The sequence below is a fragment of the Burkholderia anthina genome (assembly GCF_902498995.1).
GTDB classification, from domain to species: Bacteria; Pseudomonadota; Gammaproteobacteria; order Burkholderiales; family Burkholderiaceae; genus Burkholderia; species Burkholderia anthina.
Window position 1 is genome coordinate 1 of sequence record NZ_CABVLY010000012.1, and the last position, 55705, is coordinate 55705.

Here is a 55705-nt window from a genome sequence, read left to right on the forward strand (position 1 = left end):
TTTCCGTTAGCGCGAAAGAGGCGTGATTCTAAGCACCCGCCCCCATCTCCGCAAGCCCCTTTGTGAAAATATTTTGACAAGGGGTGCAGGGAGCTCAGCTGAGCCGCCCCTAGTAATAGAAGCGATACGGCAGAAGCGCCCTCGGTAGTCCGCGAGCAGCTCCGCCGCATCCAGCGCTCACCGCCCCACCATCGCCCTCACCACACCATCCCGCCGGATCAACCCGTGATATAGCGCAGCAGCAAAGTGCGCGAGGAACGTCACGAAGAACAGGTAGGCCAACACCCGATGCGCGACCCGAAGCCAGGCAAACGTCACCGGATCAGCCGAAACCAGCGCCGGTAACTGCACGCCGCCACCCAAGATCACCGGATACCCGCCCGCCGACAGCATCGCCCATCCGATCAGCGGCATCGCGAGCATCAGCGCATACAACACGAGATGCGACCCATGCGCGGCGGCCTTCTGCCACCCCGGCAGATCCGCAGGCAACGCCGGCGGCTTCGACACGAACCGCACCACGATCCGCACACACACCAGCACCAGCACGGCGATCCCCAACGGCTTATGTAAAGCCACCAGGAAATCGTGTCGCTCGGAAACCGACGCCACCATCCCCACCCCGATAAATAGCATCGCGACGATCATCGCGGCCATCACCCAATGCAGCAGCCTCGCCGGCAAGCTAAACGTCGTAGAAGCTCTCATCATCGTCCCTCCGCACTCAATCGCGCCGCGCCAGCCACGCCGGCCTCTTCACTCGTCCTGCGCAGATACGAATCCGCATACGCCGCCGACCGCGCCGCCAGCAACGGATCCCCCGACACCTGAATCCCCTGCGGCAGCACCGTCGGGTCGTAATTCACGTCGCGGCATGGACCGCTGTCCTGCGGCTCCACGTGATCGAGCACGAGCGTCCCCGCATCGATCGTCGTCCGCTGCGCGGGCCAGGTCTTCGTCGCGTCGTCCACCGGGTCGCCAGGCTCGGCCAAAGTGACGAGCAGCTTCCACTTCTGCGCACCGTCCCCGATGCGCCGCGTCAGGTCCTGCTGCAACACGTTCGGATCGGCGGCCGTCGCGACGTCCCCGGCACCGGCCGTCTGCTCCGGCACGACCCGCCATCTCACCGCCTGGCGCTTGCCCGCTGCGTCGACGAAGTAGAACGCGTTCAGCCCGTAATAGCTTTCGGTGACGTAGCTCGCGCTCGGCTTCGCACCCTTCACCCATTTGAGGAAGGCGGCCGTCTCCGGGTGCGCGCCGAAAAATGCCTTCACCTTTGCCGGATCGGGCTTGCCCGTCGCCGGATCCGGCCGGGTCGCGAGCAGTTGCGCGTAGAACGCCTTCGGCGTCGCCACCGGAAACACCGGCATCGCGTTCATCCCGGTCCGCCATTGCTGGCCATCGGGTGCGGTGAGCTTCAGCGCCAGGCTGCGGATCGGCACGCTGCTGTCGGGCGCATAGGGATTGCCGCCCGGCAGCGCGAAGCGGCCGACTACCGGCGTGCGCACCGCCTTGAAGAACGGCGCGACCGAATACGCGCTCGCGGCGCCGCTGCCTTCGAAGTAACCGGTCACGCACACGCCCTTCGCGTGATTGCGCCGAAAGCCCGGATGCACGCCGCCGGCCGTCTGCAGCGCGTCGACGAGCCGGTGCGGGGTCAGACGCGCCGGCGCGAGCCAGCCGCCGACGTACCCGAACGCGACGGCCACGCCGGCCACCGCGCCGCCGATCACGGCCCAGCGCCACCACTCGCGGCCAGGCTCGCGCGGCGGCGAAGAAGAGGATGATTGCTTCATGGATGCACTCCCGATCGTCAGATCATTGTCGAACGGGCGTAGGACGCCAGCCGCGCCGCTTTATTCCATGAAGAAATTTTTCGTATGCTGACGGAATAAACGGTGCCGACCGGCGTCCTACGCGGCATCTCCACGCTTATCGGCTCGTGCCCCGGCCATGCCCTCAAACGCCCTCGACGACGACGCATTGCGCGAACTCATCCCCAGGCTGCGGCGCTTCGCGCTCTGGCTGGCGCGCGACGTCCATGCGGCCGACGATCTCGTCCAGTCGACGCTCGAGCGCGCGCTGTCGCGCTGGGCGAGCCGCCGTGACGACGCGTCGCTGCGCAGCTGGCTCTTCACGATCCTGTACCGGCAGTTTCTCGACGGCAAACGCAGCGCGAAACGCTACGCGTGGCTGCTCGGCAGCATCCGCACCGACGACGAGCCGCAATGGCCGTCCGCCGAACGCGAAGCGGCCGCGCGCGCGACGCTCGAAGCGTTCGGCCACCTGTCCGAAGAGCAGCGCAGCCTGCTGCTGCTGGTCGCGGTCGAGGGCTTCACGTATCAGGAAGTCGCCGACCTGCTCGACGTGCCGATCGGCACGGTGATGTCGCGGCTCTCCCGCGCACGCCAAGCGCTGCGCCGGCTCAGCGACGGCGAGCTTCCCGCTCCTTCCCTTCGATTGATGAAATGAACGCCCTCCGCCCAGACGAACACGATCTCCAGGCCTATGTCGACGGCCAGCTCGACGACGATGCGCGCGCCGCGGTCGAACGATATCTCGCGCTGCATCCGGAGAGCGCGGAACAGGTGAAGCAATGGCAGCAGGATGCGCAGCGGTTGCGGGCCGCGCTGGAAAGCGTGCGGATGCCCGGTGCAAATCCGGCGCTCGATCCGGCCGCGATTCGGGCGCGGCGTGCGGAGCGCACGCGGATGCGGTTCGCGATGGCGGCTTCGTTCGTGCTCTGCATCGGGCTCGGGACGTTCGGCGGGTGGCAGGCGCGCGGATGGAACGCGGCGCCGCCCATCGCGCCGATGAGCGATGCGGTCGAGGCTTACCGGATGATGGTGGTCGATCAGACCGCAAAGGTGGATTACCGTCCGACGGGTGCGGGAGACTTGCAGGGCTGGCTCACCAGGCGCGTCGGCGCGTCGGCGAAGCTGCCGGATTTGAGCACGGCGGGGTTCAGGCCGGTCGGCGGACGGTTGTTTACGACGGACAGTGGCGCCACGGCCGCGATGGTGCTCTATGAGGACGATGCCGGGCGGACGCTGAGCTTCTATCTTCGGCCGGCGGAATCGGAACACCGGCTGTTGCCGGCGGGGCAACGCGTGGACGGGTCGTTGCTGGCGCGGTATGGGTCGGTGCGCGGGCTGAACTTCGCGGTGGTCGGGCCGGCGGATAGTCTTGGGGAGACGGCGATTGTGCGGGCGCTTGATGCGCAGACGTAAGTGATACGATCCGCGGCCGCGCCGAACGGCCGCCTGAATGCGTCGTTGTACGGGCTGCCGGTCATCGGCCCGCTCCGCTCACCATTCGAGCACACAGCGTTTCGAGTGAGTTCGCCTGCGGGATATCCACATTTCGAACGTTACTGCGGTCGATGGCCCGTCCGATGATCGTCCCTCCGCTTCAAAACGCTCAAAGTACCGCCATATGGGCCTCACGGCCCGATGAAATCATCCGTCCGCAGAGCACTCACGTTTTTGTTGCACAGCATTTTGATTGGTTCCGCTGCGGGATTATCAACAACCGTCTCAACATGACGCGTGGCGCGAATAACTGAACGCGTCGAGTCTGCGTGTATCGCGAAATACGCAACGCACACGAACCACGAGTGTGCCGCAGCGTTTTCGATCGGGTTTGCGGTGGTTGTCCGCACCCATTGCAGTGCGTTCGCGATCTGCCAGCCCGGCTTCCGCGTCAGCGCTTCGGCGGCTTCGTCCGCCCTGCTACCAGCAAATGCCCGTGCTGCTCGCAGAAACACTCGTCATGCCAGCCGTAATGCGGATCGGCACATACCGAATGCCGCACATGCGCAGACAACGTAAGCGCGTGCAAATGAAGATCGTCACGTAGCGCTGCGAATACCCCTCCTTTCGTCGGCCAGTCCGCGCGGACAGGCTGCTCCGACAGCGCATTGCCGAGCTTCAGCTCCTCGCGAACGATAGCGTCGAGGTCAGCGCACAACGGCGCGGGTTGCATGAAGGTCATGATCGCTTCCCCTGGTTCACGCGGGTACGTCGTTGTTCATCACGCCGCTTCGCTTCAATACGTCTCGAAGACACACCGGACATACCCGCTCGCCGGCATCCCGCAGCTTCACGAACGTGGCGCGCTCGTCGATCTGGAATGTCAACTCGACGAGGTCGATTTCAGGCCTGAGCACCTTGCACGGGATCGTAGCGAAACGCCGCGACGCCCCATGAGCACGGTTCGAGTCACGCCTCTGTGGGATGCCCGCTCACCACCGTCAATCCCGAAGACTTCACGATCGACCGGACGATCTTCGACTCTGTGATGCTCGCATCGAGGAAGCGAATCGTATCGAACAGGATCGCGACGCGCGTCAGCCGCCCTTCAGCCATGTCGACCAGGCATTCGCCTGTGTGGCCACCGAAGGTGATCTGCTGCGAGACGCGATAACGCACCGTGCCGTTCTTCGACATCTGCACGGGCGAACACAGGCGCGCGCCGTTAGCGCAAACCGCACCGCTTTGCCAGTCAACCCGGATCGCCAATCTCATGTCGGCTGCTCGTTGCATCGTGAATGCCGGCGATTCTACAGACCAAGTCGTTCACTGATTGACCGCAGGCCTCACAGCCTGCCGATTCGGTTGTCCGTCCGTCGCACGCAGTGCATGTTCTGCCGGGATCACAGTCGACGGACTGTGCTTATCCCAAGGTGTTTACAGAGTTCGTATATATACGTAGTGATAGTTAACAAGCCTGCCGCCTCACTGTGGATAACCTCCCTAACGCCCTGAATTTTCAGCGCGAAACGGAATGCATAACCACGTTCGATGCACACGCAAAACTCTGTGGAGCACAGAACAACTTTTCGTCGATTCACAGCCGTGCCGACATATCCTCAATCGTTCCACTGTGAATTCAGAGGCTTTCCGGACGGTTATCCAGAGGCGAATGTGGATAACCCCACAGCGCATCGACACGTTTTGCTGTGACGCGAAGACGTGAAGCCAATGTCCCTGGCAGCGCCACGCGACATCGCGACATCGCGACATCGATAGTCAGCCCCCGCACGCATCCGATTCAAAAAATTTTCACGAAGGGGGTTGTGCTCCTCAAAAACCCTCTCTATAATTCGCGGCTTCTTAGGCTCGTAGCTCAGTTGGTTAGAGCACCACCTTGACATGGTGGGGGTCGTTGGTTCGAATCCAATCGAGCCTACCAACGAACAAAATGAAGGGGTCCGGCAGCGCGAATTGCCTACAGGTAATCCGGCTCGCCAAACATACAAACGCCACGCGGCAACATCGCGTGGCGTTTTTCTTTTTGCGGCCGAAACAACGCATGCAGCCCCGATGCGTTGCACGTTCCCCGAACGGCATCGCACTTCACCCGATCATCCCGCGCGCACTTCGACGGCCACCGCACGCCGGGCAGAATCGTCTGCGAATCGTCCACGAGAACAAGCGGCACACGTTGCGCACGTCTCGAATGCAATCCATCAAAACGACAAACGCGCGACCGAGAAAGCACACGATCATGTCCGAGGTTACGACCATCGCAACGCCCGTGCTCGGCTACGCAATGCTTGTGATTCGCAACATCGTGGTCGCGATGGGGTAACGAAGCCGCAGAAAGGAGGGCGGCGATGCCGTTTCAGGCATCCGCCGTACCGCGACCCTCAATGCAGGTGCTTCAACTTGTCAGGATTGCGTACGACATAGATCGCGACGATCTTCCCGTCATCGATCTCGAGCGCCGTGGTCTGCAGTTCGCCGTCGGCTTCCAGCGTGACGAACCCCGGCAACCCGTTGATGAACCCGGCCCGCACGAGCGTCGACGCCTGCGCGGCGAACAGCTCGGCCAGGTATTCGTGCACCTTCATCACACGCTCGAAGCCGAACACCGGCATGCCGGCGGCCGTGCGCTTGCCGCCGCCGTCCGCATGCAGGCTGACGTCCTCGGCGAGCATCGCGCCGAGCGCGTGCATGTCGCCGCTGCGCGACGCCGCGAAGAACGCCTCGGCCAGCTCGATCCCGCGCTGCTTCTCGACATGAAACCGCGGCCGTGCCTCGCGCACATGCGTGCGCGCCCGCGCGGCGAGCTGCCGGCACGCGGCCGGATCACGCTGGATCGTCGTTGCGATCTCGTCGAACTCGAGGCCGAACACGTCGTGCAGCAGGAACGCCGCGCGTTCGAGCGGCGACAGCCGTTCGAGCGCGAGCATCAGCGGCAGCGTGACGTCCTCCTGTTCATTTTCCTCGACGACCGGCTCGGGCAGCCACGGGCCGATATACGTCTCGCGCCGGTGTCGCGCGGACTTCAGCTGGTCGAGACACATGCGCATCACCATGCGGCGCAGGAATGCCTCGGGCACGCGCACCTCGGTACGATCGACGTCCATCCAGCGGATGAACGCGTCCTGCACCATGTCCTCGGCATCCGCGACGGAACCGAGCATCCGGTACGCGACGCGGATCAGCGTACGGCGCAGCGGATCGAAGCTCGCCGCCGCGTCGGCCCGGTCTTCGGCGCTGCCCGCAGCCGGATCGAGGATCGTCATCAGGCCACCACCTTGGCGGCGGCCTTCGCCTCGGCCGGATCGATCCACAGCCCGAAACCGACGGCGAGCCGGTTCCAGCCGTTGATCACGTTGATCATCAGCGTGAGTTTCACCTGTTCCTCCTGGCTGAAATGGTCGTTCAGCGCGGCATACGCCGCCTCGTGCGCAGCGTGGCCCTCCGACAGCCGCGTGAGCGCATCGGTCCAGCCGAGCGCCGCGCGTTCGCGGTCGGTATAGCAGGGTGCTTCGCGCCATGCGGCCAGCAGGTTGATGCGCTGCTCGGTTTCGCCTTGCTCGCGGGCCTCGACGGTGTGCATGTTAAGGCAGTTCGCGCACGCATTGATCTGCGACGCGCGGATCTTGACCAACTCGATCAGCGTCCGCTCGAGGCTCCTTTCCGCGGCGACCGACACGGTCATCCAGTCCTTCATCAGCGCGGGCGCGGCGGCAAACGGATTGAGTTTCGCAGTCATGGTTCCTTCTCCTTTCGTGTGGGTTCCGGTGATATGACGAGCGAGCACCCCGCGCGCGTGACATCGGCGCAAAAAATTTTCAAAGCTGCGAGACAAACCTGGCACTGAACGAAGGGCGGAGCAGTCGAGCAGGGCGCGGACGGCTGCGATCGCCATGTGTGGATCGCGGCGGAGCCGCATCGCGCAGCTTTTACGGGCGCGGCGCGAATGTCATCTGCCGTCAGCAGCGCAACGGGCTGCGATCCTCCGCGCAGCCCCGCCGTGCATGAGGTTCCGGCGGTTTGTCACACCGCCGCGCCGCGTCGCAAATACTTTCATTTTTCTTTCTGTTTTGGTTTCGCCCGAAATCCGATTCGCGACGTTCACATTTCTGGACCATACTGTTCTGCACGGGCAGACGAAGTGACGCCGCACCAGCGGCCCGGCGCGCGCGCCGGTTGCCCGGCGACGCAGCACCGAAGGTCGCACGTCAGCCGCGCGCATCCGAGCGCAAGGCTTTCCTTTTTCCGGCAACGCAACGCAGCGAATCGCGACGTGGACGGCAAACCGATGAGCCTCCTTGCATCCCAGCTTCAGCACCGTTACCAGGACGTGCGCGCCCATAGCGTCGCATTGACCGCGACGCTGTCCGCCGAAGACCAGGCCGTGCAGTCGATGCCCGACGCGAGTCCGGCGAAATGGCATCTGGCGCATACGACCTGGTTCTTCGAAACCGTCGTGCTGATGCGGCGCGTGCCCGGCTACGCGCCGTTCGACGACGCGTTCCAGTTCCTCTTCAATTCCTATTACGAAGCGCTCGGCCCGCGCCATCCGCGGCCGCAGCGCGGGCTGCTCACGCGTCCGTCGCTGGATGAAGTGCATGCTTACCGGCAGCACGTCGACGCAGCGATGCTGCACGCGCTCGCGAGCGCCGACCCGACGTTGCTCGAAGCGATCGCGCCCGAGATCGAGCTTGGCCTGCATCACGAGCAGCAGCACCAGGAACTGCTCGTCACGGACATGCTGCACGCGTTCTCGTGCAACCCGCTGAAGCCAGCGTTCCGGCCGCGCAACGGCGCCGATACGCAGGCCGCGCTGGCCGCAGGCGACGCAGGCCCGTTGCGCTGGCTGCCTCGGCCGGGCGGGCTCGTCGAGATCGGGCACGCCGGCGACGTGTTTTCGTTCGACAACGAACGGCCGCGCCACACGGCGCTCGTACGGCCTTGCGAGATCGCGAACCGTCTCGTGACGAATGCGGAATTCGCCGCCTTCATCGCGGACGGCGGCTACGCGCGTCCCGAATACTGGCTGTCCGACGGCTGGGCGACGGTGCAGCGGGAAGGGTGGCAAGGGCCCGCGTACTGGATCCCGGACGGTGACGGTGCCGCGCATGCATGGCGCATGTTCGGCCTGCACGGCGTGGAATCGTTCGCGCCCGATGCGCCCGTGTGCCACGTGAGCTTCTACGAAGCGGCCGCGTACGCGGAATGGGCGGGTGCACGCCTGCCGACCGAATTCGAATGGGAGGCCGCATTCGGCGCGGACGGCATTCGGCAGATGCTCGGGCACGTATGGCAGTGGACACGTTCGTCCTACGAGCCGTATCCGGGCTTTCGGCCGCTCGCGGGTGTCGCGGCCGAATACAACGGCAAGTTCATGGTCGGCCAGCAGGTCCTGCGCGGCAGCAGCATCGCGACGCCGCCGGGGCACGAACGGCCGACGTACCGCAATTTCTTTCCGCCGGCCGCGCGCTGGCAATTCACGGGAGTGCGACTTGCGCGAGACGTCTGACCTCAGGGCCGCGAGAGCTGGCCTGCAACCCGCCCGCGATTCGCGGCCGAGCGCATTCGAGCGCGACCTGATCGACGGACTGTCGCGCACGCCGCGCAGCATTTCGCCGAAATACTTCTACGATGCGACCGGCTCCGAGCTGTTCGATCGCATCTGCGAGCTGCCCGAGTACTATCCGACGCGCACCGAGCTCGGCATCCTGCGCGATCGCGCGGCCGAGATCGTGCAGCGTGTCGGCCCGCATGCGGACATCGTCGAATTCGGCGCGGGTTCGCTCGAGAAGATCCGCGTGCTGCTCGACGCGTGCGCGGACAACTACGCGAACGCGCCGGCGCGCTACGTGCCGATCGACATCTCGGCCGACTATCTACATGGCGCGGCCGCGCGGCTGAGTACCGCGTATCCGTGGCTCGACGTCGCGCCGATCGCGGCCGACTACACGAAGGCCGAGCAACTGGCCGAGCTGACCGCGACGTCGCGGCGGCGTATCGGCTTCTTCCCGGGCTCGACGGTCGGCAACTTCTCTCCGGAGGAAGCCGATGCGTTCCTGCGCGACGCGGCGCGCCTGTTGCGCGGCGGCGGACTGCTGGTCGGCGCGGATCTCGTGAAGGACGAGCGCACGCTGCATCACGCGTACAACGACGCGCAGGGCGTGACCGCGCAGTTCAACCTGAACCTGCTCGTCCGCGCGAATGCGGAGCTCGGCGCGGACTTCGATCTCGACGCGTTCTCGCATTGCGCGTTCTACGACGCCGAGCGGCAGCGCATCGAGATGCATCTGGTCAGCGACGTCGCGCAGACCGTGCACGTGCGCGGCCACGCATTCCGCTTCGAGGCCGGCGAGCGCATTCACACGGAGAATTCGCACAAATTCACGATCGACGGCTTCCATGCGATCGCGCGTCGTGCGGGCTTCGAGCCCGATACCGTGTGGACCGATGCGGACAGCCTGTTCAGCGTGCACTGGCTGCGCAGCGTCGACGATATTCGCGCGTAGCACGCGGCCGGCGAACCGCATGCCGGCAAAAAATTCCGCCTTCACCGCTTCGCTGATTCGATGCGCCGTTGCAACGGCGTGTCGAATCGGTTCTCACCCTTGTCCTGCAAGGCTTTGCGCCCCTCCGTAAACGTCCGTTACCGGTCTCGCAGACCGGTTTCACCTGTGTCTGCGTACGGTGCCTAGACTCCGAACCGTATTCACATGAAGCACGACACGTGCAGGGAGTCGCGAGATGAGCAAGAAATTCCTTCTCGGTGCAGTTCTCGGTGTAGCGGCGCTGGCAGCTTCGGGCGTCGCATCGGCCCACGTCGACCTGTCGGTCGGGATCGGCGTGCCGGGCGTCTACGCGGCGCCGGCACCCGTCTATGTGGCGCCGCCTCCGCCGGTGATGGTCGCGCCGGTCGGCTATCGCTATGACGACTGGCGCGCACGTCAGTGGCGCGAACACGAGTGGCGCCGCCATGAATGGCGCGAGCGCGAGTGGCGCGGACACGGCGGCCGCTGGAACTGACCGCCTCGCATGAACACGACAACAGGAGAGTGAATCCATGAAGCCCATTCGGCACATCAGGCTGTGTGCGACCGCCGCTGTCGTTGCGCTGGCAACGATCGGCAGCGCGCATGCGGCGGGCTGCATGAAAGGCGCGGTAGTGGGCGGCGTCGCCGGCCACTACGCGGGACATCATGCGGTCGTGGGCGCGGTCGGCGGCTGTATCGTCGGCCACCACATGGCGAAGAAGCACGAGCAGGAGCTGGCAGCGCAGCGCAGAGCCGCGGCGGCGCACGACATGCAGTCGGCGCAGTAAGCATCGTCGTCAACGGGGCAGTGCTTCGGCGCTGCCCCGTTCGTTTTTGCCGGCCGGCAACGGTCGATAAAAAAGGCGGCTCAATTCGGCCGCCCTTCGTTTCAGCGTCGCGCGCCCGCACGGGGCGCAACGGACGCGACAGGTTCGAACAACGCATCGGCCTGCCGGACGCGCATGAACCGCGCGGCGTCCCCGCCGTCCACCAGCGCACGGAAATGCGCTTCGCCGCACGCGAGCTTCGCGCGCTCGTGCTCGCTCGACACATCGCCATCCGCATTCGGCGTATCGACGACGAAGTACAACCGCTCGCCGCCGTCCTGCTCCGCGAGCACGGCCCAGTCCGGGTGATAGCTGCCGAGCGGCGTCGGCACGCGGAACCACGCAGGCAGCTTCGCGTATAGCTTCACGCCGTCGTGCGCTTCCAGCGCGTCGGCGAACGCGCGTTCCGCATCGGTGTCGCACACGACCGCCTCGTGGATCGCCTTCCGCGCATCGGGCCGCAGATTGCGCAGATAGCCGGTCAGCGCCTCGCTCTCGAACGATTCGAGCGCATGCACGTGGCGCTTGCCGAGCTTGCGATACGCGATGCCCGCCACCAGCGCGAGCCGCTTGCAGCGGTTGATCGCATCGGCCGCGAGCGCGATGAACTGCTGCGGATTCACGCGGAAATCGTCGAGCCGGCCGCTGTCGGCCAGGATCGTCGCGAGCGAACGGCGCGTGAGCTGCGTGCGGTCCTGCAGCTCGGTGAGCAGATCGGGCAGCGGCAGCTCGCCTTCGTCGATCAGCACGGTGCCTGCGCCGCCCACTTCGATCGCCTCGATGCCGGCCTTGCCGATGTCGATCTCGGCCTTGCGCCATTGCAGCCGTGCGCGCGCGATGTCCGGTGCGCTGCGCAGCGCGGCCGTGCAGTCGCGCACGAGTTTCGCGTTGTCGAATTCGACGCTGTACACGGTGCGATGGCGGATACGATCCCACAGCGCGCGGAAATCGTCGCCGAACACGACCGCCTTGCCCGATGCGTCGCGCCGCAACGCGATCGCGCGGCGCTCGTCCGCATTGCGCACCGCGAAACGGCCCGACAGCTTGCGCAGCGTCGCGACGATCGGCGCACGCAGCGTCTCGAACGCTTCGGGCAGCACGAGCGCGCTCTGGCGCAGCGCATCCTTCAGCCGGTCGAGCACCTTGCCCTGCGCGTCGACGTAGCCCTGCTCGTGCAGATGCGTCCACAGCACGCGCGACAGCTCGATGCCGAGCGCATGCGCGGGGCCGTCGCCTTCCTGCACCGGCAGCGCCGCGAACTGATGCTCCTCGACGATCCCGAAACGGATCCCGGTGTCGGCCTCGATTTCCTTCTGCAGGTTCTCGGCGAACGACTCGTAGCGCTCGGTCGCGATCACGGTGAGCGTGTTGACGCCCGGGTCGCGCACGCGCTCGCCATCCTGGTCGACGGCGAGGCGCAGCCCGCGGCCGAGCGTCTGGCGGCGCTCGCGTTCGGTCTGGATGTCGCGCAGCGTGCAGATCTGGAACACGTTCGGGTTGTCCCAGCCTTCCTTCAGCGCCGAGTGCGAGAAGATGAACTTCAGCGGCGTGTCGAACGACAGCAGGGCTTCCTTCTCGCGCATGATGAGGCCGTATGCGCGCTCCGCGTTCTCGCGGGCCGCGGCGCTGCTCTCGCTCGTGTCGGTCCAGCCGCCCTTGCGGTCGATCGAGAAGTAGCCGTTGTGCGCGCGTTCGACTTCGAGCGCGACGTCGACGCCGTCGAACAGCGCACGGTAGGCCGGCACGCGCGCCGCGCGCGCATATTCCTCTTCGAAGATCAACGCGTAGTCGCCCTTCACGGGCACGCCGTTCTCGTCGTAGCGGCGATAGCGCTCGACCGAATCGACGAAGAACAGCGACAGCACCTTCACGCCGCGCTCGGCCAGGCGCAATTCCTTGTCGAGATGCTCGCGGATCGTGCGGCGGATCATCTCGCGCTGCACGGCGAGCGTGTCGATGTCGCCGAATGCTTCGCCGAGCGACAGGAACGCCTCGCCTTCCGGATGGCGCAGCTCGACATATTCGGCGCCTTTCACCGCATGGACTTCGCCGATCCGCAGCCCCGCATACAGCGCGCGCTTGGTCAGGCGTTCGAGATCGTCGCCGTCGGTGGCCGACACGATCTGGCGCTTCACGCCCGCGGCCGTCGCGACGTCGAGCTCGATGCGCGCGCTGATCGCGCCGCGCCGGTTCGACACGCCGGCGAGCCGCACGTACGGCTTGTTGTGCGCATCCTCGACGATCGCCGACGCGATTTCGATCTGCTTGACGAGCTTGCGCTCGTACGCGTCGACGGCATCGAGCCGGTACACCATGTGGTGGCGGTCGACGTGCGTGGCCGAATAGCGCAGCGTGCAGAGCGGCGCCATCGCGGCGAGCGCTTCGCGCCCGCGCCCCTCGAGCCCGCCGTCGACGCTCTGCGGCTCGTCGACGATCACGATCGGCCGGGTCGCGCGGATCAGGTCGATCGGCTTCTCGCCGCCGGTCTTCTCGCTGTCCTTGTAGAGATTGTTGATCTCTTTCTTGTTGATCGCGGCAACCGTCATCACCATGATCTGGATCGCCGCGCTCGCCGCGAAGTGGCGCACCTGGCCGAGCTTTGCCGAGTCGTACAGGAAGTAGTCGTACGGCACGCCCGCGTACAGCGCGCGGAAATGGTCCTCGGTGATCGACAGCGTCTTGTGCACGCCTTCCTTGATCGCGATCGACGGCACGACGATCACGAACTTCGTGAAGCCGTAGCGGCGGTTCAGCTCGAAGATCGTGCGCAGGTACACGTAGGTCTTGCCGGTGCCGGTCTCCATCTCGACGGTGAAGTCGCGCGAGCCGGGCAGGCCGGACGGCGGCAGCCCGCCGCGCAGCTGCACGTCGGCGAGATTGCGCGCGAGCGCGTCGTCGGTCAGCGACAGCCGGTTGCCGACACCTTGCTCCGATACCGCGAAGCCGAGCGAGCCCTGCGCGGCGGCCGTCGTGCCGGGCGCGGCGTTCGCGAGCACGCTGAAGTCGCCGCGATACGATTCCTGGCCGCGAAACAGGTCGCAGACGGCGTCGATCGCCTCGCGCTGATAGTCGAGATCCGCTTCGAAATGCAGCCGCATCACAGGCTCCGCACGCGCTTCACGCCGTGCTGTTCGAGCAGCGCGGCGAGATTGAGCTTCGCGACGTCGTCGACGAAGCCGCTGTCGCGGAACAGGCACGTGACGTCGCGCGTCGCGTCGGTCGCGTCGAGCAGGTCGACGATGCCGTCGGCGAGCGGGCCCGCGTCGTCGCGCGCGATGCGCGCATCGAAGCACGCGACGATCGAGCGGCCGATCAGGTGCACGGTCTTGCCGGCCACCTGGTGATGCTCGACCGGCGTGCACAGGTCGAGCCCGAGCTTCAGCGTCAGTTCGGCGAGCAGGTCGTCCTCGGTGCGGCCGGTCTTCACGTGCTCGACGGATGCGAAGAGCGCATGGTCGAAGTCGTCGCGACGCGGATCCCACTCGATCACGTTGGTCGTGTCGAGCCGGTATACGCGGAAACCGAGGTCGCCATAGCTTTCCGGATAGTCGCGCGCGACCTGCTGCGCGGCGCGGCGCAGGCGCTCCTTCGTGACTTCGGCGAGCGTCAGCGGCTTTTTCAGCTTCGCGCAGAAATCGGCGGCGGCCAGCTGCGTCTTGTCGCGGCGGTCGAGCGCCTCGGGCAGCTGCACGAGGATGTAGCGGCGCGCGCCGCCGTCGGTCGCGTTCACCTGCATCACCGCGTGGCCGGTCGAACCGGAGCCGGCGAAGCAGTCGAGCACGATGTCGTCGCCGCGCGTGCACCAGCCGATCACGGCCGCCGCGAAATCGACGGGCTTCGGCAGGTCGAACGGGATGCCGAGCGTCTTGAGCAGCGCGTCGTCGGAGCCGGCGAACGGCAGCACCGACGGCACGTTCTCGTACATGTTCTCGTCGAGGTAGTAGATCCGCTGCGGCTGCGTGGTTTCATCCGGGCCGAATTCGATCTGGCCGCGCTCGATCAGCGCCTGCATCGTTGCGGGCGGATTGCGCCAGCCGCGCGCCGGCATCGCGCACGGCTTGCCGGTGACCGGGTGGGTCAGCGGCGTGAAATACTCTTCCGGCGCCTTCTTCTTGTTCGGCCACGCCATCGACACGAGGCGGTACACGCGGCCTTCTTCCGACAGGCGGTCGTACATCACTTCGCCGCCGGACAGGTTGGTCTGCGCCTTCATCCACGCGCGGTATGCCTTCTGCGCGTCCTTCGCGTTGCCGCTGCGGTACATCGCGTCGTGCGCGGCGTCGAGCATGCGCTGCGCGTTGCGCTTCGGGCGCTTGAGCGGCGCCTGTTCGAGCAGCGTCTCGGCGTTGCGCGCGAACAGCACCAGCGATTCGTGCTGGTACGCGACGCCGCGCGCGTCGCCCTTCGGGTTGCGCTTGTCCCACACGGCGACGCCGAGCTCGTTCTCCTCGCCGAAGATCTCGCGCAGCATCAGCACGAGCGCATGCACTTCGTGCTCGTCGATGTGCACGGCGATCAGCCCTTCGTCGGACAGCAGCGCGTGCGCGAGCTTCAGGCGCGGATACATCATGTTCAGCCAGTCGGTGTGGAACCGGCCGTTCGCCTCGGTATTGGTGCTGCGCTTCACGCCGGCGTCGGTCTGGCCCGTCATCGCCAGGTAGTGGCGGATGCTGTCGCTGAAGTCGTCCGGATAGACGAAATCGCTGCCGGTGTTGTACGGCGGGTCGATGTAGACGAGCTTCACCTTGCCCGCGTAGCTCTTGTGCAGCAGCTTCATCACGTCGAGGTTGTCGCCCTCGATCACGAGATGGCGCGTGTCGTCCCAGGCGACGCTGTCGTCGGGGCACGGGCGCAGCGTGCCCGTCGACGGCGTGAGCGCGGCCTGGCGGGCGCTGCGCTTGCCGTGCCAGTGGAAGCCGTAGCGCTCGTCGGCGTCGCCGACGGTGCGCTCGCCGACCAGCGCCTTCAGCACGTCGACGTCGACCGACGCGCCGTCCGGGCCTTCGGTCACGAGTTCGGGGAACAGCGCCTTCAGGCGCGCGACGTTGTCGGCGGTGAAATCCGTCGACATCGCCTGCGGGCTCGCCGCATCGAGTTTCTGCATCGTTTTTTCCATCGGAACCCGGCCGCGTGCGCCAGGACGTCGGGCGCACTCACGGCTCCGGCGGCAACAGCCACCCGGGCAAACCCGAAACGCTAGCGAGTCGGTCGGCGCAGGTCAAGCACCGATGCGAGGCAAGCATGCGCGCATCCGCCGCGATCGCCCGCCGGACGGGCCGCAGGCGGCTTCGGGCCGGTTGTCGCGGCGCTCGCCGGCGGGCGTTTCCCGGAGCGCCGGCACCCGCCGAAAACGACGAAAAAAAGGGCACGGTCAGCGCAATGCGCCGCCGTGCCCGCATGGAGAAGTCTCGAACGAAGAAAACGGCGGGGCGCGGCGCGCCCCGGCCGCCGGATCAGAAACGCGTACGGACGCCCGTCGTCAGCTCGAGCTGGTTTTTCGCGCCGAACGTCGACGACACCGTGTAACCGCCGTGCAGCTTCATGTAGTCGCCGGCGAGGTACAGCTCGGTGCGTTTGCTCAGGTGATAGAACACCGACCCGTAGAGCGTTTCCTTGAAGCCGTTGCCGACACCGCTGGTCAGGCTGAACGCGCCGAGGTTCGCGTTCGGGATGAAGCCGTCCGAGGTGTACGCGGCGTTCTTGACCCGCATCTGCTGATAGCCGAGCTCGTAGTCGAGCACGCCCTTCGGCTGGATCTTCATCGACACCGTCCATGCGTCGTCGTGACGCTGGCCGAGCGAGCCCTGGTCGCCGTTGTAGCGGAAGTAGCCGGCGTTCAGGCGCACGATGCTGAACGTATAGTTGCCGCCGACCGAGAACGTCTGGTTGGTGTAGCCGCCGTTGTTCACGTGGTTGTAGAAGCCCGACACGTTGAACGGGCCGCCGTTGTAGCCGAGCGCGAGCTGGTATGCGGAGCCGGTCGCGAACGCGGTCGAGTTGCTGAACTGGTAGCCGGCGCTCGCGAAGATGCCGTTGCTGAACAGCTTCTTCCACGCGAGGCCGTTGTTGTAGCGCGTGCCGGTCGGGCTGGCCGCGTAGAAGATCATCTGCTTGAAGTTGTTCGAGTTGGTCCAGCCGCCTTCCTCGGCGGACAGCTTCGCGGAGCCGTATGCGTCGCCGTAGATCGCCGATGCGTCGCGCGCGATCGTGTTCTGGAAACCGGCCGTCAGCTTGCCGAAGCGCGCGTCTTCGATGCCGACCCAGGCGTCGCGATCGAAGATCTGGCCGTTGTCTTCCATCTGGCCGTTCGCGACCACGTATTCGCTTTCGAGGCGGAAGATGACCTTCGTGCCGCCGCCGATGTCCTCCGCGCCTTTCAGGCCCCAGCGGCTGCCGCTGAACCACGGCTCGCCTTCGTTGCCCATCCCGATCACGTGATTGCCGTTCGCGTCGGCGTGGGTCCGGTAGGTCGGAAAGCTGAGGTCCATCAGGCCGTAGAGCTGCACGCTCGACTGCGCGTGCGCCTGGGTGCCGGCACAGAGGCCCGCCGCCGCGATGGAAAGGGCAAGGGTTTTGCGTTTCAAGATCGTCTCCTCCTGGCTGCCGCATTGAAATGTTTATTGGCACTACGTAATGTATGCCGGCTGTTGCCGGCCACAGCGAGAGGGCCGACGCGTAGCATGGTAGAGGGTGCAATCCTTCATGCCGCTTTCCCGGCAGCAAGAATCGGATCGGTGAAAACACCGAACGCGCGGCGATCACGAATCGGGCAGGCGAGCGGCCGCCGCCCCGACGGGCAGCCGCCGGGTTTTCAGAAAAGATTCGTTATGCGAAGGGATGGACGAGGGCGGGGAGCGCGACCGCGTCAGTCCTGCACGCTCTTCGCGCGCAGGATATAGCCCAGCCCGCGCAGCGTGATGATCTCGGCCGTGCTGCCGGCCAGATGCTTGCGCAGCCGGTGGATATAGATGTCGATCGCGTCGGCGCTCGGCTCGTCGTCGAGCGCGAACACGCTGTCCATCAGCCGCGCCTTCGACACCGTCTTGTTCTGCTGCAGCATCAGCGTTTCGAGGATCGCATGCTCGCGGCGGCGCAGCGCGAGCACCGCGTCGCCGCAGCGGAATTCGCGCGTGCCGAACGCGTAGACGAGATCGCCGCATACGAGCTGGGTCGTGCCGACGCCGGCCTGCCGGCGGATCAGCGCGCGGATCCGCGCGACCAGTTCGCGCGATTCGAACGGCTTGACCACGTAGTCGTCGGCGCCCGCGCCGAAGCAGTCGACCTTGTCGTCGACCGAGCCGTGCGCGGTCAGCATCAGCACCGGCACGTTGTCGTTGCGGCGCCGCAGTCGCGCGAGCACCTCCTTGCCGCTGATGCCGGGCAGCCGCATGTCGAGCAGCACCGCGTCGTAGCGTTCGGTCTTCAGCACCGTGTCCGCGCGCTCGCCGTCGCCGACGCAGTCGACCGCGAAATCCTCGCCGCGCAGCAGGTTCACGATCCAGTGCGCGAGTTCGGCGTTGTCTTCGACCAATAGAAGTTTCATGACGGCATCACGTTCTCAATCATAGGCGGGCAGCCGCACGGTCACGACGACGCCGCGATTGCCCGGCCCCGGCGCGAGCGACGCGCTGCCGCCGTGCGCCTGCGCAATCTCGCGCACGATCGCGAGGCCCAGGCCCGAGCCTTCGGTGTCGGCCGACACGCGGTAAAACCGCTTGAACACATGCGGCCGCGCTTCGGCCGGAATGCCCGGGCCGTTGTCGATCACGTCGAGCACGATCGTGTCGCCATGGCGTTGCGCGGCGACCGTCACGCAGCCGCCCGGCTGCGTGTAACGCACCGCGTTGTCGACGAGGTTCATCACCAGCGCGGTCAGCAGGCTGTCGCTGCCCGCGACGTCGAGCCGCTCGCCGAGATCCGCGCCGAGATCGATGTCGCGCCGCTGCGCGAGCACGATCGTCTCCTCCAGCACGCTCGACACCACGGCCGCGAGATCGACGCGATGCGTGAGCAGCGTCGACGGCGTCGCTTCCGCATGCGCGAGCAGCAGCAGCTTGTCGGTCACGTCGGCCATCTTGCGGCTGCTGCGCTGCATGCTGTCGAGCACCGACGCGAGCGCCGGATCGTCGCGCCCGCGCTGCTGTGCGTACTGGATCTGCGTGTCGAGCACCGCGATCGGCGTGCGCAGCTGGTGCGCGGCGTCCGCGATGAAGCGGCGCTGCGTGGCCGTATGCGTATTGAGCCGCGCGATGCACTGGTTGATCGCGTCGACGATCGGCCGCAACTCGTGCTGCAGCCGCTCGGGGCGGATCGGCTCGAGCTCCATCGGTCCGCGATCGGCGACGTCGTCCTTCAGCTTCATCAGCGGCCGCAGCTCGAGCGTGAGGCCCAGATAGACGAGCACCACCGCGAGCACCAGCATCAGCGACAGGCGCACGAGCTGCGGGCGCCAGATCGTTGCCACCATCGCATCGTGCGAACGCGTCGTCTTCGCGACCACCACCGTCACCGTCTCGATCTGCCCTTCGTCGTACAGCTGGCGATCGTAGGCCGCCGCGCGCAGCGGCACGCCGTCGAGCGAGGTGTCGTACAGCGTCGGCTCGACGCCGTGCCGCCCGGACACCTCGAGCGCCGGGTGGCCCGCGAGCAGCCGGCCGTGGCCGTCGATCACCTTGTAGAACACCGAATCCCGCGACGGCGATTCGAAGATCTCGAGCGCGGCCGGCGGCACGTCGGCGACGGGCAGCCCGTTGCGCCATTCGACGTCCTCGCCGATCGTGCGCGCGGATGCGACGAGCGCGCTGTCCTGCACGAGCCCGGCCGTGCGCCGCGCGGTGTCGTACGACATCGCGCCCGCGATCAGCACGAAAGCCGCGAGCGGCAGCAGCAGCCACCACAGAAGCCGCCCGCGCAGGCTGTGCGCCATGCCTTCTCCTCAATGCCGAACCGCGCCGGGGCAGCCGGCGCGGTTCGGGCGTGTCATGTGATGCGGGCGGTGCTCAGAACGCGGCGGGACGCCACTTCAGCAAGCGCTTCTCGACCCAGGTCAGCAGGTAGTCGGCGGCCAGCGCGACCACGGCCAGCACGATCATCGCCGCGAACACGCCGCTCGCGTTGAACGCGCCCTGGGCGGTGGAGATTAGCAGGCCGATGCCCTGCTTGGAACCCAGAAATTCGCCGACCACCGCACCGACCAGCGCGAAGCCGAAGCTCACGTGCAGGCTCGCGAGAATCCAGCTCAGCGCGGACGGGATCACGACGGCCGTGGTGATCTGCCGGCGCGACGCGCCGAGGATCTGCGCATTCGCGATCAGGTAGCGGTCGGCTTCGCGCACGCCCTGGAACGCGTTGCCGAACACGACGAAGAACACCATCACGACGGCCAGCGCGATCTTCGACGCCATCCCGAGGCCGAGCGCGATCACGAACACCGAGCCGAGCACGACGCGCGGAATCGAGTTCGCGATCTGGATGTACAGGCCGAACACGTCGGCCATCAGCTTGTTGCGGCCGAGCACGATCCCGCAGATCACGCCGGCGACCGAGCCGATCAGGAAGCCGATCGCGGTTTCCTCGAGCGTGACCCACACCTGCGTGAGCAGCGGGCCCTGCGACGTGCCGTTCACGAACCAGTCCTGGATCTGCTCGAAGATCAGCGACGGCATCGAGAAGAAGAACGGATCGATCCACTTCAGCCGTGCGGCGAGTTCCCACCCGCCCAGCACGACGACGAGCACGGCGATCCGCAGCCCGACGATCAGGTTGCGCCGGCGGCGCAGCCGGCGTTGCGCGGCGCGCTCGTCGTCCTCGAGCGTGGTCGCCGGAAGGGCGGTGGTGGGAAGCGTCATGTCGGTCATGCTCCTGTCCTTGCTGTGTGTTGCCATTGCCTGCCGTGCGGCTTATGCGGTCAGCCGATCTGCACTTCTTCGCGCAGGTCGTGCCAGATGTCCTTGGAAATCTCGATGAAGCGCGGGTCGTAGCGCACTTCCGACATGACGCGCGGGCGCGGCAGGTCGATCTCGTACACGCGCTTGAGCGTCGCGGGGCGCGCGGTCAGCACGAACACGCGGTCGGCGAGCGCGATCGCTTCCTCGAGATCGTGCGTGACGAACACGACCGACCCCTTGTTCGCGGACCACAGCTGCAGCAGCTCGTCCTGCATCAGCGTGCGCGTCTGCATGTCGAGCGCGGAGAACGGCTCGTCCATCAGCAGGATTTCCGGCTGGTTGATGAAGGTCTGCGCGAGCGCGACGCGCTTGCGCATCCCGCCGGAGAGCTGATGCGGATAGTGCTTGGTGAACTTGTCGAGGCCGACCTTGCGGATCCATTCCTCGGCCTGCGCATACGCGACGTCCTTCGAGCGGCCGCGAAACAGGGGGCCGGCCGCGACGTTGTCGATCACGTTGCGCCACGGGAACACGGCGTCGGCCTGGAACACGAAGCCGATGCGCGGGTCGATCCCGTCGACCGGGCGGCCCATCACACGCACTTCGCCGGACACCGGCTTGAGCAGCCCGGTGATCAGGTTCAGCGTGGTCGACTTGCCGCAGCCGGTCGGCCCGACGATCGCGATGAACTCGCCGCGCGCGACGCTCATGCTGAAGTCGCGCAGCGCGACGGTGGCCTTGCCTTCCGGCGAAATGAAGCGGCACGACACGTTGCGAAACTCGATCGCTGGTGTGCTCGGGGAGACTGCCTGGTTCATCGCATTCGTCCTGCGGGTGAAGAGGGCGCCGCATCGTGGCGACGCCGGGCCGGTCAGCCGGGCCGGAACGGGGCGCGCACGGCGGCGGGATCGCCGCCGCCGGCGCCGGTACCGAGGTCGGTTACTTCGCGTTCACGAAATCGTTGGTATAGGTGCGCGCCAGGTCGATGTGCTTGCCCTTCACCGACGGGTTGAACGCCGACAGCACCTTCAGCACGGTCGCCGGGCCGTCCGCCGGCATCTTCGCGTCGGCCGTATACATCGGCAGCGACGCCTTCAGCGCGGTCACGTACAGCGCCTTGTCCTTCTGGTAGTCGGCCGGCATCTTCGCGGCGATTTCCTCGGCGCTGTGCGTGTGGATGAACTGCATCGTCTTCGCGAACGCATGCGCGAGCTTGGTCGCCTGCGCCTTGTTCGAATCGGCCCAGGCCGACTGCACGTACAGGCTCGCGGCCGGATAGGTGCCGCCGAGCGCGGCGCGCGTGCCGTCGACGGTGCGCATGTCGACCAGCACCTTCGCGTCGCCCATCTTCTCGAGCGCGGACACGGTCGGCTCGGTCGTCATCCCGGCGTCGATGCGGCCTTGCTTGATCGCGGCGATGAAGCTCGCGTCGGCGCCCACCGGCAGCATCGTGTACTGGGTCGACGGTACGCCGTGCTGCAGCGCGAGGTATTGCGTGAGGAAACTCGTCGACGAGCCGAGGCCCGTCACGCCGAGCGTCTTGCCTTTCGCATCGGCCATCGACTTGAAGGTCGGCGCCGCCTTGGTCGACACCATCTCGACTTCGCCCGGCACCTGGCCGAACACGGCGATCGCCTTCACGTCCTTGCCCTTGCTCTGCAGGTCGATCGTATGGTCGTAGAAGCCGACGACGGCCTGCACGGCGCCCGCCAGCAGCTCGTTCTCGGCGTCGACGCCGGCCGGCTGCGACAGCAGTTCGACGTCGAGCCCTTCGGCCTTGAAGTAGCCGAGTTCCTGCGTGAGCCGCGCGGGCAGGTAGATCAGCTTCGCGATTCCGCCGACCATGATCGTGATCTTGCCGCCGTCGTCGGCGAAAGCGGGGTGAGCGGCGAGCGCGCAGCTCAGGCTGGCTGCCACGGCGAGGGTGCGCAGGATGGGTCGCATCGGGTCGTCTCCTTCGTTGTATTCGTATGGCGCGATGCTTGCTGCATCGTCATCACCGAGTATAGGTAGACGAAACCTTCCGCCACCTTTCGCGGGGTGGCGATTCCTTTAGGGGTTTTCCAGCAATCGGGGAAGCACAGGGGGTCTAGCGCCAACCCGGCAACACCCGCCCCATCGCGTCGAGCCCCATGTCGAACAGGTGCGACACGAACGGCACGAGGTTCGGGATCATCAGTTGCACGAGCAACAGTCCGACCAGCATCGTGACCGGAAAGCCGATCTGGAAGACGCCGATCTGCGGCGCCGCGCGGTTCAGGATTCCGAGCGCGAGGTTCGCGATCAGGAGCGCCGCGACCACCGGCAGCGCGAGCAGCAGCCCCATCTCGAACACCGTCGCGCCGAAGGCGGCGAGCGTGCGCCAGCCGGGCGCGTGCAGCAGGTCGGCGGACACCGGCAGCGACTGGAACGACGCGGCGAGCGCCGCGAACACCTGCAGATGGCCGTCCACCGCGAGGAACGCGAGCATCGCGATCGCGTTCAGGAACCGCCCCATCACCGGTGTCGCGCCGTTCGAATGCGGATCGAAGAAGGTCGCGAAGCCGAGCCCCATCGACAGCCCGATGAAGTCGCCGGCCGCCTCGACCGCCGCGAACACGATCTGCATCGTGAAGCCCATCGCCGCGCCGATCAGGAACTGCGTGACGATGATCCAGATGCCCTGCGCGGAGAACACGGTGACGCCGGGCATTGCACCGAGCGTCGGCGCGACGACCAGCGCCATGAACGCGGCCACGCCGATCTTCACGCGCACCGGCACCGACGCGTGACCGACGACGGGGGCCGTCGCGACGAGCGCGAGGATCCGCACGAACGGCCACAGGAAGGCGATCAGCCAGCCGTTGAGCTGCGCGTAGGTAACGGAGAACATCGCGGTGGAACCGGGCCTGGCGCGCCGGTCAGCCGGCGCCGAGCGTTGCGACGTGCAGCAGCGTCTGCCGCAGGTAGTCGAGCATCGTCGTCAGCATCCACGGGCCGGCGATCACGAGCGTCGCGGCCACCGCGAGCAGCTTCGGGATGAACGACAGCGTCGATTCGTTGATCTGCGTCGCGGCCTGGAACAGGCTCACGACGAGGCCGACCGCGAGCGCGACCAGCAGCAGCGGCGCGGCGAGCAGCAGGCCGACCATCATTGCCTGGTGCGCCAGCGTCATCACTTGTTCGGGTGTCATCGCGCGATTCCTCCGCCGCTCACATGAAACTCTGCGCGAGCGAGCCGATCAGGAGCTGCCAGCCGTCGACCAGCACGAACAGCATCAGCTTGAACGGCAGCGACACGGTGGACGGCGACACCATCATCATCCCCATCGACATCAGCACGCTCGCGACGACCATGTCGATGATCAGGAACGGGATGAAGATCGTGAAGCCGATCTGGAACCCGGTCTTGAGTTCGCTCGTGACGAACGCGGGCACCAGCAGCGACAGCGGCACGTCTTCCGGGCCCTGCATCGGCGCGGCCTTCGAGATCTTCGCGAACAGCGCGAGATCGGTCTCGCGGGTCTGCTTCAGCATGAAGGTCTTGAACGGCGCGACACCGCGCTGCACGGCCTGCTCCATCGGCAGCGCGCCGTCGGAGAACGGCTTGTAGCCGTCGGTGTAGGCGCGGTCGAGCACCGGCGACATCACGAAGAAGGTGAGGAACATCGCGAGGCCGACCAGCACCTGGTTCGGCGGCGTCGTCGCGGTGCCGAGCGCCTGGCGCAGCAGCGACAGCACGATGATGATGCGCGTGAAGCTCGTCATCATCAGCAGCATCGCCGGCAGGAACGACAGCATCGTGAGCAGCAGCATCGTCTGCACGCTCAGCGAATAGGTGGTGCCGCCGTTCGGGCCCGGGCTCGTGTTGAACGCGGGCAGGCCGGCCGCCTGCCCGCACGCGAGCGCGGGGGCGAGGCCGAGGATCAGCACGGGCGCGAAGCGCGCCGCGTGGCGCAGGAATGCGTGTTTCATCGACATGCGGGAACGGAAAGAGGGCACGGCGCCATGTCAGCGGTCCTTGCCGCGCCCGAGACGCTTCGCGGCTTCGCCCGCGAGCGCGTCGCGAAAGCGCGCGCCGAACGTGCCGGGCAGCCCGCGGTCGGCCGGTGCGGCGCCGGCGGGTGCATCGGTCGCGGCGGTCGCCGTCGTCACCGCCGCCGAGCCGGCCGGCAGCGTATGCAGCAGCCGCACGTTGCCCGGCGCGACGCCGAGCACGAGCCAGGTGTCGCCGATCTCGACGATCGTCGCGCTTTCCTTCGCGCCGAGCCCGACGCTCGACACGACCTTCAGCGGGCCGCCGCGCCGCGCGGGCTGGAACCCGAAGCGGCGCGCGAGCCACGCGCAGCCGAACACGAGGCCGATCACGACCGCGAGCCCGACGAGCGTTTGCAGCACCGCGCCGACGCCGAGCGACGGCGCGGCCGAACCGACGATCACGCCCGACGCGATCGCGCCGGCGTGGTTCACCGCGTTCATGTCGGCCGCGCCGGCCGGCGCGCAGGCGAGCGACGCGGCGACGGCCGCCGCCGCTGCAGTCGCGCGGCGCATGCGGCGGCCGAACGGCGCGGCTTTCATCGATTCAGCTTCCGGATGCGTTCGGCCGGCGTGATGATGTCGGTCAGCCGGATGCCGAACTTGTCGTTGACGACGACCACTTCGCCCTGCGCGATGAGGCAGCCGTTCACGAGCACGTCCATCGGCTCGCCGGCGAGGCCGTCGAGCTCGACGACCGACCCCTGCGCGAGCTGCAGCAGGTTGCGGATCGCGATCTTCGTGCGGCCCAGCTCCACGGTCATCTTGACCGGGATGTCGAGAATCATCTCGATGTCGTTGTGCGTCGAGCTCGGCGCGGCCTTCGACAGCGGCTGGAACACGCCGGCGCCCGTCGCACCCGCCTGCACCGGCTGCTGGTTCTGCTCGGCGAGCGCGGCGGCCCAGTCGTCCATGCCCGGATCGGCCTGCGCGGCGGCAGCCGATTCCGCGAGGGCCGCGTCGGCGAGCGCCTGCGGGTCGAGATCGGGCGTCTGGTTCAGCTCACTCATATCCACCTTCCTTCATCGTGTCGCCCGCGCTGATCATCTTCTGCACGCGCAACGCATATTGACCATTGAAAATGCCGTAACCGCATTCCATCACCGGCACGCCGTCGACCTTCGCGACGATCGTGTCCGCGATTTCCAGCGGCAGCACGTCGCCCGTACGCAGGTTCAGGATCTTCTCGAAGTTCGTCGAGATCTCGGCGAGATCCGCGCTCAGCTCGACCTCGGCGGCCTGCACCTGCTGCGACAGCACGCGCACCCAGCGGCGGTCGACTTCGAGCGCCTCGCCCTGGATCGGCGAGCTCAGCACGTCGCGGATCGGCTCGATCATCGAGTACGGCATGCAGATGTGCAGCGTGCCGCCGGTCGGCCCGAACTCGATCGAGAACTGCGTGACGATCACGATCTCGTTCGGCGTCGCGACGTTCGCGAACTGCGTGTGCATCTCCGAGCGCATGAATTCGAACTGCAGCGGCCGCACGCTCTTCCACGCGCTCGCGTATTGCTCGAACACGAGGTTCAGCAGCTTGCCGATGATCCGCTGCTCGGTCGCCGTGAAATCGCGGCCCTCGACGCGGGTGTGAAAACGCCCGTCGCCGCCGAACAGGTTGTCGACGACGAAGAACACGAGGTTCGGATCGAACACGAACAGCGACGTGCCGCGCAGCGGCTTCACGTGCACCAGGTTCAGGTTCGTCGGAATCGGCAGGTTGCGGGTGAACTCGCTGTACTTCTGCACCTTCACCTGGCTCACGGAAATCTCCGCCGTGCGCCGCATGAAGTTGAAGATGCCGATCCGCAGCAGCCGCGCGAAGCGGTCGTTGATGATCTCGAGGCCGGGCATCCGGCCGCGGACGATCCGCTCCTGCGTCGCGATGTCGTAGGGGCGGACGCCCGACGGGTCGTGCTGCTCGTCGACCGTATCGGTTTCGCCCGTAACGCCCTTGAGGAGGGCGTCGACCTCCTCCTGGGACATGAACTCCTGGTGGCCCATGCGCGCTCCTTTTTCGGCCGCGTTACTGGACGACGAATTCGGTGAACAGCACGTCGTCGACCCTCGCGCGCTCGTTGCCCGGCTGCGTCGGTTGCCCGATCAGCTCCTGCAATTCTTTCGCGAGCGCACGCTTGCCGTCCGGCGTCGCCAGATCCTCGGGATGCTTGTTCGACAGCGCGAGCAGGATCCGGCTGCGGATTTCCGGCATCCGCGCGGTCAACTGCTCCTGCGTCTTCGGATCGGTGAGCTTCAGCGACAGGCCGACGCGCAGGTAGTGCTGCATGCCGTCGTCCGACTGCAGGTTCACGGTCAGCGGGTCGAGCGGGAAAAACACCGGCGCGGCGAGCGGCGCAGGCTCGGCGTGCGTGCTCGGATGGCTGACGCCCGCCTTGCTCATGAACACGTACATGCCGGCGGCGGCAGCGGCGGCCGCACCCAGCGCGATGACGGCGATGAGCGCGATGCGCTTGAACTTGCCCGACGAAGCCGGCTTGTCGGCAGTCGGGTTTGCGGTCGTGGAGGCCATGTGAATGCGTGCGTGATATCTCGTAGCATGCATTGTTCGGCATCCGGGCCGGACGCGATGGGTGGAAAAGAGGGGGGATTTGCGGCTATCTCAGCCGATTGTCGGTCGGGTGTCGGCTCGATGCAGGGGGAAACGGCGGGGAAGCGGCCATGCGGAACGGGGCACGGCCTAGCGGGCGCTCGGGCCGCGAATGGAAGCGGCGGGCCGGGCCGGCCGCGGCGCCCGCCCGTGCCTCGTCAGATCGGCAACAACGACAGCAGCGGTGCGATCAGCACCATCGCGACACCCGCGATCATCATCGTGAGGCTCGACACGACGCCTTCCTCGCTACCGATCTCGCGCGCCTTCGCGGTGCCCACGCCGTGGGCAGCGGCGCCGAACAGTGCACCGCGCGCGAGCCGCGTGCGCATCGGCACCAGCGCGAGCACGATTTCGCCGAGCAGCATCCCGCAGATGCCGGTCGCGATCACGAACAGCGCGGTGAGATCCTTCGGCGCGTGGATCTTGTCGGACACGGCGAGCGCAAACGGGGTCGAGACCGAACGGGTCATCAGCGAGCGCTGCAGCTCCGGCGACAGGTGCAGCAGCTTCGCGAGCAGCAGCGAGCCGCACACGCCCGCGCCGATCCCGACCGCGACGCCAACCGACAGCGACAGCCAGTGGCGGCGGATCAGGTCGCGATACTCGTAGATCGGCACCGCGAACGCGATCGTCGCCGGGCCGAGCAGCCACATGAGCCAGCGCGTGTCGCGGAAGTAGACCGAATACGGGGTGCCGGTCAGCACGACGAGCAGCACCAGCACGCCCGGCACGAACACGAGCGGCGAGAACAGCAGCGTCTTCTTGTACGCGTAGAGCCGCTTCGACACGAAATACAGCACGACCGTCAGCACGAAGCAGCCGACGGAGATCGCGGTATTCACCTGATCGGCGGACAGATTCGACAGCGGCGCAAACATCGCAGGCTCCGGCTCAGTGGGCAGATACGGTGGCGAGGCGCGCGCGGCGGCGTTCGGCGCACACGCGCTGCGCGGCGAGCCGGCGTTCGAGCTTCGCGGCGAGGTCGACCGCGACGGCCACCGCGACCATCACGAATGCGGTGCCGGCGAGCATGACCAGCGCGATGCGCCAGCCGTCCTCGCGGAACAGCCCGCCGTACTGGACGGCCGCAACGGCGGCCGGCACGAAGAACAGCAGCATGTCGGACAGCAGCCAGTTCGCGCCGTCCTTCACCCACGCCGGCGCGACGCGGCCCGAGAACAGCAGCACGAGCAGCACCGCGAGGCCGATCACGCCGGACGGCACCGGCAGCCCGACCGCGCGCACGGCCCAGTCGACCGCCATCCACAGCACGCCGAGCGCGGTGGCCTGCAGCACGATCCGGCCCGTGCGCGCAACGTTGCCGGAAGCGGCGGGGCGGGCGGTGGCTATGGCGGTCGGCTTGTTCATGGCGGGCTCCATACAGAGGATGCTGTCAATGGCATCAGTATAGGGTTTCCCCTAACCATAAATAAAATGACTTGTCTCTATCCTTGTCATTCCAATTCGGAATTCAGTTGCGGCTTGCCGCACCAATCTGGGGAGTGATCGATGGAATTGCGCGCGCTGCGGTACTTCGTCGAGGTGGTCCGTCAGCAGAGCTTCACCGCGGCCGCCGACCGCCTGTTCGTCACGCAGCCGACCATCAGCAAGATGGTGAAGGCGCTCGAGGACGAGATCGGTTCGCCGCTGCTGTTGCGCGACGGCCGGCAGATGGTGCTGACCGACGCGGGGCGGATCGTGTTCCAGCGCGGCCAGGACGTGCTCGCCGCGCAGGCGCAGCTGCAGTCGGAGCTGAACGATCTCGGCACGCTCGGGCGCGGCGAGCTGACGATCGGCATTCCGCCGCTCGGCGGGTCGCTGTTCACGCCGATCATCGCCGCGTACAAGCAGCGCTATCCGAACATCGAGCTGAAGCTGTTCGAGCAGGGCGCGCGGATGATCGAGGCCGCGCTGACGTCGGGCGAGCTGGAGCTCGGCGGGCTGCTGGAGCCGGTCGATCCCGGCACGTTCGACCGGCTGCCGATGGTGCGCGCGCCGCTGTGGCTCGTCGCGCCGCGCGAGTCGCGCTGGGAGGATCACGCGGCCGTGCCGCTCGCCGACCTCGCCCGCGAGTCGTTCGTGTTCTATGCGGAAAGCCTCGCGCTGCACGACGCGGTGCTCGATGCGTGCCGGCAGGCCGGCTTCACGCCGTCGATCGTGAGCCGCAGCGGCCACTGGGATTTCATGGCGGCGCTCGTGCACGCGGGCGTCGGCATCGCGTTGTTGCCGGAGCCGTACTGCCGGCGGCTCGACACGCGGCAGTTCACGTGCCGGCCGATCGTCGAGCCGGAGATCACGTGGGCGATCGCGCTCGGCTGGCTGAAGAAGGGGTACCTGTCGCACGCGGCGCGGGCGTGGCTCGACGTCGCGCGCGCGACGCTGCCGATCGCATCGGGCGACGATCTCGCCTTTGGCGGGTTGCGGGCAAGGGAGTGACGCCAGGCCGATGCCCGGCGCAATCAGACGTGTGTGATCGGGCCCGGATAGCGCGCGACCGTTTGGTCGTGCGTGAGCAGCGTGACGCCCTCCGAGATCGCCTGGGCGACCAGGAGACGGTCAAACGGATCGCGGTGGATCGACGGCAGTTGTTCGACCGCTAGTGCATGCGCGCTCGTGATGGGCAATTCTACGTAGCCGACATCAAGAAGATTGCGGCGGAGCACGTTTGGGTCCACCCGGAAATCGTCGCGCTCCAATCCACGCTTGATGACGATCTCCCAGAGGCTCGCAACGCTGAAAAGCGGTGTATGCGCGGGATCGTCGATGAGCGCGCTGGCGCGGGCGGGCAGCTCGGCTGCGCCGGCTGCCGCCCAAAGAAGCAAGTGTGTGTCGAGCAGCAACTTCATGCGTCACCCTCGAACAGCTTGCCGATTTCGTCGCTCCCCATTGCGTCGAAATCGTCCGGGACGCGAATCTGCCCCTTCATGAAACCGATCCGGCTCGGCCGGACCGGGTCCGGCGTATTGATCGGAACCACTTTGACGAGCGGCTTGCCGGCTTTTGCGATCACGAACGATTCGCCGGCACGCACGGCTTCGTCGATCAGCCGCGACAGATTCGTTTTCGCGTCATGCATGTTGTAGGTATGCATCAGCCCTCCGATTGAACTAAGTTCACAATTATGGTTAGCTTAGTTCATCCCGGTAATCCACGCAAGCGCGCGCGTAGGCCGAAAGTACCCGTCGCCAGTCCTGTCGGGTTCAATGCCCCATCGCCGGGCCGGCCCCCTTCTTCGGCTTCGTGATCCACACGAGCGCCGCGAGCGCGATGAACATGGCCGCCGACAGATAGAAGAAATCGTTGGTGGCCATCATGAAGCCCTGCTGCGTAACGAGTTGGTTGAGCTGCGCGTTGGCCGTCTGCCCGACGATGCCGAGCTGCGCGAGCGCGCCCTGGTAGTCGGTCGTGTTCTGCGCGTAGATGCTCACCGATTCCGACAGCCTCGCGTGGTGGTAGATCGCATCGTTCTCCCAGAACGTCGAACTGGCCGCAGTGCCGATCGCGCCCGACAGCGTGCGCAGGAAGTTCGACAGCCCCGATGCGCTCGCGAGCCGGTCGTCCGAGATGCTCGACAGCGTGATCGTCGTCATCGGCACGAAGAAGCACGCGACGCCGATCCCCTGCACGAGCCGAGGCAGGATCACGTGGTTGAACGGCACATCGAGCGTGAACGTCGAATTCCAGATCGACACGCCCGCGAACACGATGAACGCGAAGCTCGCGACCATCCGCAAGTCGAGCCGGTGCATGTTGCGCCCGATCAGCGGCGACAGCACGAGCGCGAGCAGCCCGACCGGCGCGGTCGCGAGGCCGGCCTTGCCGGCCGTGTAGCCCATCACCGTCTGCAGCCACAGCGGGAAGATCACGACCGAGCCGAAGAACGCCATGAAGCCGAACGAGATGATCAGCGCGCCGAGCGCGAAGTTGCGGTCCTTGAAGAGCGACAGGTCGACCACCGGCTCCTTCTCCGTCGCCTCCCACACGAGCATGAACGCGAGCGACACGACCGCGATCAGCGCGAGCGCGACGATGAAGGTCGAGTTGAACCAGTCGCGATCCTTGCCGAGGTCGAGCATCATCTGCAGGCACGACACGCCGATCACGAGCAGCGCGAGGCCGATCGCGTCGATCCGCTGCTTCGACGTCTTCGTCTCGCGGCCGCGCAGCAGGAAGTACGCGCAGGTCGCGGAGAAGATGCCGATCGGCAGGTTGATGTAGAAGATCCACGGCCACGTGTAGTTGTCGCTGATCCAGCCGCCCAGCAGCGGGCCGAAGATCGGCGCGACGATCACCGTCATCGCCCATAGCCCGAGCGCGAGCCCGCGTTTCGCGGGCGGGTAGCTGCGCATCAGGATCGTCTGCGACAGCGGCACCATCGGGCCCGACACGAGACCCTGCAGCAGCCGGAACGCGATCAGCGTCTCGAAGTTGTTCGCGAGGCCGCACAGCGCCGACGCGATCGTGAACGCCAGCACCGACAGCGTGAACAGCCGCACCTCGCCGACGCGCCGCGCGAGCCAGCCCGTGAGCGGCACCGCGATCGCGGATGCGACGGAATACGACGAGATCACCCACGTGCCTTCGCTCGTCGCGACGCCGAGGCTGCCCGAGATGGTCGGCACCGCGACGTTCGCGATCGACGTGTCGAGCACTTCCATGAAGGTGCCGAGCGCGAGCCCGACGGTGAGCAGCGCGAGCGCGCCGCCGGTGAGCGGTGCGGGTTCGGCCGCAGGCGGCGCGGCGGATGCCGTGGTGGCGGACATCGGAATCTCCTAGACGCGGCGCGCGCGACGCGCCGGCACGACGCACGGGCGCGCGACACCGCGCGGCCCGTCCGGATGGAACAGGGTGGCAGGGAAGCGAAAGACCACGTGCCGCGTCATCTTCTGCCCAGACAGAGAAATAAGCGAATGCTTAACCTAGACATCGTGTCTCCGTGCGCTCAGCGATCGGGGTCGTCGGGAGTCGGGCAGCCGGCGTCGCCGGGCCCGTTCGCGATGAAGCGTTGCAGCAGGCCGGTGAGCATCGCGAGTTCGTCGGCCGAGAAGCCGGCGAGTTGCGCGTTCAGCGCGGTGGCGATCAGCGACGGCAGCGCGCGGGCCGCATCGGCGCCGCGCTCGGTGAGCGTCAGCTCGATCATCCGGCGGTCCTGTTCGCTGCGCGAGCGCGCGACCAGGCCCTTGCGCTCGAGGCGGTCGAGCATCCGCGTCATCGACCCGCTGTCGTACGACATCTTGCGCGACAGCTCGAACGGCGTGCGCGCATAGCCGCGCGACAACAGCAGGATCACGCCGATCTGCTGCGCGGTGAGGTCGAACGGCTCGAGCGCGCGGTCCATCCGCTCGACGAGCGCCTGCCGGGCCTTGGTCAGGTAATAACCGAGGCTCGTTTCCAGTGCGATGGTGTCGGGATCGTAGAGGCCGCCGTTCATGCGATTTGCGCGCGCAGCAACAGTGCGTTTCAGGTTAAAACGCGCCCAGTATCTTGAAAAATGATTGCTTAGTCAATATTATTTCAGTCAACCAGTTACGACGTGCGTGTTGCACTGCCGGAGACGATGTTCTGACCGCTTCGCCCGCGCTGCCGGGCACCCCGAGGATGTTCGCGATGCTGTCCCTGAAAAATGCCGCCGGCGCGCTGCGCCGCAACCTGACCGATACCACCCATCATGTGTTTTCCGGGCCGCACCGCGGCTGGAAGATCGCGCTGTACGTGACGATGCTGGTGGTGCCGGGAGGATCGCTCGCGGCGCTCGGGTTCGCATGGTTCGATCATCGCCGGCAGCGCAATGCGAAGGGCGCCGCCCGCCGCACGGGTCAGCCGTCGGCCACGGAGCCGTCGTCATGGCGGTCCGCCGCCGAATCCGTCCCGCTGCCCGTGCGCTGCCACTGACGCCACCGGCATCGCGCCGCTCTCGCCATCCTGACCGGGCACCGGCCGCGCGATGCGCGGCCCGTCGCCGTGCCCGCCGCGCGCCTGCCACACTCGCAAGCGATCCGTAATGCCCGGTAAACCGGCCGGTCGCGCCGGTAACACATTCGTGCCGTTGCACACCGTACCCTTAGGGCTGCGCAGCAACCCCGCCGTCAGTTACCATTTGTCCGCCAGCGGCACAACGACCGCATCGCGCGACGCCGCTCGCTGGCCGTCGCGCCCAGACAGGAAAACCACGATGCCGTACGCCCCCCTCCCGCGCGCCCTTCGCCCGCTGAGCGCCGCCGTCGCCGTTGCGACGGCCGTGCTGCTCGCCGGCTGCGCCGTCGGGCCCGACTACCATCGGCCCGACACGTCGATCCCCGCCGCATACAAGGAGGCGCCGGCCGGCTGGAAGGTCGCGCAGCCCGCCGACCGCACCGACCGCGGCCCGTGGTGGACGGTCTACAACGATCCGCAGCTCGACGCGCTGATCGACAAGCTCAACGCGTCGAACCAGACCATCGCGCAATCGGCCGCCGCGTACCGGCAGGCCCGCGCGCTCGTCACCGAGGCGCGCGCCGCGTATTTCCCGACCGTCGGGCTGACCGCGTCGGGCTCGCGTTCCCGCTCGGGGCGTACGTCGGTGTCGTCGGGCACGTCGTCGAATTTCAGCGGCAGCTCGTCGATCAGCAACAGTTACAGCGTCGGCCTCGATGCGAGCTGGGAACCGGACCTGTGGGGCAAGGTGAGCCGCACCGTCAGCGCGCAGCGCGCGGGCGAAGCGGCCGCCGCGGCCGATCTCGCGAACGCGCGGCTGTCGCAGCAGGCGCTGCTCGCGCAAACCTATTTCCAGCTGCGCACGTCCGATGCACTGCAGAAGCTGCTCGACGACACCGTGAAGTCGTACGGCGAATCGCTGAAGCTCACGCAGAACCAGTACGCGCAGGGCGTGGCCGCGCGCGCGGACGTGATCCAGGCGCAGACGCAGCTGCAGAGCGCGCAGGCGGCGTCGATCGACAACGGCGTCGCACGCGCGCAGTACGAGCATGCGATCGCGACGCTGATCGGCGAACCGGCGTCCACGTTCTCGCTGCCGCCGGCCCCGCTCACGGCCGAACCGCCGATCACGCCGGTCGACGTGCCGTCCGCGGTGCTCGAGCGCCGGCCCGACATCGCGGCGGCCGAACGCCGCGCGGCTTCCGCGAACGAGCAGATCGGCGTCGCGATTTCCGCGTTCTTCCCGACGCTCACGCTGTCGGCAAGCGGCGGCTTCGAGAGCTCGGTGTGGTCGCAGCTGTTCACGCTGCCCGCGCGCTTCTGGACGGTCGGCCCGCAGCTCGCCGCGACGCTGTTCGACGCGGGCCTGCGCGCCGCGCAGACCGACGCCGCCCGCGCGACCTACGACGAGAACGTCGCCGCGTATCGCCTCACGGTGCTCACCGCGTTCCAGGACGTCGAGGACAATCTCGCGTCGCAGCGCATCCTCGCGCAGGAAGTGGACGTGCAGCGGCAGGCCGTCGACAGCGCCGAGCACTCGCTCGCGATCGTCACGAACCAGTACAAGGCCGGCACGGTCGCGTACCTGAACGTGCTGACCGCGCAGACCACGGCCTTCACCGCGCAGCAGAAGCTCGCGACGATCGCCGGGCAGCGGATGGTGTCGTCGGTCGGGCTCGTGAAGGCGCTCGGCGGCGGCTGGAATACGTCGGAGATGGCGCGCGAAACGGGTGACATGGCCGCGCCGGCACCGGCGTCGGGTGCGGCGGCGCCGGCCGCGACCGCACCGGTGGCCGCCACGCCGCTCGCGCAGAAGTAGAAACGGAAAGGGGCGACGTCGCTGCGCGCGTCAGCGCATCGCGTCGCCGAAGATCAGCGACACCTGGTTGTTGCCGATCGGATGACCGAGCAGATTCAGCAGCCCGGCGAGGTTCGCCTGCTGCTCCGGCGCCGCGTGCGCGGTGCCGCGAAACGATCCCTGGCCGGGGCCGAAGCTGCCGTGTCCGTCGAGGAACAGCGGCCCCTGCGTCGTCGACAGGTCGAGATCGGCCCCCGTCCCCTTTGCCTGCAGCACCGCACGGTACGACCCGAGCGGCTTCACGCGCGACACGCGCGAACTCATCGAATCGATCGTCACCGTCAGCTGGCCGTACGCGTTGTTGCCGAGCAGGCGCCAGTCGGTCCAGCCGAGCCGCACGTCACCCTGCAGGTCGAGCGTGTTGAACGGCGTGCCGAGCCCGGCGAGCAGCGACGCGGGCACGGCCATCGTGCCCGCCGACAGCACCGCGCCGCGCCACGTCGCGTCGAGCGTGACCGCATCGGGCATCGCCTCGGTCTGCCGCATGTGCATCTGCACGCGGCCGGTGAGGAGCGGCCAGAAGCGCGTCGTCCATTCGACGCGGCCGGGCAGCAGCGTGGCCGCGCTCTGGTCGGCGCCCGGCGCGAGCATCAGCGTGCCCGAGCCATGCCACAGCGATCCGTCCGGATCGACGAGATTCACATGCCCGCCGGTCGCGCGCGCGAACTGCGGCGCGATCCACGCGGCCGGTGCGAGCGCGATGAGCGTCACCGCCGTCGCGAACCCGCCTGCCACCCCCCACGGCAATGCAGCGACGAGCCGCCTGATCCCCGGCCTCATCGGCCGACTGCTGCGTGTTTCATCCACTGCGTCATTTCTGCATCGAGGGTTGCATCACGGCCGTCAGGTCGACCTGGCCGTCTTCCTTCAGCCCGGTCACGTGCGCTTCGCCGACCTGCACCTTGAACTGCCGGCGCGCGTCGTCGAGCCACTGCGTCCACACCGGGAACGGCACGTTTTTCATCTGGATCTGCACGCCGTTGCCGACGACCTGCGCCTGCGCGCCCTGCAGCCCGTGATCGGACAGCGATGCGGCAAGCGCATCCTTCAGCGCCAGCCCGGTCGGCGCAACGCCTTGCGCGGCGGCTGTCAGCGACTTCGCCTCGTTGGCCTGCGCGGTCATCTCCGCGAGCTCGCGGCGCATCGTCGGCAGCGTGTTGCGGATCCGCGCGCTGCCTTCCTGCGCGGGCGACCACAGCACCGAATACGCAATGGCGACGGCCAGCACGGCGCCGCCCCAGCCGAGCAGCATCTTTTCGCGCTGCGAGCGCTCGCCCCAGAACTGCGCGAGCGTCTGGGTCAGTTGTTCGGTCTTCATGAGCGGCTCCGGATCGTCCATTTGCCGGTGCTGCTGTCGACTTCGCCGGCCAGCCCGTTGCGTGCGAGACGCTGCGGGAAATCGGGGTCCACCTTGACCTCCGGCTTGAAGCCGACGTCGAGCCGCCGGTCGTGATAATCGAGCGATGCGATTCCGTTCAGCGGCAGCGCGCCCATCGAACGCGACAGCCCGCTCGACAGCGCGAGAAAATCGTTCGGCGACAGCTCGCCCGCCGCGAGGCGCAACTGGTCGAGCTGGCGCTGCATCTGCGCGGGCGGATCGAGCACCGTCGTCGTCTTCGGGAATGCGGACAGCAACGTCTCGGTGATCTGCGCGGACAGCGCATCGCGTTCGCGCGACAGCTTCCACCAGTGCAGGTTCATCCCGATCACGGCGACGCCGAGCGTCGCCGCGGCGAGCGCGATCGGCACGCGCAGGCGCTTCAGCGTCGCGCGGTCGAAGCGCCACGGCTGCGATTCGAATTCAAACTGGCACAGATCCAGGCGCTCGCTCAGCGCGCGCCGCGCGAATGCGTCGAACGACAGCGGCTGCGCGCCCGGCAGCAGCGAGCCGTCGCCGGAGCCGACCGATGCGAGCCGCGGCTCCGCGCCCGGTTCGCCGAGTTCGTACAGCTCGACGTCGCCGCCGCCCGAGAGCGCGGCGAGCGTGCCGCTTGCGCGCGCGGCAGGCGCTGCAAAACCTTCGCCGAGCGCGCCGCGCGCAATCGCGAGTTCGAGACGCGGCGCACCGGCCGCGGCCGGCTGCGCGCCGGCTTCGACGAGCACCGGTTCGACCGCGGTCGCGAGGCCGAGCACCGCGGCCACCGCGGTCGGGCGCGCGAGCGGCTCGGCCGCATCCGTGATCGCGGCAGCTTGCGCGGCTTCACCGTCGGCCGGCGTGTCCGACGCAGCTTCCGCCACTGCGGCGCGCGGCGCCGGCAGGCAGCGCGTCGCCGGCACCGCGCTCAGGTGCCGGTGGCCGGCCGCGGTGAACGCGTCGCAGATCGTGCGGAACCACGCGCGGTCGACGACGGCCAGCACACGGCGCCCGTCGGGCAGTGCCGCCGGATCGAGCGCGATGTGGCAGCCGGCCGGATCCTGGATCAGCTGATCCTCGACGATGTTGGGCAACGCCTGGCGCAGCTTCGGCCCCTTGAGCGGCGGCACGGTCGCGGCCAGCAGCAACACGTCGCGCGCGGCGACGATCAGCACCGTCGCGTTCGCGCGCGGCAGCAGCGTGAGCGCGGCGCGGCCCGCGCGCTGCACGTGGCCGGCCTTGTCGACGAGCGCAAACGGCAATTCGGGCCACTGCCATTCCTGTAACGGCACGGCCGGCTCGCGCGGCGGCAAAGAAACAATCAGCGTGCTCAAGAGCTCCTCTCCCGAATGGCGTCGTTATAGCTGGTCGCGGATGCGCACGACCCGCGTCGAGTGCGTGGTCGGATCACGATACACGAGCGAGGTGCGATCGACCTCCGCGCGATCGTGCTGGATCCGGCCATGCACGATGAAGTAACTCGAATTGACGTCGACGAGGCTCGAGTCGATCGTCACGTTCGGCGCGCCGGCACCGCGCAGCGCGAGCTGCACGTCGCCGACGTTGCGGAAAAACACGGTCTCGCGGCGCGACACGAGCGCCTGTGCCGACGACACGCTCATCCCCGGCACGAGCGCGGCGATCACCTCGGCCGGCGCGGTATTCATGTTCACGGGCGTCGTGGTCGGCAGCACGGTGACGAACGGGCGCAGCCGCGCGACCATCTCGGGCGTCACGCCGTCGACGTCGAGCAGGCTGTCGACGCCCGTCATCATCAGCGGAGCGGGCCCGCGGTCGCCGCCGGACATCCCCGGGTCGTCGGTGAAGTTGCCGGCCATGTCGCCGCCGGGCACCGGCGCGGTGGCGGCCGTCCCGGCGCCGGGCAGCGTCGGCGTCTGGAAACGCGTTGCCGAATGCATGAGGCCGGCGCGCATCTGCAGTGCGATCCGCTTCGCGAGCGCGCCGTCGTAGCCGAGCGTCGCCAGCAGCCGCTGGAACGCCTGGAGCTGCGTCACGTTGAGTTGCAGGACGCCGGGCGCCGGCGACGACACGAGGTTGCGCAGGTTGAACTTCGCCTGCGCGTCCTCGATCGATCCGGAGATGTAGGTGTCTTCGCCGCCGCCGTCGTTGGGCGCGCCGATCCGGCCGAGGAAGTCCGACAGCTTGGTCTTCGCGATCGGCACGGCCCAGATCCCGCCGAGATAGGTGATGCCGGGCGCCGTGTCGCCTTCGGAGCGCAGGATCATCCGCGTCCAGTCGAGCGCGCCGCGCGCGACCCACTGCGCCTGCGCGAGCACGCGCTGGTTCTCGATGCGGCGAATCTGCACCTGCTGGCGCCACAGCATGCCCGACACGAGGATCGCCGACAGCGCGACGACCAGCAGCGCGGTGATGATCGCCGCGCCGCGTTCGCGGCGGCCGCGAGGTCCGCGCGCCGGCACGCGCGCGGCGGCGCGGGCGGCGAACCGGAAACGGGGAGGGCGCGTGCGCATCGTCATTCCCCGACGAGGAAGATGCGCGTGACGGGCACGCGCAGCGACGTCGCGCCGATGCTGACCTGCAGCCCCGTCACCGCGCGCGTCGGCGGCGCGTTGCCGATCTGCGGCACCTTCAGCGCATCGTTGTTCTGCGCGAGCGCGTCGTTGGCCGTCTGCAGATTGGTGGTCCAGCCCACGCGCGGCACGTACAGCTTCGCGTCGATCGCACCGACGCCGCCCATCAATGCGACCCGGCTCCAGCCGTCGACGCTGCTGTCCTTCAGCACGTCGTGCAGCCGGTTCGCATCGTCGATCGGCGGCGACGCATAACGCACGACGCGGCCGCCGGCGATCCGGTAACGGACCACCTGCAGCCGCGGCGCGGCGCCCGGCACGTCGAGCTCGCGAACGATCTGCAGCGTGTTGCCGGCGACGCCGATCGCCGGCTGGCCGGCCTCGTCGTCGGTCGCGGCAAGCCGCGCGTCGATGCGCATCTGGTCGAACATCTGCGCGAACACGCGCTCGTCTTCCATCGCGGACGCGACCTTGTCGCGACCGCGCATGATCTGGTCGAGCCCGCGCCACGCGAGGATCGCGACCACCGCGAGGATCGCGATCGCGATCATCAGTTCGATCAGCGTGAAGCCGCGCACGCGGCGCGAGCCGGCGAAACGCGCGGGCCGGCGCCGCGGCGGCGCGTCAGAGCGGACGGCTGGTTTCATTCGCGACCACCGTCACCATTTGTGCGAGCACGCCGGCGCGCCCCGGCATGCTCACCGAAACCTGCACGCGCCGGAACACGGGGTTCGGCGTCGTGCTCACGCGTTGCGTGCAGACGAGCTGCACGTTGCCTTGCGAACAGTCGAAACTCTGCTCGCCGACCTCCGGCCACGCATGCGTGAGACGCAATTGCGCAAGTGCATTGTCCGCGCTCCAGCCGGCGAGCAGCCGGCGATGGAGATCGGACGCATTGGTCGCCATCGTGCCGACCGCACGGATCGACGCGGCGAGCGCGACCGCGATGATCGCGAGCGCGACGAGCACCTCGATCATCGTGAAGCCGCGTGCGCGGAAGAACGTACCGTTGGCGCGCCGCGAACGAAGTCCTTGCGAGGGGCGGAGCGAAGCAGGCGGGAAGGGCATACGACGACGCATCGTCACTGCACCTCGTAACGACCGTTGCCGGTGCCGACGATCGTCGCGCTGCCGACGGCCGAATGCAGCGTCACGCGCACCGGCGTGTCGATGCTTTCGGTGCCGAACACGACGCGGCTCGCACGCGTGTCGGACCCCGGATAGTCGATCTCGGCGCTCGTGACGCCGCCGTCCCAGTCGCGCGGGCGCAGCAGGTCGTCGCGCAGCGTGCGCCAGCCGTCGGGCGAGCTCACGTCGAAACGGAAGCCGTGCGCGGTGGGCTGCCACGCGATCGGGTGTGCGCGCACCTGCGCCTCGTCGCCGGCGGTCTCGAACAGCAGCGCGATGCGCTGCGCTTCCTCGCGCAGATCGGTACGCGGATTGCGCGTGAGCGACAGCGACGCAAGCGACACCAGGAGGCCCGCGATCACGAGCACGACGAGCATCTCGAGCAGCGTGAAGCCGCGTGCGCGCGTTGGCGCGACGGCCATGGCCGCGCCGCGACGCACGTGGCTGTCGCGGCCGGCGCGACTGTCGCGAGCTGAGCGCAACGGCGTGCGAAGGGCGGGCATGGCAATGAAGAACGGGAACGAACGTCGGGCCGGTCAGCGCACGCTTACTGCCACGAACCGATGTCGGTGTCGTTGCCGTCGCCGCCTTCCTTGCCGTCGGCGCCGTAGCTGAACACGTCGATCTCGCCGTGCACGCCCGGGTTCAGGTACTTGTACCCGTTGCCCCACGGATCGTTCGGCAGGCGCTCGAGATAGCCGCCATCCTTCCAGTTGTTCGGGATCGGGTCGGTGGCCGGCTTCTGGATCAGCGCGGTCAGGCCCTGCTCCTGGGTCGGATAGCGGCCGTTGTCGAGACGGTACAGCTTGAGCGCCTGCATGATCGTGCCGATGTCCTGCTTCGCGGCGATACGGCGCGCCTCGTCGGGGCGGCTCATGATCTTCGGCACGATCAGTGCCGCCAGGATCCCGAGGATCGCAACCACCACCATGATCTCGATCAGCGTGAAACCGCGCTGACGGCGCACGGCCGCATTACGGCGAGTGATCCACGTTTGCATGACTGACTACCTCTTTCCAAAAAAATGTCGTCGATTGAGTGACGCACCCGGATGCATTCCGGACGCCTGCCTGACGACAGGCTTCCGATACCCCGGGCGCGGAGCACGCATTGTAAGGCGCGCATTGCCGAGGGCTTTCACCCAACGCAAATTTCATATACATCCGTACAATAGCGCGCATGAACGCGCTCTCGATCCGGATCCTATCCCTCGCCCTCTTCGCGGGTTTGTGCGCGACGGCCACCTACTGGGTCGTCACGCTGTCCGCCCGTGAAGCGCCGCTGCCTGCCGCTGCCGCGCGGCTGCCGATCCGCACCGAGGACGCCGCCGCGCTCTTCGGCGGACAGCTCGACAAGAATCCCGTGCAGGACATTCACCTGTTCGGCATTCTCGCGCTCGCTCACGGCGCCGCCGCGATCGTCGGTGTCGGCGGCGAACCGCCGCGCGCGGTGTCGCTCGGCGCGGAAGTCACACCCGGCGCGAAGCTCGCCGAAGTCCGTCCCCGCTCGATCATCGTCGACCGCAACGGCGCCCGCGCCGAAATCCAGCTCCCCGCGAACACGCCGTCCCCCGCGATCTACATGCGCTGAACGGCGCCGGCCCGACCGGCCGTCACTGCACCATGTTGTTCAGCTCGATGATCGGCAGCATCACGGCCAGCACGATCACGAGCACGATGCCGCCCATCGCCAGGATCAGGAGCGGCTCGAGCAGGCTCGTCAGGAACATCGTGCGGCGCTCGAGCTCGCGCGCTTCGCCTTCCGCCGCGCGGTCGAGCATCGTCGTCACGTCGCCCGTCGCCTCGCCGGAGCGAATCAGGTGCACCAGCACCGGCGGAAACGTCTTCACGTTGTTCAGCGCGCGCGACAGCGCGGAGCCTTCGCGCACGCGCACGATCGCATCGTCGATGTTCGCGCGCATCGCGCGGTTCGACAGCGTCTCGCCGGCCGCCTGCAACGCGCGCAGGATCGGCACGCCGGCCGCGGTGAGAATGCCGAGCGTGCTCGCGAAGCGCACCGTGTTGTAGCCGCGCACGAGCTTGCCCGCGAGCGGCGCGGTCAGCACCCAGCGGTCGAACGCGAGCCTCGGCCCGTCGCGCGACAGCGTCGCCTTCACGAACCACACGACCAGCGCGACCGCGATCAGGATCGCCCACCACCAGTGCCGCACGAAATCCGACAGCGCCATCATCACGATCGTCAGCACCGGCAGCTGCTGCTTCGTGCTCGCGAACACGTTGACGACCTGCGGCACGACGTAGCTCAGCAGAAAGGTGACGATGCCGAACGCGATCAGCGTGACGATGCCCGGATACGTGAACGCCAGCAGAATCTTCTGCTTGAGCGCATTGCTCTGCTCGATGTAGTCGGCCAGGCGCGACAGCACGATGCCGAGCTTGCCGGTGTGCTCGCCCGCGGCGACGAGCGCCCGGTAGATTTCGGGGAAATCGCGCGGATGCTGGCCCAGCGCATTCGCGAGCGAATGGCCGCCGAGCACCTCGGCGCGGATCGCGGCCATCAGTTCGCGGATGTAGTCGCGCTCGGCCTGCTCGGTCAGCACGCCGAGCGCCTCGTCGAGCGGCAGCCCCGCGATCAGCAGGCTCGCGAGCTGGCGCGTGAGGATCGCCTGCTCGCGCTGCGACAGCTTGCGGCCGAACGCGAGCCGCTGCGAACGCGCGCCGCGGCTTGCGCTGGCGGCTGGTTCGACGACGAGTGGCGTGAGCCCCTGCGTGCGCAGCTGACCGCGCGCGTTGCGCGCGCTGTCGGCATCGATCACGCCTTTCTGCGGGCGCCCCGCCGAATCGATTGCTTCGAAACGGAATGCCGGCATCGCGCTATGCGCCTCCCGTCACGCGCAACACTTCCTCGAGCGACGTCGCGCCGGCCGCAAGCCAGCGTTCGGCGTCGTCGCGCAGCGTGCGCATGCCTTCCGCGCGGCCCGCGGCGAGAATCTCCGCGTCGGCCGCGTTGCGGTGGATCAGCGAGCGGATCGCGTCGTCGATCACCAGCAGTTCGTACACGCCGCGCCGGCCCGCATAGCCCGAATGCCCGCACTTCGCGCAGCCGACCGGATGCCACACGGTACGGCCGTCTTCCTGCCGTTCTTCCTTGCACACCGGGCAAAGCTGGCGCACCAGACGCTGCGCGAGCACGCCGAGCAGCGACGACGCGAGCAGGTACGGCTCGACGCCCATGTCGGTCAGACGCGTGACCGCCGATGCGGCGTCGTTGGTGTGCAGCGTCGCGAGCACGAGGTGGCCCGTCAGCGACGCCTGCACCGCGATCTGCGCGGTTTCGAGGTCGCGGATTTCGCCGATCATGATCACGTCCGGATCCTGACGCAGGATCGAACGCAGCGCGCGGGCAAAGGTCATCCCGATCCGCTCGTTCACCTGCGTCTGGCCGATGCCGGACAGGTCGTATTCGATCGGATCCTCGACCGTCATGATGTTGGTCGTCGCCGTTTCGAGCCGCGACATCGACGCGTACAGCGTGGTCGTCTTGCCCGAACCGGTCGGCCCCGTCACCAGCACGATGCCGTGCGGGCGCGCGATCAGCTTGTCGAACTGGCCGAGCGTGTCGCGGCCCATCCCGAGCGCTTCGAGGTTCAGCCGCTGCGCATCTTTTTCCAGCAGACGCAGCACCGCGCGCTCGCCGTGCCCGGTCGGCAGCGTCGACACGCGCACGTCAACCGGCCGGCCGCCCACGCGCAGCGTGATGCGGCCGTCCTGCGGCAGGCGCTTCTCGGCGATGTCGAGCTGCGCCATGATCTTGATCCGCGAGATCAGCGCGCCGTGCAGCGCCTTCTTCGGGCGCACGACGTCGCGCAGCGTGCCGTCGACGCGAAAGCGCACGACCGACGCGTTCTCGAACGGCTCGATGTGAATGTCCGACGCCTGTTCGCGCGCCGCTTGCGTGAGCAGCGCGTTGATCATCCGGATGATCGGCGCGTCGTCCTCCGATTCGAGCAGATCCTCGACTTCGGGGATGTCCTGCATCAATCGCGACAGGTCGACTTCGCCTTCGACCTCGCCGACGATCTGCGCGGCGCTGCCGTCCTGGCGCGCGTACGCCTGGTTGATCGCCTGCGCGAGCTCGTCGGCCGGCACGCGGTGTACGGAAATCGAGCCGAAGTTGCGGGCGATTTCCGCGAGCGCCGCGTCGCTCGTGCGTTCGCTGATCCACACCTCGAGCGTGTCGTCGAGCTGGTGCGCGATCAGCACCTGGCCGTTCTTCGCGAAGCCGTACGGCAACAGGCGCGCGGCGAGCGGCGACGGCGGCTGCCGTTCGCCCGGCGCGCCGTCTGGGGCGGAGGACGCGAGCACGTCGCTCACTGCGAGGCTCCGGGCGAGGCGGTCAGCGGTTGTTGCGGCACCGACTGCTGCGGCACGCTCTGCGGCTGCACGGGCGTCTGCTCCGGCATCGGCTGGGCCGGGACCGGCGCCACCTGCCGCTGCACCTGCTGACGGCGCATCTTGTCGAGATCGAACAGGTTGCCGGCCGGCGTCCCGCCCTGGCTCGGGCCGAGCGGCATCGGCGGGACGACCGGATCGTCCTTGTCGCGCATCACGTTGTTGTCCGACTTGTACGCGCCCGTCATGCCCTGGACGTAGTCGTAGCGGTTGGCCGTGACTTCCTGCGCGGTACTGCGATCGCTGATGATCACCGGGCGCAGGAACACCATCAGGTTGGTTTTCTGGCGTTGCTTCGATTCCGAACGGAACAGCTGGCCGATCCACGGAATGTCGCCGAGCAGCGGTACCTTGCTGTTCGATACCTGATAGTTGTCCTGCATCAGGCCGCCGAGCACGATGATCTCGCCGTTGTCGGCCAGGATCGTCGACTGGATCGAGCGCTTCGTGAAGGTCGGGCCGGTCTGCGCGCTCGTCGTGCCGGCGACGACCGCCGAATCCTCGGTATAGAGCTGCAGCTTGAGGATCCCGCCGTCGGTAATCTGCGGCTTCACGTGCAGCGTCAGGCCGACGTCGCGCCGGTCATAGGTGTTGAACGCGTTGCTCGTCGTGCCGCTCGTCAGGTTCGAATACGAACCGGTCGCGATCGGCACGTTCTCGCCAACCACGATCTTCGCTTCCTCGTTGTCGAGCGTGACGAGGTTCGGCGTCGACAGCACGTTCGCGTCGCTCACGCCCGAGAAGTACTGCAGCAGCGCACCGAGCCCCTGCACACCGAACATGTTGTGCAGCCAGCCGATGTTGAGGCCCTGGTTGAGCGACGAGAGATTGGAGGCCAGCCCGCCGCCGGTGATCGTGCCGGCGCTGGTGGTCGTGCCGCCGGCGGTCAGGTTGATGATGCTGTTGCCCGCCACGTTGCCGGCCACGGCCGCCAGGTTCGTGCCGCCGAGGAACTGGCCGCTCGCCACCTGCCACTGGATCCCGAGGTTGCCTTGCGTCGTCGAGTTCAGCTCGACGATCAGCGCTTCGATGTAGACCTGCGCACGCCGCGCGTCGAGCTGGTCGATCACCGAGCGCAGGTTCCGGTAGACCGGATCGGATGCCGTGATGATCAGCGAGTTGGTGGCGGCGTCGGCCTGGATCATCCCGCCCGGCTGGTTGTCGTCGCCCTTGTCCTTGTCGCCGCCGAGCAGGCCGGCCGTGCCCAGGCCGCCGCTGCCCGACGAGCCGCTGCCGTAGGACGACGACGAAGACGAGCTGCCGAGGCCGCCGGACGGCAGCGGCGGAGTGCCGGACGTGCCGGTCGAGAAGTTGCCGCTCGACGACGAGCCGCCGCTCTGGTTGAAGCTGTTCGCGTCGTTGGACGACGCCGACGAGCCGCTGTCGTTGCCGCCCTTGCCGAGCATCCCGCGCAGCGTCTTCGCGAGCTTCACCGCGTCCGCGTTGCGCAGCGGCACGACGTGCATGTTGCCGGGCACCGCGCTCGGCGCGTCGAGCTGCTGCGCGAGGCGCTTGGCGGCGGCCAGACGCGCGGCGCTCGATGCGCGCAGCATCAGCGAATTGGTACGCGGGTCGGCCGTGACCGACACCTTCAGCGTCGCATCGCTGTTGCCGATCGCGCCCGGGTCGAGCATCTTCTGCATCTGCGCGGCGAGGTCGATCGCGTTCGCGTTGTGCAGCGGCACGACCTGGACCTGCGCGCCCGCGGCGTTGTCGACACCCGCGATGATCCGCGCGATGCGGCGCACGTTGTCCGCGTAATCGGTGACGACGATCGTGTTGTTCGCCGGGTACGCGGTGACCGTGTTGTTCGGCGAGATCAGCGGCCGCAGCACCGGCAGCAGGTTGTTCGCCGATTCGTTGTGCAGTTCGAACACCTGCGTGATGACCTGGTCGCCGTGCGCCTGCGGCGCGTTGCCGACGTAGGTCGGCACGCCTTGCAGCTTCGCATCGGCCTCGGGCACGACCTTCAGCACCCCGTGATCCTGCACGAGCGCGAAGCCCTGCATGCGCAGCGCCGACTGCAGCGTCTTCAGCGCCTGGTCTTCCGGCACCGACCGTTCGGCAACGAGATTGAGCTGCCCCTTCACGCGGGGGTCGACGATGATGGTCTTGCCGGTTGCGGCGCCGATCGCCTTGGCGACCTGGTCGATGTCCGCATTCACGAAATTGAGCGTGACCTGAGCGTAGGCGGCCTGCGAGACGATGATGCCGGCGGCGATCAGGGTCGTGGCAACGCGCCGCATAACGAAGCGATTTCTTGTCATGGATGAATGGGTCGATGCCGGCTCAGGCCACTTCCGGCGGTAGTGCTGGGATCCAAGTCCTAAAGGCGCGACATTAGCAGTTTTTCATGTCCGAAATATCACATTGATCCGAGGACTGTCTCACATACGACATGTACCCGGCGCGGTGTATGCGATTTGTAAGGTGCGTGCCATGTCAGATTTCGGTGCCGGACGGGCATTCCGGTCATCGCCGTCGATTTACGATGAATCGACACGGAAATGCGCTATAACCGGGCTGCCGTCTTCCCGTATGTCGCAACGTGACGGACTGCCGGTATGATACGGGCGGCACGTTTCTCGTCGCACGAATAAAGAACACGGGTTTTCCCGACCCTCGCGCAATTTCCTTTTTCGTTTCCGCACCATGAACAGACGGTTCGCTTCGATCGCGCTGATCGCCGCCGGCGTGTGGTTTGCCTGCGGAAACGCGCGCGCGGATTGTTTCGACGAGGCCGCCCGATACCAGAAGGTCAATCCGCTGATCCTGCGTGCGATCGCGTGGCAGGAGTCGCGCAACCGGCCCGATGCGCTGAACAAGAACAACAACGGCTCGGTCGACTACGGCCTGATGCAGATCAACTCGATCCACCTGTCGACGCTGTCGCGCTACGGCATCGGCCGCGACACGCTGATGGAGCCGTGCAAGAACGTCTACATCGCCGCGTGGCACCTGCGCCAGAAGATGAACCGCTACGGCAACACCTGGCAGGCCGTCGGCGCCTATCATTCGGAGACGCCGTCGCTGCGCGACAAGTACGCGCGGCAGATCGCCGGGATCCTGACGCAGTGGAAGCTGCTGCCGCCCACCCAGTGACGCCGCGCCGCATCGCGCGCCGGCGCGATGCCGCTCGGCCGGCGCGCGTTTGATGCACAATGCGGGCTCACGCCGCAGTTTCGCCCGGCCCCTGGCCGATCGCGCCCCCTGAAGGGGCGCCGCGGCCGCTATTTCATTTTTTCCGTTGGTGCATATCGCTATGAATCCGGCAATGAACCAGCCGTTGCCCGTCACCGTGCTGTCCGGTTTTCTCGGCGCCGGCAAGACCACGCTGCTCAAACACATCCTCGCGAACCGCGCGGGCCTGAAGGTCGCCGTGATCGTCAACGATCTCGCGGCGGTCAACATCGACGCATCGCTCGTGCGCGACGCGCAGGCGCTGTCGCAGGTGGAAGAGCGTCTCGTCGAAATGTCGAACGGCTGCATCTGCTGCACGCTGCGCGACGACCTGCTCGTCGAGATCCGCAATCTCGCGGCCGACGGCCGCTTCGATGCGATCGTGATCGAGTCGACCGGCATCGCCGAGCCGATGCCGATCGCCGAAACCTTCACGTTCGTCGACGACGACGGCGCATCGCTGGCGAGCGTCGCGCGGCTCGACACGCTCGTCACGGTCGTCGACGCGTTCAATTTCCTGCGCGACTACGGTTCGGACGATGCGCTCGCGACGCGCGGCATCGCCGCGTCGGACGAAGACGATCGCACGCTCGTCGAGCTGCTGATCGAGCAGATCGAATTCTGCGACGTGCTGGTGATCAACAAGGCCGATCTCGTCGGCGCGGACGAACTCGCGCGCCTGCAGCACATCCTCGCGCGGCTCAATCCGCGCGCGCACCAGGTCGTCTCGACGTTCGGCACCGTGCCGCTCGCCGACGTGCTGAACACCGGCCGCTTCGATTTCGACGAAGCCGCGAACGCGCCGGGCTGGCTTGCGTCGCTCGATCACGATCACACCGATTGCGACGATCCCGAATGCCACGATGCGCATCATGCGCACGTACACGGCGAAGCCGACGAATTCGGTATCGGTAATTTCGTCTACCGGGCGCGCCGGCCGTTTCATCCGGCGCGACTCTGGGCGCTCTTGCATCAGGAGTGGCCGGGCGTGCTGCGCAGCAAGGGATTCTTCTGGCTCGCGACGCGCAACGACATCGCGGGTTCGCTGTCGCAGGCGGGCGGCGTATGCCGGCACGGCCCCGCGGGCCTCTGGTGGGCCGCGCAGGATCGTGCGGAATGGCCGGACGATGACGAGCTGCTCGGCGAAATTCGCGCGGAATGGCAGGGTGATCTCGACGACCGCTCGGTCGGCGATCGTCGTCAGGAACTCGTGCTGATCGGCATCGGTCTCGACGCCGACGCATGGCGCGCGAAGCTCGACGCGTGCCTGCTCACCGATGCCGAATTCGCGCTGGGCGCCGAGCAATGGCGCGCATTCGACGATCCGTTTCCGGCGTGGGATGTCGACGCGCACGACGACGAGGATCCCGGCGACGCGCAGATCGTGCACGCGTAACGGCCGGTAAAAACAGCTCGCGAAAAGCAACCGTCAATTCTTGCAAAACGGGCGCGGACTGTGGCAAAAATACCGCGTGCGCCCAACAAAAAACCCGCCGAATGGCGGGTTTTTCTTTGAACAGGCGCTGGTTTAACGCTTGTTGACGGCGTCCTTGAACGCCTTGCCAGCCGTGAACTTGACCGTCTTGGCTGCCGGGATCTTGATGGTTTCGCCGGTCTTCGGGTTGCGGCCCGTACGTGCTGCGCGCTTGCCCGAACCGAAGCTGCCGAAGCCGATCAGCTGAACCGCATCACCCTTCGACACGGCCTTCTTGATGACTTCGAGCAGCGTGTCCAGCGTTTCGCCGGTTTGAGCCTTGCTGGCGCCCGTTTGGGCGGCGACGGCGTCGATCAGTTCCTGTTTGTTCATTAAGGTTCCTTTTTCAGGTTAGGTTGACACGAACAGCGCGAACGCGCCGATTATACGTGCGCGAACCGTGCCGTCGAGAGTCTGACTCCAACGGCACAGCGCCGAATCCTGGCCCGCGCGACGTGCCGTCCGGCTTGCCGGAGGCCACCCCGCGGTACGGCGTTGCTATGATAGCGCAGCGCAAACCCAATAACGACAAGGGTTTCAAAGATTTTCATCGGTATTTCGCCGAATGAATCGTCGATTGCCCGTTTTTTGACCTGCGCCAACCGGACAGGATACGCAGACGGGTCCGCCCGCGCGCGACGCCGTTGGTTTTTGCCAACGGCGTCGCGGACGCCTCCGCGCAATCCCTTGCCAGGCTTGGCTGCCACGTTTTTTGTTTCGCATGCCCGACCGACTCGTTCCCGCCACGCTCGCCGTTCGCGACGACGGCACACTCGTCTCGCCGCAGTACGGCGACCTCCATCGCGACGCGTCGCGCGCGCTCGCGCACGCGAACCGCATGCTCGCCGGCAACGGGCTGCCGGCCCGCTGGCGCGGCCGCCGCACGTTCACGATCGTCGAGACCGGATTCGGCGCGGGCGGCCACTTCCTCGCGACCTGGGCCGCATGGCGCGACGATCCGCAGCGCTGCGAGCGGCTGCATTTCGTCGCGGTCGAGCCGCATCCGTTCTCGCGCGACGACCTGCGGCGCGCCGTTTCAAACATGGCCGAGCGCGCGACCATTTCGGAGAACGTATCGATGAGCGCCGCGGCGCTCGTCGACGCGTGGCCGATGCTCGTGCCCGGCCTGCACCGGCTCGAATTCGACGCCGGGCGCGTGGTGCTCACGCTCGCATTCGGCAACGCGCAGGACCTGCTGCGACGGCTCGTCGCGCGCGCCGATGCGTTCTATCTCGGCCATCGCGCATCGGCCGGGCATGACGATGCGTTGTCGGCCGACATGATTCGCGCGCTCGCGCACATCGCCGCGGAAGGCGCGACCTACGCAACGCATTCGCACGACGACGCCGTGAAACATGCGCTCGATGCGACGGGCTTCACACATCGCGACGTCGACGATTGCGCGGGCGAACCGGCGTTGCGGGTCGGCGAATATGCCCCGCGCTGGCGGATGCGCCGGCACGAACCGCCGCGCGCGTTGCCGGTTTCTGCCCGCCGCGCGATCGTGATAGGCGCGGGCCTCGCAGGTTGCGCGGTGGTCGAACGGCTCGCCGCGCGCGGCTGGGACGTCACGCTGATCGAGCGGCACGCGCGGATCGCAAGCGACGCGTCGGGCAATCCGGCCGGCGTGTTCCATCCGTTGATGACGCGCGACGACAACATCGCGAGCCGGCTTACGCGCACCGGTTTCCTGCATGCGCTCGCACGCTGGCGCGCACTCGAAGCGGCCGGTCATGCGTTCGCGCGCAGCACGCACGGCATGATCCATCTCGCGGAATCGGCCGACGATTTCATGCGGATGCGCGACGCATTCGATGCACTCGGCACGCCATCCGACTACGCATCGCTGCTCGATACCGACGCCGCACGCGCGCATCTGAACCTGCCGGTCGCGCACGGCGGCCTGCTGTTTCCGCACGGCGGCGCCGTGTGGCCAGCCGGGCTCTGCGCAGCGCAATTCGCGGCCGCCGGCGAACGCGTGACACTCGTCGCCGGCACCGAAGTCGCACGGCTCGAACGACACGGCGATGCATGGCGCGCACTCGACGCGGCGGGCGGCACGCTGGCCGAAGCGCCGGTCGTCGTGCTGGCGAACGCGGGCGATGCCGTGCGGCTCGCGGGCCTGCGGCATGTCGCGGTGCAGCCGGTACGCGGCCAGCTCACGCTGCTGCCGCCCGGCAGCACGGCGCCGCTGCCATGCCCGACGATCGGCGACGGTTACGCGGTGCCGCTCGACGACGGCACGCTGCTGATCGGCGCGACCTTCGAGCCCGACGACGTCGATCCGGCGATGCGCACCGCCGGACATATCGAAAACCTCGAGCGCGTCCGCCATCTGCTGCCCGGCCTGATCAGCGATCTGCCGAACCCGGATGCGCTGCGCGGCAGGGTCGCGTTCCGCTGGGTCGTCGCCGACCGGGTGCCGCTGATCGGTCCGCTCGCCGACGAAGCGCAGGCCGTCGCGAACGCACGCGCGCTGAGCGGTGCGAAGGCGCGCGACCTGCCGCGCACCGCCGGTCTCTACGGCGCATTCGGCTACGGCTCGCGCGGCCTCGTGTGGGCCGCACTCGGCGCCGAGCTCATCGCATCCCAGCTCGAGGGCGAGCCGCTGCCGCTCGAGCGTGAACTCGCCGATGCCGTCGACCCGGCACGGTTTCTGATCCGCGCCTTGCGCGGTCGCCACATCGGCTGACACCGGCTGGCCGATTGGTCGATTGGCCGGTCGAATCCTCACAGTTTTCCGATTTTCCCGCGCAAGGTTATCCACGCAATGCTGTGGATAACCGCGCGAAATCCGCACGCACTTCGTGTGCAATCACAGTGGACGTAAACTGGGCAACTCGGCACAGCCGTGAAGCGGCCCAAAAGTTGCTCAACTCAAACCTCTGTGAGCAAACAGCCTGTGCAACGGGTTATGGCCGAGCCAACACCTTGATCTTGCTACGTAAACCGAAGTTATCCACAGAACTGTGCGGGCCTTGTTAACTTCTACTACGTATATATACAAATAAACCTTTGAAACCAAAGGCCTGTGGTGCCTCACAGCGCCGCGAGCCGATTCAATCGGTTCCAGAACGAAAAAGCTGTGGCACAATCGGTTTCCTTCGCGTCCGTTCGACCAAGCGCCGGACATGCTTCAATGGAACGGTCGGCTCGATTTCGAATCTGAATCTTCGAGGCTGCGCAGTCCGTTCACACACCAGGCCGACAATCCAGATCGGCAACCTGAACGACATTTCCGCCGGATGGCGGAATAGGCGAATCCCATGTCTCGCCGTCGTCGACCACAACAATCACATTCGGGGCGATACCCAGCCGGCGCGCATCTCATTTCTGACGCTTGACCCCGCGTCGCTGGCGGTTGCTTCCAAAGGAGAAGTCACCACGATGAAGTCGGCGTTCTCATTCCTGCCCAACTGGCCGCTGTCGCCGGATGCCGTGTTCTGGGCCGGGCTCGCGTTGTTTGCGGCCGGTCTCTGCGGCGAGCTGTGCTATCGCGCGTGGCGGTTACCGCGCATTACCGGTTATGCGGTGATCGGTCTCATCGCCGGATCGTTCGGATTCGGCGTGATCGACGCGAGTACCGACGAAACGTCGCGGCTGCTGATGAATGTCGCGCTCGGCCTGCTGCTGTTCGAGCTCGGCAGTCGTCTCGACCTGAAATGGATTCGTCGCAATCCGTGGCTCATCGCGTCGAGCCTCGCGGAGGCGACGCTCACGTTCGTGCTCGTGCTGTTCGTGATGCTCGCGCTCGGCGTGTCGGGCATGGTCGCGCTCGTGCTGTCGGCGATCGCGATCGCGACGTCGCCGTCGATGGTGATCCAGCTGAAGACGGAGCTGCGCGCGGAAGGGCAGGTGTCGCAGCGTCTCATCACGCTGACCGCGCTCAACAGCGTGTATGCGATCGTGCTGACCAAGCTCGTGACGAGCTGGCTCCACCAGGAAGCGTACGGGAACGTTTTCGCGACGATCCTGCAGCCGCTCTACCTGATCGTCGGCTCGTTCATCGTCGCGTATCTGGTCGCGCGCTCGTGCAACTACCTGTTCCGCCACATGACCTCGACGATGCGCGACGAGCATTCGTTCGTCGCGCTGTTCGGCCTCGTGATGCTCGCGATCGCGGTTGCCCAGGCGCTGAAGCTGTCGACGCTGCTCACGCTGCTGCTCGCCGGCATCATCGTGAAGAACCTGGAAGCGCGTCCGCAGCTGTGGCCCGAGCATTTCGGCACGGCCGGCTGGCTGCTGACGGTGATCCTGTTCGTGCTGACGCTCACGTCGTTCACGTGGGGCGACATCGCGCTCGGCGGGCTGTTCGCGATCGCGCTGATCGTCACGCGGCTCGCCGCGAAACTGGCCGGCGTCGTCGTGTTCGCGAAGCCGAGCGGGCTCGGGATGAAGCAGGGCGTCGCGCTCGGCATCGCGCTCACGCCGATGTCCGCGCTGTCGTACCTGCTCGTCGACGACACCTACCAGCTCTATCCGAATTTCGACCCGCACCTGCGCGCGATCGTGATGTGCTCGATCGTGATCCTGCAGCTCGTCAGCCCGTTCGTCATCTACCGATGCCTGTCGGCGGTCAGCGAACGTAGCGACAGAAACTGATTCCGGAACCTGCCATGGCACTCGAAACCTTCGTCAATTCCGAACCGTTCACGTTCGGCGTCGAACTGGAGATCCAGGTCGTCAACACGCACAACTACGATCTGACCAAGGCCGCATCCGACCTGATGCGCCTGATCCAGGGCGAAACCTTCCCCGGCAACATCACGCCGGAAATCACCGAGAGCATGATCGAGCTGTCGACCGGCATCTGCCATTCGCACGAGCAGGCGGTCAGCGAGCTGCATGCGATTCGCGACGTGCTCGTGAAGGCGGCCGACCAGCTCAACGTCGGGCTCGGCGGCGGCGGCACGCATGCGTTCCAGCAATGGAGCGACCGGCAGATCTACGACGCGCCGCGCTTCCAGTACATCTCCGAGCTGTACGGCTATCTCGCGAAGCAGTTCACGGTGTTCGGCCAGCACGTGCACATCGGCTGTCCGGATCCGGACAGCGCGCTGTTCCTGCTGCACTCGATGTCGCGCTTCATTCCGCACTTCATCGCGCTGTCGGCGTCGTCGCCGTTCGTGCAGAACGTCGACACCGGCTTCCATTCGGCGCGCCTGAACTCGGTGTTCGCGTTCCCGCTGTCGGGCCGCGCGCCGTTCGTGCTGACCTGGGACAGCTTCGAGGAGTACTTCACGAAGATGGTCAACACGGGCGTCGTCAACTCGATGAAGGACTTTTACTGGGACATCCGCCCGAAGCCCGGCTACGGAACGATCGAGGTGCGCGTGATGGACACGCCGCTGTCGGTCGACCGCGCGGCGGCGATTGCGTGCTACATCCAGACGCTTGCGCGCTACCTGCTGACCGACCGGCCGCTGAAGCTGTCGGAGGACGACTACCTCGTCTACACGTTCAACCGTTTCGAAGCGTGCCGCTTCGGGCTCGAGGGCACCTGCGTCAATCCTCAGACGGGTGAGCGCCGCACGATCGCCGAGGACATCCTCGACACGCTCGACCGGATCGCGCCGCATGCGGCCGCGCTCGGCTCGCGCGCGGCGCTCGACGAGATCGGCGCGCTCGCGAAGGCGCGCGTCAACGATGCGTCGTGGTTGAGAACCGTTTTCAAGCAGGAAAAATCGCTGAACGAGACGGTTCGCCAGCAGTGCCTGCGCTGGCGCGAATGAAAATATGTTTTGCAGATTACAGGCTCGACCGCGTGGCGATTCGCTGAACGGCGGTCGACGCCGATTCGGCCGGGTCGGGTCGCCAGTCATCCTGAAAATCTGTGGATAACTTGATATTCCGCTTCAAAGTCAACGCTCTGCGAGCTGGATAACCCGGTGGACTCGTGCCGCCGGCACGGTGGCCGATCCGAACAGGAAAATGTTTTCGTGTCCCGCCGCGCGGCCCGCGGACATTGCAGGCACAACGAAAAAAAGCGGTTATCCAGCGATTTTCCACAAAATGAAGGGGATAACTTAGCTGTGCGATTTTCCGCTCTCGCTTAGAATGTCGGCTTTGCGGACACCGGAACGACGCGTGTCTCACCGGTCGCCGCGAACGCGACCGCCGCGTGTGCCTCGCGACGGCCGTGTTGACGCTCTTCAACGAGCGTCTGTTTTGAGATAGACATTCGATCTCCACACTACGGCTGCTCGGCAATCCGGGCGGCGGCAAAGCGAAAAGACTATGAGCGAAGGCGTTTACGGGAATCAGGCTTCGGGACGTGTGACGCACAGCCTGCTGCGATTGAGTACGGCCATGCGAAGCCAGGCATGGGATTGGGCGGAAGGGGCGGGCCTCACGCCGACGCAGGGCGAGATCCTCGTGCTGCTGCTGCAGCGCAAGGGCCCGATGCGGCTCGGCGAGATCGCGCGCGAGACGCAACTTACCGCCGCGACCACCAGCGATGCGGTCAGCACGCTGGAGACGAAGGGGCTCGTCGAGAAGCGTCGTGCACTGGACGACGGCCGCGCACTCGCGGTGCGCCTGTCGGCCCGCGGCCGCACGGCGGCGAAGAAGGCGCTGCAATGGCCGGAATTCCTGACGAAGGCGGTCGGCAAGCTGGGCGCGGACGAGCAGGGCACGTTGTATCGCGCGCTGCTGAAGACGCTGCGCGAGCTGCAGGTGGCCGGCGTGACGCCGCCGCAACGCATG

General features: G+C 67.1%; 56 protein-coding genes and 1 tRNA gene (1 of these 57 cut by a window edge). 17 read left to right on the forward strand and 40 right to left on the reverse strand.

Annotated features, from left to right (window positions below):
• Positions 1 to 177 precede the first annotated feature (177 nt).
• The gene (locus BME24068_RS16700; protein ID WP_174926732.1) at positions 178 to 711 is read right to left on the reverse strand and encodes a cytochrome b; all 534 of its coding nucleotides are present in this window, start codon (positions 709 to 711) and stop codon (positions 178 to 180) included.
• Positions 708 to 1796 (reverse strand): catalase family peroxidase, encoded by a 1089-nt coding sequence (locus BME24068_RS16705; protein ID WP_174926733.1) that lies wholly within the window; start codon positions 1794 to 1796, stop codon positions 708 to 710. Before BME24068_RS16705 ends, BME24068_RS16700 begins: the two co-directional genes overlap by 4 nt.
• A 157-nt stretch (positions 1797 to 1953) precedes the next feature.
• On the opposite strand from BME24068_RS16705, the gene BME24068_RS16710 reads away from it, so the two are divergent.
• Positions 1954 to 2472, forward strand: a complete 519-nt coding sequence (locus BME24068_RS16710; protein WP_174926734.1) for a sigma-70 family RNA polymerase sigma factor — start codon at positions 1954 to 1956, stop codon at positions 2470 to 2472.
• Positions 2469 to 3230: an anti-sigma factor family protein gene (locus tag BME24068_RS16715; protein ID WP_174926735.1), complete on the forward strand. Its 762-nt coding sequence runs from the start codon at positions 2469 to 2471 to the stop codon at positions 3228 to 3230. The genes BME24068_RS16710 and BME24068_RS16715 overlap by 4 nt, the downstream gene beginning before the upstream one ends.
• A gap of 472 nt (positions 3231 to 3702) precedes the next feature.
• Here the strand turns inward: BME24068_RS16715 and BME24068_RS16720 are convergent, their stop codons facing one another.
• Genes BME24068_RS16720 through BME24068_RS16730 form a run of 3 tightly spaced genes read right to left on the reverse strand, consistent with a single transcriptional unit; the run spans position 3703 to position 4526 of the window.
• Positions 3703 to 3993 carry a hypothetical protein gene (locus BME24068_RS16720; protein WP_174926736.1) on the reverse strand — a complete coding sequence of 97 codons (291 nt, stop codon included), beginning with the start codon at positions 3991 to 3993 and terminating at the stop codon, positions 3703 to 3705.
• Positions 3994 to 4009: 16 nt separating this feature from the next.
• On the reverse strand, positions 4010 to 4168 hold the full coding sequence (locus BME24068_RS16725) for a hypothetical protein (protein WP_174926737.1): 159 nt from the start codon (positions 4166 to 4168) through the stop codon (positions 4010 to 4012).
• A 52-nt stretch (positions 4169 to 4220) separates the two neighbouring features.
• A complete protein-coding gene (locus BME24068_RS16730) occupies positions 4221 to 4526 on the reverse strand; it encodes a hypothetical protein (RefSeq protein WP_239008083.1) in 306 nt (101 codons plus the stop codon).
• Between the two features lie 590 nt (positions 4527 to 5116).
• On the opposite strand from BME24068_RS16730, the gene BME24068_RS16735 reads away from it, so the two are divergent.
• Positions 5117 to 5193, forward strand: a tRNA-Val gene (locus BME24068_RS16735).
• 457 nt (positions 5194 to 5650) lie between these two features.
• Here BME24068_RS16735 and BME24068_RS16740 read toward each other — a convergent pair.
• Together BME24068_RS16740 and BME24068_RS16745 are read right to left on the reverse strand one after the other, a co-directional pair.
• Positions 5651 to 6532: a sigma-70 family RNA polymerase sigma factor gene (locus tag BME24068_RS16740; RefSeq protein WP_174926738.1), complete on the reverse strand. Its 882-nt coding sequence runs from the start codon at positions 6530 to 6532 to the stop codon at positions 5651 to 5653.
• Positions 6532 to 7005, reverse strand: a complete 474-nt coding sequence (locus tag BME24068_RS16745; protein WP_096506779.1) for a carboxymuconolactone decarboxylase family protein — start codon at positions 7003 to 7005, stop codon at positions 6532 to 6534. Before BME24068_RS16745 ends, BME24068_RS16740 begins: the two co-directional genes overlap by 1 nt.
• Before the next feature lie 549 nt (positions 7006 to 7554).
• On the opposite strand from BME24068_RS16745, the gene egtB reads away from it, so the two are divergent.
• The 4 genes from egtB to BME24068_RS16765 all read left to right on the forward strand — a co-directional run bounded on the left by egtB (position 7555) and on the right by BME24068_RS16765 (position 10581).
• Positions 7555 to 8775: an ergothioneine biosynthesis protein EgtB gene (gene egtB / locus BME24068_RS16750; protein ID WP_174926739.1), complete on the forward strand. Its 1221-nt coding sequence runs from the start codon at positions 7555 to 7557 to the stop codon at positions 8773 to 8775.
• The gene (gene egtD, locus BME24068_RS16755) at positions 8759 to 9772 is read left to right on the forward strand and encodes an L-histidine N(alpha)-methyltransferase (RefSeq protein ID WP_174926740.1); all 1014 of its coding nucleotides are present in this window, start codon (positions 8759 to 8761) and stop codon (positions 9770 to 9772) included. The genes egtB and egtD overlap by 17 nt, the downstream gene beginning before the upstream one ends.
• A 235-nt stretch (positions 9773 to 10007) precedes the next feature.
• A complete protein-coding gene (locus BME24068_RS16760; RefSeq protein ID WP_174926741.1) occupies positions 10008 to 10286 on the forward strand; it encodes a hypothetical protein in 279 nt (92 codons plus the stop codon).
• A gap of 37 nt (positions 10287 to 10323) precedes the next feature.
• Positions 10324 to 10581 carry a hypothetical protein gene (locus BME24068_RS16765; protein WP_174926742.1) on the forward strand — a complete coding sequence of 86 codons (258 nt, stop codon included), beginning with the start codon at positions 10324 to 10326 and terminating at the stop codon, positions 10579 to 10581.
• A gap of 101 nt (positions 10582 to 10682) precedes the next feature.
• On the opposite strand, the gene BME24068_RS16770 is transcribed toward BME24068_RS16765, so the two are convergent.
• From BME24068_RS16770 to BME24068_RS16850, 17 genes are all read right to left on the reverse strand, one after another.
• Positions 10683 to 13718, reverse strand: a complete 3036-nt coding sequence (locus BME24068_RS16770) for a type III restriction-modification system endonuclease (protein WP_174926743.1) — start codon at positions 13716 to 13718, stop codon at positions 10683 to 10685.
• On the reverse strand, positions 13718 to 15736 hold the full coding sequence (locus BME24068_RS16775; protein ID WP_096506773.1) for a site-specific DNA-methyltransferase: 2019 nt from the start codon (positions 15734 to 15736) through the stop codon (positions 13718 to 13720). Before BME24068_RS16775 ends, BME24068_RS16770 begins: the two co-directional genes overlap by 1 nt.
• A 337-nt stretch (positions 15737 to 16073) precedes the next feature.
• On the reverse strand, positions 16074 to 17204 hold the full coding sequence (locus BME24068_RS16780; RefSeq protein WP_174926744.1) for a porin: 1131 nt from the start codon (positions 17202 to 17204) through the stop codon (positions 16074 to 16076).
• Positions 17205 to 17485: 281 nt separating this feature from the next.
• The gene (locus BME24068_RS16785) at positions 17486 to 18163 is read right to left on the reverse strand and encodes a response regulator (protein ID WP_096506771.1); all 678 of its coding nucleotides are present in this window, start codon (positions 18161 to 18163) and stop codon (positions 17486 to 17488) included.
• Positions 18164 to 18178: 15 nt separating this feature from the next.
• A complete protein-coding gene (locus BME24068_RS16790) occupies positions 18179 to 19546 on the reverse strand; it encodes a sensor histidine kinase (RefSeq protein ID WP_096506770.1) in 1368 nt (455 codons plus the stop codon).
• Positions 19547 to 19619: 73 nt separating this feature from the next.
• Entirely contained in the window at positions 19620 to 20468 is an 849-nt protein-coding gene (locus tag BME24068_RS16795) for an ABC transporter permease (RefSeq protein WP_174926745.1), read from the reverse strand.
• Between the two features lie 59 nt (positions 20469 to 20527).
• The gene (locus BME24068_RS16800) at positions 20528 to 21325 is read right to left on the reverse strand and encodes an ABC transporter ATP-binding protein (RefSeq protein WP_096506768.1); all 798 of its coding nucleotides are present in this window, start codon (positions 21323 to 21325) and stop codon (positions 20528 to 20530) included.
• Between the two features lie 121 nt (positions 21326 to 21446).
• Complete coding sequence (locus BME24068_RS16805; protein WP_174926746.1) at positions 21447 to 22451, reverse strand: ABC transporter substrate-binding protein; 1005 nt, start codon at positions 22449 to 22451, stop codon at positions 21447 to 21449.
• 145 nt (positions 22452 to 22596) lie between these two features.
• Positions 22597 to 23379 (reverse strand): flagellar biosynthetic protein FliR, encoded by a 783-nt coding sequence (fliR, locus tag BME24068_RS16810; protein WP_174926747.1) that lies wholly within the window; start codon positions 23377 to 23379, stop codon positions 22597 to 22599.
• A gap of 28 nt (positions 23380 to 23407) precedes the next feature.
• Positions 23408 to 23680, reverse strand: coding sequence for a flagellar biosynthesis protein FliQ (gene fliQ / locus BME24068_RS16815; protein WP_006750427.1), 273 nt, complete (start codon positions 23678 to 23680; stop codon positions 23408 to 23410).
• A gap of 19 nt (positions 23681 to 23699) precedes the next feature.
• Positions 23700 to 24461 carry a flagellar type III secretion system pore protein FliP gene (gene fliP, locus BME24068_RS16820; protein WP_174926748.1) on the reverse strand — a complete coding sequence of 254 codons (762 nt, stop codon included), beginning with the start codon at positions 24459 to 24461 and terminating at the stop codon, positions 23700 to 23702.
• A gap of 36 nt (positions 24462 to 24497) precedes the next feature.
• A complete protein-coding gene (fliO, locus tag BME24068_RS16825; protein WP_174926749.1) occupies positions 24498 to 25064 on the reverse strand; it encodes a flagellar biosynthetic protein FliO in 567 nt (188 codons plus the stop codon).
• A complete protein-coding gene (gene fliN, locus BME24068_RS16830; RefSeq protein ID WP_096506765.1) occupies positions 25061 to 25531 on the reverse strand; it encodes a flagellar motor switch protein FliN in 471 nt (156 codons plus the stop codon). Before fliN ends, fliO begins: the two co-directional genes overlap by 4 nt.
• Positions 25524 to 26522 carry a flagellar motor switch protein FliM gene (gene fliM, locus BME24068_RS16835; RefSeq protein ID WP_096506764.1) on the reverse strand — a complete coding sequence of 333 codons (999 nt, stop codon included), beginning with the start codon at positions 26520 to 26522 and terminating at the stop codon, positions 25524 to 25526. Before fliM ends, fliN begins: the two co-directional genes overlap by 8 nt.
• 22 nt (positions 26523 to 26544) lie before the next feature.
• Positions 26545 to 27081: a flagellar basal body-associated protein FliL gene (gene fliL, locus BME24068_RS16840; RefSeq protein WP_174926750.1), complete on the reverse strand. Its 537-nt coding sequence runs from the start codon at positions 27079 to 27081 to the stop codon at positions 26545 to 26547.
• A gap of 203 nt (positions 27082 to 27284) precedes the next feature.
• The gene (locus BME24068_RS16845) at positions 27285 to 28007 is read right to left on the reverse strand and encodes an LrgB family protein (protein ID WP_096506762.1); all 723 of its coding nucleotides are present in this window, start codon (positions 28005 to 28007) and stop codon (positions 27285 to 27287) included.
• 13 nt (positions 28008 to 28020) lie between these two features.
• Complete coding sequence (locus BME24068_RS16850; RefSeq protein WP_174926751.1) at positions 28021 to 28497, reverse strand: CidA/LrgA family protein; 477 nt, start codon at positions 28495 to 28497, stop codon at positions 28021 to 28023.
• A gap of 141 nt (positions 28498 to 28638) precedes the next feature.
• Between BME24068_RS16850 and BME24068_RS16855 the strand changes: the two genes are divergently transcribed.
• On the forward strand, positions 28639 to 29565 hold the full coding sequence (locus BME24068_RS16855) for a LysR family transcriptional regulator (RefSeq protein ID WP_174926752.1): 927 nt from the start codon (positions 28639 to 28641) through the stop codon (positions 29563 to 29565).
• A 23-nt stretch (positions 29566 to 29588) separates the two neighbouring features.
• Here the strand turns inward: BME24068_RS16855 and BME24068_RS16860 are convergent, their stop codons facing one another.
• The 4 genes from BME24068_RS16860 to BME24068_RS16875 all read right to left on the reverse strand — a co-directional run bounded on the left by BME24068_RS16860 (position 29589) and on the right by BME24068_RS16875 (position 32560).
• Complete coding sequence (locus tag BME24068_RS16860; protein WP_096506759.1) at positions 29589 to 29975, reverse strand: type II toxin-antitoxin system VapC family toxin; 387 nt, start codon at positions 29973 to 29975, stop codon at positions 29589 to 29591.
• Positions 29972 to 30220: a type II toxin-antitoxin system Phd/YefM family antitoxin gene (locus BME24068_RS16865; RefSeq protein ID WP_096506758.1), complete on the reverse strand. Its 249-nt coding sequence runs from the start codon at positions 30218 to 30220 to the stop codon at positions 29972 to 29974. Before BME24068_RS16865 ends, BME24068_RS16860 begins: the two co-directional genes overlap by 4 nt.
• A gap of 109 nt (positions 30221 to 30329) precedes the next feature.
• A complete protein-coding gene (locus BME24068_RS16870) occupies positions 30330 to 31892 on the reverse strand; it encodes a DHA2 family efflux MFS transporter permease subunit (protein ID WP_174926753.1) in 1563 nt (520 codons plus the stop codon).
• Positions 31893 to 32071: 179 nt separating this feature from the next.
• Positions 32072 to 32560, reverse strand: a complete 489-nt coding sequence (locus BME24068_RS16875; RefSeq protein WP_096506756.1) for a MarR family winged helix-turn-helix transcriptional regulator — start codon at positions 32558 to 32560, stop codon at positions 32072 to 32074.
• A 176-nt stretch (positions 32561 to 32736) separates the two neighbouring features.
• Between BME24068_RS16875 and BME24068_RS16880 the strand changes: the two genes are divergently transcribed.
• Positions 32737 to 33021, forward strand: a complete 285-nt coding sequence (locus tag BME24068_RS16880) for a multidrug ABC transporter ATPase (RefSeq protein WP_172441924.1) — start codon at positions 32737 to 32739, stop codon at positions 33019 to 33021.
• Between the two features lie 280 nt (positions 33022 to 33301).
• Positions 33302 to 34861 (forward strand): efflux transporter outer membrane subunit, encoded by a 1560-nt coding sequence (locus BME24068_RS16885; protein ID WP_174926754.1) that lies wholly within the window; start codon positions 33302 to 33304, stop codon positions 34859 to 34861.
• A gap of 30 nt (positions 34862 to 34891) precedes the next feature.
• On the opposite strand, the gene BME24068_RS16890 is transcribed toward BME24068_RS16885, so the two are convergent.
• The 8 genes from BME24068_RS16890 to gspG are packed head-to-tail and all read right to left on the reverse strand — an operon-like array spanning position 34892 to position 40934.
• A complete protein-coding gene (locus tag BME24068_RS16890; RefSeq protein WP_096506753.1) occupies positions 34892 to 35680 on the reverse strand; it encodes a type II secretion system protein N in 789 nt (262 codons plus the stop codon).
• Positions 35681 to 35711: 31 nt separating this feature from the next.
• Positions 35712 to 36218: a type II secretion system protein GspM gene (gene gspM, locus BME24068_RS16895; RefSeq protein ID WP_174926755.1), complete on the reverse strand. Its 507-nt coding sequence runs from the start codon at positions 36216 to 36218 to the stop codon at positions 35712 to 35714.
• On the reverse strand, positions 36215 to 37588 hold the full coding sequence (gene gspL / locus BME24068_RS16900; RefSeq protein WP_174926756.1) for a type II secretion system protein GspL: 1374 nt from the start codon (positions 37586 to 37588) through the stop codon (positions 36215 to 36217). Before gspL ends, gspM begins: the two co-directional genes overlap by 4 nt.
• A 24-nt stretch (positions 37589 to 37612) precedes the next feature.
• A complete protein-coding gene (gene gspK, locus BME24068_RS16905; protein WP_174926757.1) occupies positions 37613 to 38746 on the reverse strand; it encodes a type II secretion system minor pseudopilin GspK in 1134 nt (377 codons plus the stop codon).
• A gap of 2 nt (positions 38747 to 38748) precedes the next feature.
• On the reverse strand, positions 38749 to 39453 hold the full coding sequence (locus tag BME24068_RS16910) for a PulJ/GspJ family protein (RefSeq protein ID WP_174926758.1): 705 nt from the start codon (positions 39451 to 39453) through the stop codon (positions 38749 to 38751).
• Positions 39431 to 39886, reverse strand: coding sequence for a type II secretion system minor pseudopilin GspI (gene gspI, locus BME24068_RS16915; protein ID WP_174926759.1), 456 nt, complete (start codon positions 39884 to 39886; stop codon positions 39431 to 39433). The genes BME24068_RS16910 and gspI overlap by 23 nt, the downstream gene beginning before the upstream one ends.
• A 2-nt stretch (positions 39887 to 39888) precedes the next feature.
• Complete coding sequence (locus BME24068_RS16920) at positions 39889 to 40437, reverse strand: GspH/FimT family pseudopilin (protein ID WP_174926760.1); 549 nt, start codon at positions 40435 to 40437, stop codon at positions 39889 to 39891.
• A gap of 44 nt (positions 40438 to 40481) precedes the next feature.
• Positions 40482 to 40934, reverse strand: coding sequence for a type II secretion system major pseudopilin GspG (gspG, locus tag BME24068_RS16925; RefSeq protein WP_096506748.1), 453 nt, complete (start codon positions 40932 to 40934; stop codon positions 40482 to 40484).
• 179 nt (positions 40935 to 41113) lie between these two features.
• Here gspG and BME24068_RS16930 point away from each other — a divergent pair, with 179 nt between their 5' ends.
• On the forward strand, positions 41114 to 41524 hold the full coding sequence (locus BME24068_RS16930; RefSeq protein WP_096506747.1) for a type II secretion system protein N: 411 nt from the start codon (positions 41114 to 41116) through the stop codon (positions 41522 to 41524).
• A 22-nt stretch (positions 41525 to 41546) separates the two neighbouring features.
• Here BME24068_RS16930 and gspF read toward each other — a convergent pair whose 3' ends face one another.
• Genes gspF through gspD form a run of 3 tightly spaced genes read right to left on the reverse strand, consistent with a single transcriptional unit; the run spans position 41547 to position 46613 of the window.
• Positions 41547 to 42764 (reverse strand): type II secretion system inner membrane protein GspF, encoded by a 1218-nt coding sequence (gene gspF / locus BME24068_RS16935; RefSeq protein WP_096506746.1) that lies wholly within the window; start codon positions 42762 to 42764, stop codon positions 41547 to 41549.
• 4 nt (positions 42765 to 42768) lie between these two features.
• A complete protein-coding gene (gene gspE / locus BME24068_RS16940; protein ID WP_420887569.1) occupies positions 42769 to 44259 on the reverse strand; it encodes a type II secretion system ATPase GspE in 1491 nt (496 codons plus the stop codon).
• 5 nt (positions 44260 to 44264) lie between these two features.
• Complete coding sequence (gene gspD / locus BME24068_RS16945) at positions 44265 to 46613, reverse strand: type II secretion system secretin GspD (RefSeq protein WP_096506744.1); 2349 nt, start codon at positions 46611 to 46613, stop codon at positions 44265 to 44267.
• Between the two features lie 385 nt (positions 46614 to 46998).
• Here gspD and BME24068_RS16950 point away from each other — a divergent pair, with 385 nt between their 5' ends.
• Both BME24068_RS16950 and BME24068_RS16955 read left to right on the forward strand, forming a co-directional pair.
• Positions 46999 to 47448 carry a lytic transglycosylase domain-containing protein gene (locus BME24068_RS16950; protein WP_096506743.1) on the forward strand — a complete coding sequence of 150 codons (450 nt, stop codon included), beginning with the start codon at positions 46999 to 47001 and terminating at the stop codon, positions 47446 to 47448.
• Positions 47449 to 47608: 160 nt separating this feature from the next.
• Positions 47609 to 48922: a GTP-binding protein gene (locus tag BME24068_RS16955; RefSeq protein WP_096506742.1), complete on the forward strand. Its 1314-nt coding sequence runs from the start codon at positions 47609 to 47611 to the stop codon at positions 48920 to 48922.
• A 132-nt stretch (positions 48923 to 49054) separates the two neighbouring features.
• Here BME24068_RS16955 and BME24068_RS16960 read toward each other — a convergent pair whose 3' ends face one another.
• Positions 49055 to 49333: an HU family DNA-binding protein gene (locus tag BME24068_RS16960; protein WP_006401505.1), complete on the reverse strand. Its 279-nt coding sequence runs from the start codon at positions 49331 to 49333 to the stop codon at positions 49055 to 49057.
• A gap of 388 nt (positions 49334 to 49721) precedes the next feature.
• Here BME24068_RS16960 and mnmC point away from each other — a divergent pair, with 388 nt between their 5' ends.
• The 4 genes from mnmC to BME24068_RS16980 form a co-directional block, all read left to right on the forward strand.
• The gene (gene mnmC, locus BME24068_RS16965) at positions 49722 to 51692 is read left to right on the forward strand and encodes a bifunctional tRNA (5-methylaminomethyl-2-thiouridine)(34)-methyltransferase MnmC2/FAD-dependent 5-carboxymethylaminomethyl-2-thiouridine(34) oxidoreductase MnmC1 (protein ID WP_174926762.1); all 1971 of its coding nucleotides are present in this window, start codon (positions 49722 to 49724) and stop codon (positions 51690 to 51692) included.
• 695 nt (positions 51693 to 52387) lie between these two features.
• Positions 52388 to 53602, forward strand: coding sequence for a cation:proton antiporter (locus BME24068_RS16970; RefSeq protein WP_096506739.1), 1215 nt, complete (start codon positions 52388 to 52390; stop codon positions 53600 to 53602).
• Positions 53603 to 53616: 14 nt separating this feature from the next.
• A complete protein-coding gene (locus tag BME24068_RS16975; RefSeq protein WP_096506738.1) occupies positions 53617 to 54732 on the forward strand; it encodes a YbdK family carboxylate-amine ligase in 1116 nt (371 codons plus the stop codon).
• 505 nt (positions 54733 to 55237) lie between these two features.
• Positions 55238 to 55705, forward strand: partial view of a MarR family winged helix-turn-helix transcriptional regulator gene (locus BME24068_RS16980; RefSeq protein ID WP_096506737.1) — the 5' portion only. The gene runs 171 nt beyond the window's last position; the window shows 468 of its 639 coding nt (coding positions 1–468); the start codon lies at positions 55238 to 55240; its stop codon lies off the right edge, out of view.

Bases quoted from the DNA above. Each gene is read 5' to 3' on its own strand.
- BME24068_RS16700 (WP_174926732.1), bottom strand. From the start codon at position 711: ATGATGAGAGCTTCTACGACGTTTAGCTTGCCGGCGAGGCTGCTGCAT.
- BME24068_RS16795 (WP_174926745.1), bottom strand. From the start codon at position 20,468: ATGACGCTTCCCACCACCGCCCTTCCGGCGACCACGCTCGAGGACGAC.
- fliR (WP_174926747.1), bottom strand. From the start codon at position 23,379: ATGTTCTCCGTTACCTACGCGCAGCTCAACGGCTGGCTGATCGCCTTC.
- BME24068_RS16970 (WP_096506739.1), top strand. From the start codon at position 52,388: ATGAAGTCGGCGTTCTCATTCCTGCCCAACTGGCCGCTGTCGCCGGAT.
- BME24068_RS16930 (WP_096506747.1), top strand. From the start codon at position 41,114: ATGAACGCGCTCTCGATCCGGATCCTATCCCTCGCCCTCTTCGCGGGT.
- BME24068_RS16845 (WP_096506762.1), bottom strand. From the start codon at position 28,007: ATGTTTGCGCCGCTGTCGAATCTGTCCGCCGATCAGGTGAATACCGCG.
- BME24068_RS16775 (WP_096506773.1), bottom strand. From the start codon at position 15,736: ATGGAAAAAACGATGCAGAAACTCGATGCGGCGAGCCCGCAGGCGATG.
- BME24068_RS16770 (WP_174926743.1), bottom strand. From the start codon at position 13,718: ATGCGGCTGCATTTCGAAGCGGATCTCGACTATCAGCGCGAGGCGATC.
- gspG (WP_096506748.1), bottom strand. From the start codon at position 40,934: ATGCAAACGTGGATCACTCGCCGTAATGCGGCCGTGCGCCGTCAGCGC.
- BME24068_RS16955 (WP_096506742.1), top strand. From the start codon at position 47,609: ATGAATCCGGCAATGAACCAGCCGTTGCCCGTCACCGTGCTGTCCGGT.
- BME24068_RS16730 (WP_239008083.1), bottom strand. From the start codon at position 4,526: ATGAGATTGGCGATCCGGGTTGACTGGCAAAGCGGTGCGGTTTGCGCT.
- BME24068_RS16800 (WP_096506768.1), bottom strand. From the start codon at position 21,325: ATGAACCAGGCAGTCTCCCCGAGCACACCAGCGATCGAGTTTCGCAAC.
- BME24068_RS16715 (WP_174926735.1), top strand. From the start codon at position 2,469: ATGAACGCCCTCCGCCCAGACGAACACGATCTCCAGGCCTATGTCGAC.
- mnmC (WP_174926762.1), top strand. From the start codon at position 49,722: ATGCCCGACCGACTCGTTCCCGCCACGCTCGCCGTTCGCGACGACGGC.
- BME24068_RS16760 (WP_174926741.1), top strand. From the start codon at position 10,008: ATGAGCAAGAAATTCCTTCTCGGTGCAGTTCTCGGTGTAGCGGCGCTG.
- fliO (WP_174926749.1), bottom strand. From the start codon at position 25,064: ATGAAAGCCGCGCCGTTCGGCCGCCGCATGCGCCGCGCGACTGCAGCG.
- fliL (WP_174926750.1), bottom strand. From the start codon at position 27,081: ATGCATGCTACGAGATATCACGCACGCATTCACATGGCCTCCACGACC.
- gspM (WP_174926755.1), bottom strand. From the start codon at position 36,218: ATGAAGACCGAACAACTGACCCAGACGCTCGCGCAGTTCTGGGGCGAG.
- BME24068_RS16855 (WP_174926752.1), top strand. From the start codon at position 28,639: ATGGAATTGCGCGCGCTGCGGTACTTCGTCGAGGTGGTCCGTCAGCAG.
- BME24068_RS16705 (WP_174926733.1), bottom strand. From the start codon at position 1,796: ATGAAGCAATCATCCTCTTCTTCGCCGCCGCGCGAGCCTGGCCGCGAG.
- BME24068_RS16885 (WP_174926754.1), top strand. From the start codon at position 33,302: ATGCCGTACGCCCCCCTCCCGCGCGCCCTTCGCCCGCTGAGCGCCGCC.
- BME24068_RS16910 (WP_174926758.1), bottom strand. From the start codon at position 39,453: ATGAAACCAGCCGTCCGCTCTGACGCGCCGCCGCGGCGCCGGCCCGCG.
- BME24068_RS16880 (WP_172441924.1), top strand. From the start codon at position 32,737: ATGCTGTCCCTGAAAAATGCCGCCGGCGCGCTGCGCCGCAACCTGACC.
- fliQ (WP_006750427.1), bottom strand. From the start codon at position 23,680: ATGACACCCGAACAAGTGATGACGCTGGCGCACCAGGCAATGATGGTC.
- BME24068_RS16785 (WP_096506771.1), bottom strand. From the start codon at position 18,163: ATGAAACTTCTATTGGTCGAAGACAACGCCGAACTCGCGCACTGGATC.
- fliM (WP_096506764.1), bottom strand. From the start codon at position 26,522: ATGGGCCACCAGGAGTTCATGTCCCAGGAGGAGGTCGACGCCCTCCTC.
- BME24068_RS16805 (WP_174926746.1), bottom strand. From the start codon at position 22,451: ATGCGACCCATCCTGCGCACCCTCGCCGTGGCAGCCAGCCTGAGCTGC.
- gspK (WP_174926757.1), bottom strand. From the start codon at position 38,746: ATGCGCACGCGCCCTCCCCGTTTCCGGTTCGCCGCCCGCGCCGCCGCG.
- BME24068_RS16740 (WP_174926738.1), bottom strand. From the start codon at position 6,532: ATGACGATCCTCGATCCGGCTGCGGGCAGCGCCGAAGACCGGGCCGAC.
- BME24068_RS16865 (WP_096506758.1), bottom strand. From the start codon at position 30,220: ATGCATACCTACAACATGCATGACGCGAAAACGAATCTGTCGCGGCTG.
- fliN (WP_096506765.1), bottom strand. From the start codon at position 25,531: ATGAGTGAGCTGAACCAGACGCCCGATCTCGACCCGCAGGCGCTCGCC.
- egtB (WP_174926739.1), top strand. From the start codon at position 7,555: ATGAGCCTCCTTGCATCCCAGCTTCAGCACCGTTACCAGGACGTGCGC.
- gspF (WP_096506746.1), bottom strand. From the start codon at position 42,764: ATGCCGGCATTCCGTTTCGAAGCAATCGATTCGGCGGGGCGCCCGCAG.
- gspI (WP_174926759.1), bottom strand. From the start codon at position 39,886: ATGCGTCGTCGTATGCCCTTCCCGCCTGCTTCGCTCCGCCCCTCGCAA.
- BME24068_RS16950 (WP_096506743.1), top strand. From the start codon at position 46,999: ATGAACAGACGGTTCGCTTCGATCGCGCTGATCGCCGCCGGCGTGTGG.
- BME24068_RS16875 (WP_096506756.1), bottom strand. From the start codon at position 32,560: ATGAACGGCGGCCTCTACGATCCCGACACCATCGCACTGGAAACGAGC.
- BME24068_RS16745 (WP_096506779.1), bottom strand. From the start codon at position 7,005: ATGACTGCGAAACTCAATCCGTTTGCCGCCGCGCCCGCGCTGATGAAG.
- BME24068_RS16975 (WP_096506738.1), top strand. From the start codon at position 53,617: ATGGCACTCGAAACCTTCGTCAATTCCGAACCGTTCACGTTCGGCGTC.
- BME24068_RS16890 (WP_096506753.1), bottom strand. From the start codon at position 35,680: ATGAGGCCGGGGATCAGGCGGCTCGTCGCTGCATTGCCGTGGGGGGTG.
- BME24068_RS16720 (WP_174926736.1), bottom strand. From the start codon at position 3,993: ATGACCTTCATGCAACCCGCGCCGTTGTGCGCTGACCTCGACGCTATC.
- BME24068_RS16710 (WP_174926734.1), top strand. From the start codon at position 1,954: ATGCCCTCAAACGCCCTCGACGACGACGCATTGCGCGAACTCATCCCC.
- BME24068_RS16790 (WP_096506770.1), bottom strand. From the start codon at position 19,546: ATGGCGCACAGCCTGCGCGGGCGGCTTCTGTGGTGGCTGCTGCTGCCG.
- BME24068_RS16920 (WP_174926760.1), bottom strand. From the start codon at position 40,437: ATGCCCGCCCTTCGCACGCCGTTGCGCTCAGCTCGCGACAGTCGCGCC.
- BME24068_RS16860 (WP_096506759.1), bottom strand. From the start codon at position 29,975: ATGAAGTTGCTGCTCGACACACACTTGCTTCTTTGGGCGGCAGCCGGC.
- BME24068_RS16765 (WP_174926742.1), top strand. From the start codon at position 10,324: ATGAAGCCCATTCGGCACATCAGGCTGTGTGCGACCGCCGCTGTCGTT.
- BME24068_RS16850 (WP_174926751.1), bottom strand. From the start codon at position 28,497: ATGAACAAGCCGACCGCCATAGCCACCGCCCGCCCCGCCGCTTCCGGC.
- gspD (WP_096506744.1), bottom strand. From the start codon at position 46,613: ATGACAAGAAATCGCTTCGTTATGCGGCGCGTTGCCACGACCCTGATC.
- BME24068_RS16870 (WP_174926753.1), bottom strand. From the start codon at position 31,892: ATGTCCGCCACCACGGCATCCGCCGCGCCGCCTGCGGCCGAACCCGCA.
- fliP (WP_174926748.1), bottom strand. From the start codon at position 24,461: ATGAAACACGCATTCCTGCGCCACGCGGCGCGCTTCGCGCCCGTGCTG.
- BME24068_RS16960 (WP_006401505.1), bottom strand. From the start codon at position 49,333: ATGAACAAACAGGAACTGATCGACGCCGTCGCCGCCCAAACGGGCGCC.